The sequence below is a fragment of the Mucilaginibacter flavus genome, from assembly GCF_030409315.1.
GTDB classification, from domain to species: domain Bacteria; phylum Bacteroidota; class Bacteroidia; order Sphingobacteriales; family Sphingobacteriaceae; genus Mucilaginibacter; species Mucilaginibacter flavus.
Map to the genome: position 1 here is coordinate 1 of NZ_JAUFPS010000020.1, position 57,671 is coordinate 57,671.

Genomic DNA, 57,671 nt, shown 5'->3' on the forward strand with positions numbered 1-57,671 from the left:
AGGATGCTAACCAGCGCGGCACGGCCAACCAGCAGTGGACAGTAACGAAATATGACCAGCAGGGCCGTATTGCAGTAACCGGTTTGTACACCGATGCGGGCAGTGTCACGGGAGTCGAAAAAAGGACAGACATGCAGACTTCTGTAACCGGCAACCCCGGTCTTTGGGAAGCTACGGTAGCCGGCGGGAACGGCTACAGCACCGCGGCGGGCGTTTATGCCACTTATCCCAAAACACTTAACACGACCCTCGGCATAAACTACTACGACAATTACGCGGTACCCTCGCTGCCGTCAGTTTTTGATAAACATACTGAAACGGGTATGAGTACAATGACCAGGGGGCTGCCGACAGCAAGCCTTGTTAAGGTGCTGGACGGAAGCACAGGTAGCAATAACATGCTGTGGAGCGTGAACTACTATGATGACTTTGGCCGGGGCATCCGTGGCTTCTCCGAGCATTTTAAGGGCGGAATGGTAAGTGTAAACAACTACGACGAGGTCAAAAGCACCTATGACTTTACCGCTGCTGTGCAGACCAGTAGTCGGGTGAATTACGTAAATAGCAGTAGCAATACCGCAGCGCAGTCAGTTGCGGTGACCCTTTCCTACAGCTACGACCATATGGGGCGTAAGCTGACCACACAGCAAAACATCAACGGGAACACCATTTTGCTCAATTCTTATGCGTACAATGAAATTGGCCAGGTATCCGAAAAAAACTTGCACTCAACAGATAACGGCCAGACCTTTTTGCAAAGCGTAGATTACCGCTACAATAGCCGGGGCTGGCTCAAAAGCATCAACAACGCGGCGTTGAACAATGCCGATCCGCTAATCAATAATGATACCAACGACGCTTTTGGCGAAGAGATATCCTATGACGATTACGGGACAACGGCATTAAAGCAATACAACGGGAATATCAGCGCGGTAAGCTGGCAGGGCAAAAAGCAACCGAGCGGAGCGGCCGCGCAAATTGTTCAAAGTTATGAATACAATTACGACAAGCTTAACCGGCTTACACTGGCCAACTACACCACGGCAGGGCTCACGGGGAGGTATAATGAATCCTTAACTTACGATGTAGCCGGCAACATTAAAAAGCTGAACCGTTACCGGGATATCAGCAATGCCGCCACGCCGATCGATCAGCTTACCTATGTCTACGACAACAGTGATAACAGCAGTAGGCTGTTATCGGTAACAGACGGAAGTGGAAGCAACGAAGGCCAGTTAAACGGTACGACGGGATACACTTATGATTCTAATGGTAATTTGTGGGTTGATAACAAAAAAGGGCTTACCTTTACCTATAATTATTTGAACCTACCTTATACGGTAACGCCAGCCACCGGCAATGCGCTTACCTATGTTTACGATGCCGCGGGCCGTAAATTGCGTAAGGTGATTTCGGGGGGTAACCACGATTACGTGAACGGGATAGAGTACGATGCCTCCGGCAACATCCTGTTCCTGGCAACGGAGGAAGGGAGGGCCCGACCGAACGCAGGTAGTTATTTTTATGAGTACGCCTTGAAGGACCACTTGGGCAACACGCGGGTGCTGATCGGCCAGGACGGGCAGGTGGCTCAGCAAACGGATTATTATGCCTTTGGCATGGAAATGAATCGTGGCGGAATGGTGGCACCGAACCCGGATAATAAATACAAATACAACGGCAAGGAAATGCAGGACGATCTGGCAATTAATTTATATGATTATGGTGCCCGATTTTACGATCCTGTATTGGGAAGATGGACAGCGATAGACCCGATGGCAGAAAAATATCCTAGGTTGAGTGCTTACAATTATGGCGTGAACAATCCAATAAGGTTTATCGACCCTAATGGAATGGATGTGTACTCCGACGATAGACAACAGGATGCTAATAGAACAAATAATGAAGACGCAGAAAAAGAGAAGGTTGGGGCAGACGGCCTAACAGATTCTCAATGGATGGCCTCCTCTTCCACTTTAGCAGACCCTGACTTGGCTGATTATTTTGTTAGGCAGAACGCTAACGACGAAAAGGACAAAAAAGATAAAGAAAAAGGGTATATTAATAAAAAGCCAATATGGTATATGCCTTGGATCATGGAATCAGAGTATGTGAAGGGGTCTGATTATGTTAATATATCATCTATTAACATGAATGATAGAGAAACTACTGAGACGCCGTGGACTGTTGATCTGGCTACTACAAAATTACTCCAAACGGATATCGGCCTTACAATAGGTAAGCTAACCAAGGCGGGGACGGCTGTTTTTGAAGGATTCGGTAAGTATCAAATAGGAAGCAGTCGAGCGTTTGATGCAGCTGGGGTCATTGTTGCGCTGAATCTATTTGACCTCGTTTATCGATATCAAGATGTCACAATATCAGTAGCCGCTGAAAAATGGTATGGGAAAGTACAATTTAACGGCATTAACGGCCATGTGACAGCTATTCAATATTCTGGAAGTGAGAAGACTCGAGTAGCCATATTAACCATGAGAATTGAACAGATATATGACTCGGTTTCGCAAAAAGTATGGTATGAAAATAAAGTAGTATATCCCGTTAAAGCACCATCGGCCAGCCAATTACCTAAATTTAATTATGGACAATTTAAGAAATAATATTTCAGAGATGACACCATTTAGATATCTATCTCATATTTCAGCTTTTGCTCTTTTTTACCTAATAGTCGACCGCTCCTATTTTTTTGTTCAACAGTTTTTTGTGGAATCGCTGTCGATTCTTCGGTATACAAATTCTGAACAGGCGGCACAGTATGTATTTACTGGATTAATATTTTTTTCAATACTATGTTATTGGGCCGATTATAGGATCATTAAAAAAACTAGACTTGAAAAATACAAAATGATATATCTTTTGGCGTTGGATATACTTTGTTTGTTTCTCGCTATTTTAATTATGATCTGTATCAACAATTTCGTTCATAACCGAAATGAAATAGTTGATACTTCATCACTAAATAGTGTCACAGCTATATTGATCTTAATATTTTTGAAAGACTGGGTTTTTATTAGGATAAATCAAAAAAATCTAAAGCTGAATAAAATAAGTGAATAGGCACATGTTTCGTAGTCTGCCTAGTTGTGGGACTTTAATTCCAGAGCCAGTGAACGATACTGACTCTGGCGATGATAAATATCGTCTTTCCACTTGGACGACGGCTGTCGTTGCTAAAAGAGAATCTAAGGAACCAATAGCAAAAATCAATATTGCACCTTTTCGTAGTTTAAGGATAAAGATAGACTATCGCGAAAACTGGCATGCAACAATTAGACCGGCGACACCGGAAGAACTAGAACGTTTGGCAGCATCCAAAGAAGGATTGCAACATGGTAAAGAACCGCATATTTATACCAGGCTTGCACAAGCCTCTGTAAGAGGAATCGAGTAAAATTATGAAGAATTATATCCCAAAAAGGAAAGGAGACATCGAAGCTGTCAAAAAGTTGCAATCATTGCCTATTGAGGTGGTAAGGGAAGATGTTCCTAAATTATTAGAATGGATGCAAGACATGAATTGGGAAGTTGGTGGGTATATAGCTGATTATTTTGTTCCTTATATTGATTATATCTTGACAGATTTGCTGACTATCTTAATGGGTAATGATGATCCGTGGAAATACGAAATTCTAAATGCGTTAATAGCTCGATCCATAAATCGCCCTGCCGATGAATTAATGGCGGTGATTAATAGGATTGCTGATAATCCAACAACAATAGAAAAGGAAGAATCCGTGGATATAATTGCTAAGGAAATAGTGAAGAAATTCGCTTAGCTGTATTCATTAGAGTTGCCCTGCTGCCGCAAGTATATGAGGCTCTTGCCTTAAAGTCCGCATGCAAAGTCTACGATATACAACACCCAGGTGACTTAAAGCATCTGGGTGTTGTTGTTTACCTTTAGCTAGCCTAAAAGATAAAAAAACGGATAACAACCAATGTTATCTTAATTAATGTGGGTGCTGATCGGACGGGAAGGGCAGGCCCTCCAGCTAGTGGAAATTTTACACTAAGGCCAACTATGAAATACTTGGTGCCTGGCGATATGTTTACCTCGACCGTAATGGTCGTCGCCTCAATTCCCGAAACCGCACTGCCGAACGTTTTAACTAACACTATGACAAAGTTTATTTAAGTCGCAAGATAATTTATTTTGGCGAGTTCAGGAATATTAGATAATTCCAATTAGGTTATCTGCGTTGCCTGATGTTTATGCGCAAAATTAAATTGCAACAAAAATCGTTAGTAAAATGCACAAAAAAACACCCTATACAGGGTGTTGTAATAACTGATTCGATAATTCTTTCCAAGCGGAAAGAATCAAGTTTTTGTAAATATCATTTGCAATTGGCTTCCCTTGTTGCCACCGTCTCACCGCATCTACAGAAACCTGTAGCAAAGCAGCGCACTGCTTGATGTTTAGCCCCATGCAATATCTAATCTGCTTCAGCTTTCCGGCGTAACTTTCCGTTTCATGACAAAACGGATAATACCCGAGAAAGGAGATGATTGCCGGATAGTGGTGAATTTGCGGCAGGGTGCGCTCATTTTCCCAGTAGGTAATCGTGTCTTCAGAGACATTAAGCAACGCTGCAACGCTTTTTTGAAACAGTCCTTTTATCATTCGGGCTTTTTTAATATGTTCACCCAATGTTTGAGGATGCTGTTCGTACGCTCGCGTTCCGCGATTTTGAAACACTTTCGTGTCAGGGAGAAATGTGTACGGATGAATGCCCATGCGGTTACTACAACCATCCCGAAAAAGAATGTATCTGCCCGCCGGGCATGGTTCAAAAATACCTGAGTAAAATCTCCGGTCCGCTTTTAGACAGGATCGACCTGCATGTAGAAGTTACGCCGGTAAACTTCAGCGAACTATCGTCAGACAGGTTGGCCGAAAAAAGTCAAGATATACGCGAGCGGGTGATCAAGGCCCGGGAAGCGCAAATAGAACGTTTTGGTAACCGACCCGACCTGCATGCGAACGCCCAGATGAGCCCGCAAATGGTACGCGATCTTTGTAAAATTGATGCCGCCGGCCAAATGCTCCTCAAAAAAGCCATGGAAAAACTCGGCCTCAGCGCCCGCGCTTATGACCGTATCCTGAAAGTAGCCCGCACCATCGCCGACCTTGCAGCCAGCGAAGATATTAAGTTAGAACACCTTGCTGAAGCGATCCATTTTAGAAGTTTGGATAGAGAGGGCTGGGCAGGGTGATTTCTCGAAAATGAGTCTCGACGCACAGTAATTTAAAGAATCGAACAGCGAGGCTAATCTCTTGACTGCAAAATAGAATTAATAAATTATGAAAAAGAAAGGCGTACTCTTCTTGACGTTGTTTTTCCTCCTGGGATTTTCAATTTTTGTTGTGGTGTTTTTCGTGACTGAAAGTAACGCTGGAAAAGAGGACAAGGAAATATTGTCACTTACTGGTAGTATACAATTTAAAGGCGAGGTTATAAATTCAAAAGTTTATGATTACAGCGGAAAGCCATATTTTATGGTTTGTGTAAAATTAGATACTTGCAATGTTAAAAGTTTATTCATAATCAACGATCTTGTTTCCATTAAAATTAAAGATGGCATTGCGACCTTCCCGATAGGGGTATTGGAGCCGTATTATGGAATACCTGTTTATGTAGAAGAGAATCTGGGTGGAAAGGGAATGATTAAACTTCGTTACAAAAACGGACTATCCCAATTTCTTCCTTTTGTGTTGGCTAACAGGGGCTTGACAAAGAACGATATGGGACTTTGCAATTGACTTTTAGCATATGCATATTTAGCATGTAACCAACATAAAAATACAGTGTTCACTCCATTTAGCGCAAGTTTTGCGTGGCTGGCTATGGAATCTACTTGTGATTTAGTGAGCCACGCATAGTAGTTCGAAGCCGCATGCATCTAAAAAACAGACGACCATTTCTCTTTTCGACGCTCCGCATATTGGGCAGAAACTTTTTTACGTGGTTGGAAAGGCGACAGGAAGGCCGCAGAACCTGGAAAGGAGCGGAAAAATGCTCAGAAGCCTGCAAAAAATTGGGGTTTATGACAATGCACTTGGAAATCGAATCGATATTTGGAAGTAGATAAATCATTATATGAGACAGGTAGTAAACAACCGCTATTTTACGATTAACCGATTTTTATCCAGCGCAGAAAACGAAGTGTTTCTGGGAAATCAGGCCGATGAATTGGTATTGAGGCTGCCCGAGACGTTCGGGGGAAATTATTATTGTTGTGTCTTTCATGATTCCCTTACCGGGAAAAAGCAACGTATCATATCCTTCAGCAGCGACGAGGAGGCCGAGCGACTCTCGATCCTTTTTTGGGAGGGTTCCGATAGGATAGCGTTGGCCACCGGAGAGCTGCTCTACCTAATAGCATTGCAATCGGGTACCGTCGTCGGCTTTCACGAAACCATGACGGGGATTTCCGGGCTTTGCATTACGAGCAAAAACAATTTGCTGGTTCTCGAGGATTGGCGTTTCCGGATTATCGACGCAGCTGGAAAATTGCTGTCGAATGTTAATTTTGAAAGCCCGGAGGATTTTGATTCTAAGGCGAGACATTTGATCTAAGGATGGCATCCGGCCTGATAGTCCATGCTTTGAATTTGTAACGCTAACGAACGTATACCACACGCGATGCCCCCCTTTAGACCAAATCTTGCGTGGCTGGCTGTGGAATGGTTTACTTGTGATTTAGTGAACCACACATGGTAGTTCGAGTTAGGGCATGTTCGAAAACAGACAACGCTTTCTATTTTCGATACACTAATTCCATTGATTTCTAACGGCTGTATTCCTCCAGATTATTGGGCGCAATTTTTTTCATCAACCAGTATTTTATCCCATCACATTACCTAAATTAGTTACATGAAAAAAGTAACCGGAATAGGCGGCATTTTCTTTAAATGCGATGATCCTAAAAAAATGACAGATTGGTATGCTCAAAACTTGGGTTTACCGGTAAGCGAATATGGTGTAATGTTCCAGTGGCGCGATGCTGAAGATACAAGTAAAGAGGGCACAACCGTTTGGAGTCCGTTTAAAAACGATACCAAATACTTTGAGCCATCAAAAAAAGACTTCATGATCAACTACCGTGTTGAAAACATTGAGGCCCTGGTGCAACAGTTAAAAGCCGACGGCGTAACCGTACTTGATGAAATCGCGGTTTATGACTATGGCAAATTTGTTCACATCCTTGATCCGGAAGGTAACAGTATTGAGCTTTGGGAAGATGCCGGTTAATTAATAACGGCTGTTTTATAGTCGTCAACGACTGTTATTAGTGGTAATCATTTTTAACAGGTAGGTTTTAGTAACGACACTGTTACAGCTCAATCACCGGGGCATTAGCCATAATGTTTAAATTTGATTATAGCCTTTAAAACCATGAGCCAGATTAATAAAGAAGACATCAAACAGGAAGTGTTTGACCTGTATGACGATTACGCCCATAACCGCCTTAACAGGCGCACTTTTGTAGAAAAGCTATCGCTGTACGCTGTAGGTGGATTAACCGTACCCGCGCTGATGAGCTTCCTGATGCCCGATTACGAGGGCACGCTACAAACCAAAGCCGATGATCCTCGTTTAAAATCGGGGTATATTACTTACAATTCGCCCAAGGGCGGTGGCAATATCAAAGCGCTGTTGTCTGAACCGGCTGATGTCAAAGGCAAACTTGGCGGCATTATAGTGGTTCATGAAAACCGAGGACTAAACCCATATATTGAAGATGTGGCCCGGCGCGCAGCTCTGGCTGGTTTTATTACCCTTGCACCCGATGCCTTAACACCGCTTGGTGGCTACCCCGGCAACGACGACGACGGCCGTACCATGCAAGCCAAACTGGACAAGGGCCAGATGGAAAATGATTTTATTGACGCCTTTGAATACCTCAAAAACCATAAAGATTGTAATGGCAAAGTAGGCGTTGTAGGCTTTTGCTTTGGTGGCGGCATTGCCAACACCTTGGCCGTGCGTGTGCCGGATTTAGCGGCAGCGGTTCCGTTTTACGGGGCACAACCCGATGCTGCCGATGTGCCTAAAATTAAAGCTCCCCTTATGCTGCATTATGCCTCATTGGATGCCCGTATTACTGGTGGTTGGCCGGCCTATGAAGCGGCTTTAAAAGAAAATAACAAAAAGTACCAGGCTTTTATCTACGAAAACGTTAACCACGGTTTTCATAACGATACCACACCCCGCTATGACAAAGCCGCTGCCGAACTGGCATGGAAACGCACCATTGATTTTTTCACCGAGAATTTGAAGTAGGGAGCTATTTAATTAGATACGCTGCCGGAATTAGACATGCCCCGGGGCTGGAAGCAAGAAATATTATTTATTTAAACCGTTTCTCCAAAATCCACATCATAAAAAAGCCCCGCACTTTACAATGCAGGGCTTTGCCTTTATATATGATCTGTTAATTGGTTTAGTTAAACTTTACGCTAACATTGCCACTTGATGCATTGGCTGTAACCGGAATACCACCACCGTTTACACTGCCTTTAATATGCTCATTATCCCATTTGCCGCTAAAGGCGCTGATGGTTGATGGATGCTGATTGATCCTATCGCCGCTGATATCAAGATCAAGACCTTGTTTAAGTGGTAAAGACAGATCCAGGTTGCCCGAGCTTACTTCCAGTTTAAGATATTTGCCAACTTTATTCATTTGCGTACGCATGCTGCCGCCGCTGGTTGAAGCACTCAAACTGCAATCCATCCCTTTAAGGTCGATGCCGCCGCCAGATGTACTGGTAATTAGTTCGCCTGCTATGTTGCTGCCTTCAATGCCGCCGCCGCTGGTGTGCGCGCTAATGGTTCCCTTTAAATCGGTAAGGCGTAAACCACCGCCCGATGTTTCCAGTTTAATTTTACCGGTGCAGTTTTTTGCTTCGATGCCGCCGCCGCTGGTTTGCAAATCAATGTTATCGCCCGAATTTGAAACACGGATACCACCGCCAGAGGTATTACCATGAATAACACCGTACAAATGGTCAACTTCTAAACCGCCGCCGCTGGTGCTAAAAGTTTCGTTACCCTTTAAATTATCTAACCGGATACCACCGCCACTGGTTTTCAGATTGGTAGTAACCTGGTTAGGCACAAAAATTTTGAAGGATATACTAACGGATTTTTTCCAATCCATGTTCTCGTGTTTGTTTTTGGCAATGGCGCGTACCTCTTGGCCTGTAACGGTTACGCTCAGGTCGTAATCGGCATCAAGGCGTTTTTGAATTTCCTCTTTTGATAACTCGCGACCATTATTGCAACGAATATATACCTCAACCCGTGGCGCTTGCCCGCTTTGGCCGCTAACGGCTATACCACCGGCCGATGTATTTACGACAACACTGGTAATGGCATCGTTGCTTAATGATTTGGTTAAATATGGGGTTTTATCATTGTTATCCTGTGCAAGCGCCGCAACCGTTTGGCCCGCAAGTAAGAGTAGTAATAAGTGCTTTTTCATTTGGTTTCAAATTAGTTTACAGGTATAAGACAGCTGCTCGATTAGATTCGTTGCAGGGAGTTGTTATTTTTGTTTTTAAAAAGGGCCATATTCACCTCAAAAATATTTTTGTAAGTCACATCCCATTTTTTATTCTCGGCCCATCATTCCTTTCTCTCATTCCCGAAGCGATTTCCTGTCTTGGCTCTTGATTCTTGACTCTTGATTCTTTCAAAGCGATTCTTGACTCTGATTTATTACCTTTGTACCCTGATGAATAAAGTTGCGAAACCCAAGTTTTTTGAAGACGTTAAGATAATTGATATTGCCGAAGAAGGTAAAGGCGTAGGCAAAGTTGACGACTTTGTACTTTTTGTTGATAAGGCCATCCCGGGCGACATTGCCGATGTGCAGGTTTTTAAAAGCAAAAAGAGTTTTGGCGAGGCCAAGATCACCAATCTTAAACAACCTTCAGCATATAGGGTTACCCCTTTCTGCGAGCATTTTGGTACCTGTGGAGGCTGTAAATGGCAACACATGACTTATGAGGCGCAGCTTAAATTCAAACAGAAATCTGTTGCCGATGCCCTTAGTCGTATTGCTAAAATTGAGGTTGATGGTATGATGAATATTGTGCCCTCGCCCGAGGATAAATACTATCGCAACAAGCTGGAATACACCTTTAGCGATAAACGCTGGTTGTATGATGGCGAAAACAAAGAAGACGAAACTTTAAACATGAACGCCCTGGGTTTCCATATCCCGGGCCGTTTTGATAAGATCCTTGATATAAAGCACTGCTACCTGCAAGCCGAACCATCAAATGATTTACGTAACAGCATCCGCGATTTTGTAATAGAGCAGGGCTACACTTTTTACAACCTGCGTAACCACGAAGGCGCTTTGCGTAACCTCATTATCCGTACCTCATCAACCGGCGAGGTAATGGTGATTGTGGTATTTGCCTACGTAAGCCAGGAAGAGGTTGATAAACTGATGGGCTTTATTGATGCACGCTTCCCACAAATCACTTCGTTACTATACATTGTAAACCAAAAGAAAAACGATACCATTTTTGACCAGGATGTGGTGGCCTTTAAAGGGCCGGAGTACATTCACGAGGAAATGAATGGCATTAAATTCCGCATCGGCCCAAAATCATTTTACCAAACCAACAGCATTCAGGCCCTGCGCCTTTATGAAATAACCCGCGATTTTGCAGGATTTACCGGTAACGAGCTGGTTTATGATTTATATACCGGCGCCGGTACCATCGCCAACTTTATTGCCGGCCATGTGCGCGAGGTAGTTGGTGTTGAATACGTGCCTACGGCTATTGAGGATGCTAAAGTAAACTCAGGCATTAACAACATCACCAATACCAAATTTTACGCAGGTGATATGAAGGATGTTTTGGTGGCCGATTTTGTTGCCCAACATGGTAAACCGGATGTGATTATTACCGATCCGCCGCGTGCGGGTATGCACCCCGATGTGGTTGCCCGCCTAATGGAAATTGAAGCTCCTAAAATAGTTTACGTAAGCTGTAATGCCGCCACGCAGGCCCGCGACCTGCTGGTATTAAAGGAGAAATACGATACCGTAAAAATTCAACCGGTTGATATGTTCCCACATACGCAGCACGTGGAGAATGTGGTACTGTTGAAATTAAGATAGAAAAATAACCGATCGGAACCTTACCGGGATAAAACTGTTATAATACAAACTAATAAACCTATATAATGAGCATTTTTTCAAAAATTATAGCTGGCGAAATCCCCGCACACGTAGTTGCAGAGAGTAACGAGTTTTTGGCTTTTTTAGATATCAGTCCGCTGGCCGAGGGGCATGTATTGGTGATCCCTAAAGTTGAGGTTGATTATATTTTTGATTTAGACGATGAGACTTACACCGGTCTGCAAATCTTCGCCAAAATTGTGGCTACCGCCGTTAAAAAAGCTATCCCTTGTAAAAAGGTTGGTGTAGCAGTGATTGGTTTAGAAGTTCCGCATGCACACATTCACCTCATTCCGATGAACCGTGTTGATGATCTGAACTTTTCTCGCCCTAAATTAAGCCCAACACAAGAGGAGTTAGCGGCTACTAAGGATAAGATCAAGGCAGCGTTTTAAGGTGCCTTTTTATGGGTAAACTACAATTGGTTTCCGGGCCGTACGTTGTAACTATAGATAGTAAACCCGCTTACTTAAAAGGAGCTACAAACAATCTATACAACTACGATGCCGATTATTGGGAAGACAGAGGCTATGCAGACACCCTTTATGACGTAGCCATCTCGCTTGCTGATCACGTATTAAAAAGAATCGTAATCGGGGCTGGTGGCGGGGCTACTACTATTCATGACACTTCCTATATATTGGAGTCGAATAGACTTACTATATGTTGCGGCGATACGGTATTTTGTTTATCGATACCAGATCTATCATTGCTTTGGAGGGTTAAGGCCGATAGCGCCACCTGTTTTGAGATTTACAAACACAAGGCAGATTATATTGTACACGGCGAATTAGAGATAAGCAGGGTAAGCTACGATGGTAGGCTTATTTGGCAGCAGGGAGGCGCAGATATTTTCACAAACATATCCTCCGGCGGCGAGGATTTTTTTATTACTGACGAATATATTTTTGCTACCGATTGGAACGGCAAACAATATAAGTTTGACTTCGACGGTAATTCAATCAACTGAAAAAATCGGACTTTTTGCAATTAAGCCGGGGATCTACAATGTTTTTTTCCAAAGTCGGGTTCTTTTACTTCTCTCCGATTACCTCCACCATAAAATCAAGCGCGGCTTTATCCTGCAATACTTCCGCAGCCGGCTTTTCACCTAACACCATCACATGATCACTTTTGGTGTCATATGCCGGCCAGTTTGGTAAGCCAATACCATTAGGATTTCCCGTTTTGGCAAAATTGGCCCAATAGCCGGATATTGTTGTTGCTAATTGCTGATCAACCGGTTCCCAGGGGCGGTTTAAAAACCTGAGGTTATCATAAGCATAGGCAACTTCGCCGGTATGGAACGCTCCATATTTTGCAAAATCGGCGGTGGCGGGCAGGCGACGGGTAAAGCGATACAGGTATACTTTTGCCTTGCCTTTGCCGCTTTGCACATTGGCCCAGGTATAATTTTGCACGCCGAATGTTTGATTCCTACTTACATCAATCTGCGATCTTGCAGCCTCGGCATCTGTACCGGCAGGGTAGTATTTCAAAAACGCTGTGGCCTTGTCTTTATACTGGGCTACTATTTGTTTTTTGTAATCCTCAGCGTTTTTGAGTTTGTCTACAAAGGCGTCGTCCTGGTTCCAGCCGGTTAGCAGGGGTACGCTGTTCTCTTTGTTATCGGCAAAAATTTGCGCTATCGGTGCGGGTAGTACATAGCCATCAATAATAGGTCGGCTGCCAAATTTACCAACCAGTTCCGTAGCTGGAATTTTTCTTAAATCGGCTAATGAATTTGCATTAAGTGATTGCGCCGCTTTAACACCGCTTTCTTCTGCCGCTTTTAATGTGGTGCCACCATAAGGACCATTCAAAAAGCTCGCGCCGCTTTCGGCAATGGCCCGCTGAAACAGGCCTTTACCCAATGGTGACGCTACCAGGCAGTTAACACTCATAGACCCTGCCGATTGCCCGGCGATGGTTACATTCCCCGCATCGCCACCAAAGGCTGCTATATTTTGTTTAACCCATTTTAGGGCCGCCAGCTGATCCATCAAGCCATAATTGCCAGATGCGTTGTGCCCCGATTCTTTAGTCAGATCGGGATGTGCAAAAAAGCCGAACACGCCAACACGGTAATTGATCACAACAAAAATAATTCCGTTTTTGGCCATAGCCTCCCCATCGTAAATAGGTACTGCCGCGCCGCCAGAACCAAAGCCACCACCATAAATATAAACCAGCACGGCTCTTTTTTCTGTTGATGATTTGGCACCTGTCCAAACATTCAGGTACAGGCAATCTTCGCTGATAGGCTGGTAAGGAATTAAAAACTCGCGGGTATAAACACCAAATTCATCCGGCTTGGGCTGCATAGGGCTTGCCGAAAATGTAATACATTGCTTTACACCCTGCCATGGGGTTACGGGTTGCGGCTCTTTCCAACGCAAATCACCAACCGGTGGGGCAGCAAAAGGGATACCTTTAAAAACATGAACATCGCCATTCACACTTCCCGAAACTTTGCCGGTTTGCGTGGTAACCACATCAAGGCTGTTTTGGGCAAATGTAAAGGAGCCACTAATAATCATCGTAAAAAATAATGCGAAATGCTTTTTCATATGGGTTGATTATATCTCTTTTTTTAAGTTGGTGTATAAAAGATGTATCATGTACAAAAAGAAGCGTCATTGCTTTGCCCTTTGCGGTCAAATGACGTATTCGTTTTTCGGGTATCGTTAAAATGCCGGAAACGACTCTTGCCCACAATGCTTCGCCTACCAGCCTTCTCTTCGGCGCAGCCGGAGCAAGAGGAGCAGAATAATGGCAGTGATATAGGTGTGAGTCGTCTGCGCTATGCAATATACATCATTTCTACTTTCAAAGGTTCCTGATTTTTAATACCGGCAATGGGAGAGGGTATAAGTGCAAACACCTTATATAAAAATTAGAATAAATTTAAGCAGGCTCTTACATTTAACTGTATCTATAAACAGCCGGCCGGGGATAATTTATGTGTCATATTTTTTTATTTGCAATGCCCGCTCGCGGTGCCGAAAGGTAAAAATGCCATAACAACATGCTGGCAACTGTGCGGTATGGTGCCCATTGTTCTGCTATCGTGATAACCTGTTCCCTGGTAGTTTCTTTGGGTAATTGTTTCAGTCTTTTCAAAGCGTTTACGGCCGCCAGATCGCCAATGGGGAAAACATCGGCATGTTGTAACACAAACATGAGGTAAACATCCGTGGTCCAGTTACCGATGCCTTTTAATGAGGTTAACTTAGCGCGAATTTCATCATCGGGCAGTTGCTCCAGTTTCTGCAGGTTGATTTGCCCACTTAGAATAGCTTCTGCCAGGTATTTGGTATAGCTGGTTTTTTGACGACTAAAATAGCAGGCTTTAAATTCTTCATCTGTTAATAAAAGTACTCTTGCCGGGGTAAGTTCCTGCACTTTCTCTTTCATTTTATTTAATGCTGATAACGCGGAAGCCAGTGAAACCTGCTGTTCTAAAATAATATGTACCAGAGTTTCAAACGTATTTGGCCGCGACCATAGGGGTGGGTATCCATATTTATTGATGATGAGCGCCAGATCGGCATCGGCAGCGGCCAGCTCATCGCAAATGGCGTGATAGTTGAAGTGATTGAATGTTTTAAACATAGTAGCAGTAATCCTTATCGAAGTTACTTAAGAAACTATTTAATTTTATCGAGGATTTTTATGTTTTTAATAAGAAAGATTTTTTGTCATTACTGCGCAGCCCGGAAAGCCGCTATTGAAAGTGTGAACTCGCCTGGTACTTTATTTAGCAATTTCTTCTCGTAAGGGATTGGAGTGGATACCGGCCATTGCGCGTAAGGCCTGCAGGCGTATGGACAGAAAGCCCGTCCCGCTTCTACCGGCGGGATACGTCATTAAAAGATAATCAGGTATTTATTGGATGCAATTTTGTTAAATGGCATGGGGCTTTGTCACCGTGTTCACCCAGCCTTAGCCGCAAATTTGCTGCCCTACATAAACTTTTTCCACCAGGCCGAGTTATAAGCAGCTTTAACATCGGTTGGCTTGCCGGGCTCTGGTACAAACAGGCTTATCTTTTTGTCTTTGGCATATTTTTCTAACCGCTCTACCGGTTCGTACCAGGCGTGCGGGGCAAGGTTAAAGGTGCCGTAATGTATCGGCATCATTAGTTTGCCTTTGAGGGCGATATGCGCGTTTGATGCATGATCGGGCCCCATATGGATATCTGCCCAGTATTTACCATAAGCGCCAACTTCCAGCATGGTTAAATCAAACGGACCAAAGGCTTCTCCTATCTCGGCAAAACTTGGCGACCAGCCAGAATCGGCACCAAAATAGATATTATGATTAGGACCTTTAATCACAAAACTTGCCCAAAGGGTTTCGTTACGGTTAACAATGCCCCGGCCCGAAAAATGCCTTGATGGGGTAGATGTGATTACAATTTCGTTACCAACAAGCACACTATCACCCCAATCCATTTCGGTGATAAAGTTTCTTAAAATACCCCATTGCGCCAGGTATGGCCCAACGCCTATTGAGCAATAAAACGGAATAGAAGTACCGGCAAAAAATTTAATGGTGTTTTTATCCAGGTGGTCGTAATGGTCATGCGATAGCAGCACGGCATCTAAGGGCGGCAAATCGCTTAAGGCGATTGGTGGCTCGAAAAATCTTTTCGGTCCGAAATATTTGGAAAATGAAGCCCTTTCGCCCCAAACAGGGTCGGTAAGGATGCGCTTGCCATCTATTTCTATTAATATACTGGAGTGGCCTACCCAGGTAATGCGTAATCCATTTTCGGGCGGCGTATCATATATTGATACGTCTGTTTTGAACGGGCCGAGTTGTTTTTTTGGGGTGTTCTCGGCTTTGTTACCCATGTACTCGCGCAGGATGGGAATCATTTTGCCAAAACCGGCTTCATCGGTAGGGATAACGTTGATATATTTTTTCCCCTTTTTAAGGGATGCTTGTAAACTCATGTGGGGCAATTATAATACTTATGCAGGTTGTGATACAATTAACGCAAAAAAGTTACGATTGATTTGCCCCTTCAGTTTTTATTTACGCAGAAATGATATGACGGTTTCACAAAAAGTTACCAGTAAAGCCGGCAGTTCATCTATTAAATAAGGATGCGAACCACCAAACGTATGATCGGCACCGTGTACAACTATAAATTCGGCGTCGGTATTAGCCGCCGATATTTCTTCGGCATGGCTAAGCGGAACAGCCGGGTCGGCATCGCCGTGCATCAGCAACCAGGGCTGTTTAACCTTTTTGGCTTGTGTTAAAATATCCAGACGCTTAGGGTGCTTATCCAGGTCATCCAATAAAGTAGATTTTAAGGGCATCTGCTGACCTGTGCGTTTATTAGGCATGTAAATAACGCCTTGCAAACGCCACTGAATCTCAATTTCCTCGGGCCAAAGGTTATAGAAGCTGGATATGGAAGCCATAGTGATTAGCTTTTTGATCCTGTCATCTTCTACCGATTTGATAATGCTGACACCACCGCCCATACTATGGCCTATCAGATAAACTCCGCTGGCCGCAGCCATGCCCGATCCGCCGCAGGCGAAATCAATAATGGTATCCAAATCTTCCAGCTCGATGGAAAAAGTATTTTCGCTAAAGGCCATCAGATCGGCAAAATCAACCGGATTATCGGGCGTGGTACCGTTATGCGAAAAGTTGAATTTCAGATACCTGAATCCGTTTTGAGCAAAGTAATCGGCAACCAAATTGTGCGTACCCCAATCCTTAAACCCTTTAAACCCGTGGGCAAAAATTACAACAGGCGCGTTTTTAATAGCGTCGTCGTAAGTTACATCAACAAGCATGGGGCGCCCTTTTGCGCCGGATAGGGTGTAGTTATCTTTGCGGATCATCACCCAAAACTAAACCTTTTTGCCGTTAAAAGTAATGTTATATAAATCCGTACGGCGGTCTTTTATATTTTGTACGCTGCCGTATTCGTGCAGTTCATCCAGCAAGGAAAGATCAACATCGGCAATAACAATCATTTCGCTGTTTGGGGTAGCTTCGGACTGGATGCCATTGGTAGGAAAACCAAAATCCGACGGTGTAAATACGGCAGACTGCGCATAGCTAATACCCATGTTGTTTACATTGGGCAAATTGCCTACACAGCCGGCAATGGCCACGTAACATTCATTTTCAACGGCGCGGGCCTGTGAGCAAAATTTAACCCGATTGTAGCCGTTTTGGGTATCTGTTAAAAACGGAACAAACAGAATTTGCATATCCTGGCTGGCCAAAATGCGGGATAGCTCGGGAAACTCTACATCGTAACAAATCAGGATACCTATTTTACCGGCATCGGTTTCAAAAACCTTAACCTCATCTCCCCCACGAATGCCCCATGAGCTGATTTCTGACGGCGTAGGATGAATTTTGTAAACCTCCTCCATACTACCGTTACGCCTGAAAAGGTAAGATACGTTGTAAAGCGATTCCTCAAAAATAGTAGGCATGCTACCCGCTATGATGTTTACATTATAGGATACCGCCAGTTTTGAAAACTCCTCGATGATGGGCTGGGTATATTTGGCTAACTCCCGCATGGCTTTGGCCGAGTCCATATGGTTATAGTCGGCCATCAAAGGGGTGCCAAACAGTTCGGGGAACAATATAAAGTCTGATTGGTAGTCACTCACGGCATCAACAAAATACTCGGCATGTTTTAACAATTCGCTGATGTTGTTATAAGGGCGCATTTGCCATTGCACCAGGCCAATACGCACTACAGTTTTGTGATTGATGGCTGTGCTTACTTCCTCATAATACACATTGTTCCATTCAATCAGCGTAGCAAAACCTTTACTGCGGCTATCCTCGGGCAGGTAGTTGCGCAGCACCTTGCGCACGTGAAAATCATTGGCTAATTGGAATGATAAGGTAGGGTCATAGATCTCCTTGTACTTTACTTTATCAATGTACTGACGTGGGGTTAAATCATTCTGATATTTTTGATAATTAGGAATACGACCGCCTGCTATAATGCTTTTCAAATTCAGTTTTTCGCACAGGGCTTTACGGGCATCATATAGCCTGCGGGCCAGGCGCAAGCCACGGTAATTAGGGTGGATAAATACATCTATCCCATACAATACATCACCGGTATCGGTATGGGTTTTGAAGCTGCTATCGCCGGTGATCTGTTTATAGGTATGGTTATCGCCAAATTTCTGATAATCAACCATAATAGCCAGGGCACAACCCACTACTACATCGTTTACAGTTACGCAAATTTGCCCCTCGGGGAAAAGTTTGATGAGTTTTTTAATAGAATTGGCATCCCAGTAATCTTCGTCCATATCCATGTACGCCGATTTCATTGACTTTTTTAGCTCCTGGTAATCCTGTACTTCCAGGTTACGCATTTCAACACTTTGCAGATCCATATTTTGATGTTGGGTTTCTGTATCCTTAAATAAAAAACAACAAGATTTGTTTTGCTATTAAGGTATGCTTTTAATGTTAAGCTTTGGCGTGCCACCAAACCCACAATATTAACACCGGCTGCAAAGCAACCCTAAGCCAGGCACCAAGCGGGGTTACATTTAAATTGCCCAGTTTAAGCGGTGCATTTAAGGCCATATCAATATGCACCGGTAAAAAAGCGGCCAGCATCAATATAATACCATAGACTGCCCATGGCCTTGTACGCGGCCATACCAGCATCAAGGCAAATAAAACTTCAAAAATACCGGCCAGCATATTCATTAGCACCGGGTAAGGAATGTAGTGCGGGATGATGGAAATATAGCCTCCCGGATGCCAGAAATGATTAATACCTGCAAAGGTGTAACCTATTATGAGTACCCACAAACTAATGTTTTTAAGTATATGCATGGTGTATATACGTTGTTTTTATGGGTATCGTTTTGGGCAAATAAAATGTGGTTTTATAGTCATTTCATCTAATTTATAAACATTCTAAATACACGTGTTTGACAAAGTATTGACATTGCATCCCATATATAGTGATACTTTTGTTCGGTCAAATTTAAAACTGCTTTGAAGTATTTAAAGGTTATAGCTTTTACACACAAACAGATTGAACTGAAGGAAATAGGAAGATTGGTGGTTTGCCAGGAAAATCTGACTGAAAAGCTTCAACAGGTAAAAACTCAATTTGGAATTCCGGAGATATTTTATCTGGCTACATGTAACCGTGTGGAATTTGTAATGACTACTCCGCAAGTAGTTGATAAAGACTTTGCTAAACGTTTTATAGAGGCTTTTAACACCGAGCTTTGTGAGCATTCGTTAAGTACTTTCATGGATGGTGCTTCTATTTACGAAGATCAGGAAGCTATGATTCATCTGTTGCGTACCTCATGTTCTTTAGAGAGCTTGATAGTAGGCGAAAAGGAAATTCTTGCACAGCTACGTAAGGCTTATGAACATTGCAGAGAAGCCGGCCTAACCGGTGATGGCATGCGCATGATTATGAATTGTGTAGTTAAAACAGCCAAAGAAGTTTATACCCATACCAATATCTCCAAAAATCCTATCTCGGTTGTATCGCTGGCTTACCGCAAGCTTAAAGATTTAAACCTTTGTTCAAACGCCCGTGTATTGATCATTGGCGCAGGCGAAACCAACCGCAATATTTCCAAATATCTTCAAAAACATAAGTTCAGCAACTTCGCGGTATTTAACCGCACAGTTTCAAAGGCACAGCAACTGGCTGATGATTTGAACGGCGAAGCTTTTGATTTGGAAGCACTTAAAACATATAACAAAGGTTTTGATGCCATTATCACCTGCACATCGGCAGTTGAGCCCATCATCACCACCGAAATATATAAATCGCTGCTTAACGGCGAAACCGGCAGGAAAACTATTGTTGACCTTGCCATCCCTAACGATACCGCCCCAGAGGTATTAGAACAATTCCCGGTTAACTTTATTGAAGTACATTCCCTTAACGAGGTTGCTAAACGTAACTTACAGGAACGCTACCATGAATTGGTACATGCCGAAGGCATCATTGAACAAAATATAGGTGAGTTTTTAACCCAGCTAAAACAACGCCGTATTGAAGTGGCTATGCGCCAGGTGCCCGAAAAAATTAAAGAAATCCGCAACACGGCTATCAATTCTGTTTTTGCAGATGAAGTACAAGGCCTTGACAAAGAATCGCGCGAGATCTTAGAAAAAGTGATCAATTATATGGAAAAAAAATATATCAGCGTACCCATGATTATGGCGAAGGATATATTGATTAACGAGAATTGAGACAGAGAAAGCCCTCAATCTTAGCTTTGTTTAAAATCCTTGCTCCTTCGTCCGAAAGTCCAATAGTCCGCCAGTCCCAAAGTCAAAATTCCTCATGTATCCATGTCATTATCCTTACCATTTCGTTACGGATATCTTTGGATGGGCGGGTGAAATTATTGTTCATGAACGAGAATGCCAGGCGTTTGCCTTTACGGGTTATCAGGTAACCGCTTTGGTTGTGGTTGTTTGATAAAGAACCGGTTTTTGCCCAGACAAAGGCTTTGCCGTTATCGGTTTTATATGCATTTTTTATAGTGCCGGTAAACCCGCCTGCAGGCATCATGCTGCGTAACAATGAATCGTTTTTTACTTCATCGCTAATTTTGCAAAGCAGCTTTACAATGCCGCGCGGGGTAAACAGATTATATCGCGAAAGGCCCGATCCGTCAACCCATTGCGGTTCATCGGGCAAATCATTCAAAAAGTGCTTCTTAGAATAACTGATCACCGAATCGGCATTCAATACATTAAATTTTGTTGATGAACACACCAGTAACAATTGTTCGGCAATAAAATTATCACTCGGTTGTAGCATCCGGCGGTAAACCGAATCGGCATTGCTGTTGTAAATTACCTTGGCATTGCCGCTTATGGGCAGGTTAACCAGGTATATGGGCTTTTTAAGCGTATCCTGCAGCAGTTGTTGTGTAAGGGTGTCGCTTGTTTTCCAGGCCACCTGCTGCTTAAATTTTACAGGGATAGTTGTTTTAGGGTAAGTAAATTCATTGCTCAGGAAATCCCGCTTCACTTTAAAATTTCCCAGGCGGTAATTAGCATCCTGTTTTAAAGAGGCTTTAAAGCGCCGCGGCGTCACCTGCATATTGCCGGCAGTATCGGCATAAAAAAAGGCCTCATTATCTTGTATTGGGAGGGCGTTAATTTCAACCTGGTAATCGTCGTTATAATCGTCCCATGCCCAGCCTGCACCAAAAAAGTTGCCGGTATAGCCAGAGGTTGAATAATAAAGTTGCTTGTTACTGGCCTGTAAAAACCGTGCGCCATTAACGCCTTTCAAATCAGTGTGCAAAAAAGAAGGATCGCCGGTACCCCAGAATATCAGCGAGTCGCCATGAGTTTCGTACTTTAGGGCGGGTATCGAGTCGCCCAGCATTTTAAGACAGGTATAAAAAGTAAATAACTTGGTATTTGATGCCGGGGTAAAATATTTATCGGAGTTTAGTTCAAACACCATCTTTTTTGCGTCAAGATCATACAAAGCAAAGCCGGTAAAATGATCGTTGCTTATCTGCGAATTTTTAAACTGTTTTTTTAACTTGCTTTTACTTACCGAAAGCCTGCTTATGTTGCAACTTCCAAATAATAAACCGCAAATAATCAGCATAAACGTAAATGTTGCCCTTCGCATAAATATTTATTTAATAAATCAATTAATGTTGTAAATTTAATGTTACCAACTATACCAAATTGTTATCTAAGCTATTTCATACAATAAAATATTTACGGACCATTGGGCTATTATGCTTGTTGCCATTTTTTTCCATAACGGCCCATGCCCAATATTTTGATCTGGCTACCAATAAAAAAAAGGTAACCATCCCTTTTAAGCTTATACGTAACCTTATGGTGGTAAAGCTAAACATCAATGGTAAGGGGCCATATAACTTTATTTTAGACACAGGTGTAGGCCTTATGATTATAACCGATCCTAAACTGGCCGACTCGATCAGCATCCCCAGCAAGCGTACCTTGAAAATTCCGGGCCTGGGCGAAGGCGCGGACGCCGAAGCTTACGTAACCTCGGCCTTAAATATTGCTATCCCCGGCCTGGTTAGCTATGATGTGGCTGCTGCTATATTAAAAAAGGACCTGTTTAGTTTATCGGGCTATGCAGGCATACCTATACACGGGTTATTAGGGTACGAGTTTTTTAATAACCTGGCCATTAAAATTGATTTTCAGGATAGTACCATAACAGCTACCCGGCCAAAAGACCTTAAAGTTTTTAGAAAAGGCACCCTGGTACCCATAACCATTGAAGACAGAAAGCCTTATGTACAAGCGAAAGCTGTTTTGCAGGGTGGAAAAATAGTTAACAGTAAACTGGTTATTGATCTGGGAGCCGGACACCCCGTATCGCTCGAAAAGATTATCCCCGTTTATGGCCTGCCTCAAAAGTTTATCGCCTCGGCAAATCTGGGCATCGGCTTAAATGGACCTATCAACGGGTACATTGCCCGTTTGGAGGAGCTTGATATAGGCAAGTTTAAAATAAAAGGGATCATTTCATCGCTCCCTGCCGAAACCGAGGGTATGAATCACCTATCGGTACCTCGTGACGGCAACCTGGGCATAGGTGTGCTTAAGCGCTTTTCTGTTATTTTTGACTATAGCGGGGGTAATATGTACTTAAAGCCCTCGGCCACCTTTAAAGAGCCCTTTGAGCATGATATGAGCGGACTTGAGTATTATGCTGCAGGTAATAATTTAGAGCGGATCATTATTGACAGGGTTGAACCTGGTTCGGCCGGCGATGAAATCGGGCTCGAAAAGGACGATGAAATAGTTGCCATCAACTTTAAATCTGTATCAAAAATGAGCCTGGAAGAAATTGATGAACTGTTCAGATCAAAAAGCGACAGAAGCCTGTTGTTGGATGTTTATCACGATAAAAAACTCGATAAGGTGGTGCTTACCCTCAAGCGCAGAATTTGATTTTACAATATTTTAAGCAATCGTAGTATTTCATTGCAAAAAAGGCAAATTTTTACATAAGTTTACGTTTAAACTATTGTAATAAATGAAAAACAACCTTGTAGCAGGCCCGTATATCCGTGGCGCTGCATTTATGTTAGCTGTTTTGGCGGCATCCTGCGCCACAAAAAAACAAGCGGCTAATCAAACCTTAACACTCAAAACAACTACCGGGCCAGGCGGTACCACAGCAACCGCTACTACTGGCGCACCTAAAAAAGAAGGTATTAAAAAGTTTAGCGATGTGATAACCGGCAAGGTTAAAGCAGATAGCGGTCTTTTTAACACTTATAAGGTTGATGGCAAATACTACTACGAAATTCCGGATTCGTTATTGAACCGCGAAATGCTGGTGGTAACCCGCTTTGTTAAAACACCAACAGGTTTAAGAACCTTTGGGCAGCAATATGGCGGTGAAGAACTTAACCAACAGGTTTGGAAATGGGAACGCCATGATAAACAGGTTTTTGTACGGGTACCCAGCTATTCGATAAGGGCCGATAGCACATCGGATATGTACCAGTCTGTTAAAAACTCCAACCTCGATGCTGTTTTAGCTTCATTTGATATCAAGGCTTTTAATAAAGACACTACTGGTGTTTTAATTGATGTATCTGATTTTTACAATGGCGATATCGCAGCCATCGGTTTATCTGATGATGTGAAAAAAGCCTATAAGATTTCGGGCGTGGATGCTTCCCGTTCTTATATAGATACGATAAAAAGCTTTCCGATCAATCTGGAGGCCCGCACCTTAAAAACTTACCGTTCTGGCGAGTCGCCTACCGATAACTCAAACGGGGCCGTAACGTTTGAATTAAACACTTCCATGTTATTGTTGCCAAAAACGCCAATGAAACCCCGCATCAGCGATGCAAGGGTGGGCTTTTTTGGTCAAAGCCAAACCGATTTTGGTACCGATAAGCAAAAATCACAGGTTACCTCATACATACACCGCTGGAAACTCGAGCCTAAAGACGCGGCAGCTTACAGCCGTGGCGAACTGGTGGAGCCTAAAAAGCAAATTGTGTATTATATAGATCCGGCAACACCAAAAAAATGGGTACCATATCTTATTGCCGGTGTAAACGATTGGAATAAAGCTTTTGAAGCCGCTGGTTTTAAAAACGCTATTGTAGGCAAAATAGCACCTACTAAAAAAGAAGATCCTGATTTTAGTACCGAAGACGCCCGTTACAGCGTTATCCGCTACTTCGCGTCAGATGTAGAGAACGCTTACGGTCCTCACGTATCTGATCCGCGTACCGGCGAAATCCTGGAAAGCCACGTTGGGTGGTACCATAACGTAATGAACTTGCTGCGCGATTGGTACCTGATCCAAACAGCGGCCGTAAACCCAGCCGCTCGCAAGGCCCAATTTACAGACGAGCAAATGGGCGAGCTGATTCGTTTTGTATCATCGCACGAAATTGGCCATACATTGGGCTTGCCGCATAACTTTGGTTCAAGCTACGCCTACCCGGTTGATTCATTGCGGTCGAAATCATTTACTGATAAACACGGTACCGCTCCATCAATTATGGATTATGCCCGCTTTAACTACATCGCCCAGCCAGGTGATGGCGTTACGCATCTGTACCCGCAAATTGGCGAGTACGATTTATGGTCGGTAAAATGGGGATATACCTGGTTCCCGGGCAATAAAACAGCCGAGCAGGAAAAAGAAACTTTAAATGTATGGACTACTAAAAATGCCGGAAACCCACTTTATTATTTTGGCCGCCAGGGTACTTCAATAGATCCGCGCCTGCAAAATGAAGACTTGGGCGATAACGCCATGAAAGCAAGTACTTACGGTATTGCCAACCTTAAACGCATTTTGCCGAACCTGGAAAAATGGACCTATCAAAAAGGTGAAGACTATGATGATGTGAGCGAGTTGTATAACGAAGTGTTAGGACAATATTACCGCTACATGGGCCACGTTACTACCAATATTGGTGGCATGAACGAAAACTTTAAAACTTACGAGCAAAAAGGCCCGGTTTATGATTTTGTAAACAAAAACCTTCAGCATGATGCCGTTGACTTTTTAAACAAACAATTATTTACTACACCCTACTGGCTTATTGATAAAAATGAGTTAAGTAAATTTGATAACGGCGTCGTAATTAACCGCATTAAAGCTTTGCAGGTTAACACATTGGGTAACGTGTTAAGCCCATCACGGTTGGCGCGTATGTTTGATAACGAAGCCAAAAACGGCACGGCTGCTTATACAGTAGCGCAACTATTTACGGATTTAAATACCGGCATTGTAACAGGTGCCAAACCAGACGTGTTTAAGCGCAACCTGCAACGTGCTTATGTTGAAAACCTGAAAAGCCTGCTTAATACCGATTTTAGCTTCAGCTTTCCGGGAGCCTCATCTGCGCAACTGGCCTCATATGGTTTAACGCCAATTAACATCCTGTTATCTGACATCAGGCCAATGGTGCGTGCTGAGTTAAAGAAGATTGACGCTGCCCTGCCAAAAGGCGGCGATGCTTTAACCGCTGCCCATTTTGTTGATTTACATTTGAGGATTAAAGAAGCGTTAAACCCAACCCGTCCAATTGTTAATTTACCGGGGGGCGGCACTTTCAGGGGTATTAATGCCGATGAAATTTTGAAAGAAAATAACGATAAAGGTTATTTAAACTGCTGGCCCAAAACAAATGTTGATAACTAATTGGTACCCGCAATAAAAATTGGCACAAAAAAACCTGCTTAGTTACTAAGCAGGTTTTTTATTTATATGGAGCCAGGTAAGCACCTTAAGAATAGCTATAAAAATTATACTGATTACATCAGCAATAATAGGCGATTATTTAAGCTGACTGATATTTTCAAAAAAAGCAACCTGTAAATCAAGCAACGATTTTACATCTATTTTTTCGCCATAAGCATCAAAACAAAGAAAGGTTGCCCTTTCTGGTTGGTTTCTGCGCGCTTTTTCAAGGAAATTGAATGTTTCAAAAAAGTAATGATTAATTGTAACATTATTTTTACCGTTTGTTTGCGAGGCATTAAGCCTAAAACCGATGGCATCTATCCACCGATGTACTTTTGCGTGTAAACTGTTGCTTATGTTGTTCATAGGTTAAAATGTTTTTAAGTATAACGAAAACTCTCGGCTTTTTGTTATAACTATCTTTTAACATTTGTTTAATAAATGCATTCATAACCTATAGCTAAAACATCATCAATACCTAAATAATAAATTTGTATCAACATTTTGTGAAACTAATTTTCCACATATTCCGTAATAACACCCACTATAATATTACTAAATCATATCTATATGAGAAGACTACGACTTTTACTACCCGTTTTATTAATTTGCATGATAAGCGCTAACTCGTGCAAAAAAGATAAAACGCCTGGCCCTACAGGCGCTACCGGTGCAACTGGTGCACAAGGCGAAAAGGGAGATACAGGAGCAACAGGAGCACAAGGCCCGCAAGGAGCAACAACAGGTATACCAGGCCCAACTGGTGCAACCGGTGCTACAGGAGCAACCGGCGCCACAGGCCCTGCCGGCCCGAAAGGTGATACCGGCGCTACTGGTGCAACAGGCGCTACCGGCCAAACAGGTGCTACGGGTGCAATTGGCCCGCAAGGCCCGGTTGGTGCTACAGGCCCTCAGGGAGCAACCGGTGCTACAGGAGCCACGGGCGCTACTGGTGCAACGGGAGCTACCGGTGCAACAGGTGCACAGGGAGCAACAGGTGCACAAGGCCCAATTGGTGCAACAGGCCCGCAAGGTGCTACGGGTGCAACAGGTCCTGCCGGCCCTAAAGGAGCTACTGGCGCAACGGGTGCTACCGGAGCTACGGGTGCAACAGGAGCCACCGGCGCTACAGGTGCAACAGGAGCCACCGGCCCCGCTGGACCTAAAGGTGATACCGGTGCAGATGGCACTATTAATATCAACAGTTATATCATCACCAACCAGAATGTTAGTTCGGCGGCGGCATTAAAACTTAATGTACCCGCTATTACTGCAGATATTGTTAACAAAGGTGTTGTTTTGGTTTACTTAAGAGTTACAGGAACAACAGGTTTTTACGGATTACCTTTTGTTAGAACAACAAACGCTATTTACCAGGGCGATACCGGTGTAGGCTACGTAAACATTACAGCTAACTTCAACTCGCCAGGGTACGACTTTAAAGTGGTTGTAATACCAGGCGGTTCTGTTACTACCTTACAGGTTACCCATCCTGGTCTTAACATTAACAGCGCAAGTGAAGTAGCATCTGCACTACATCTGAATTAATTTAAGAACATATCTTATAACAGCAAGAGCCGGCATAGTCCGGCTTTTGTTGTTTATAAATGTAACAATAGTATGATTGATAGGCCTTTAATAGGTATATGTGTAACAATTATATGTTCATTATTTAATAAGCCCTTTATATGTTGAACATTTGTACTTTAATTGTGTCTATAGTTAAAAAAAGAAAAAACCGTAAGCTAAATATATAACATGAAATCCTTTTTACTCATTGTAAGTATTACCTTTTTAAGCCTCCTTGGCGCACACGCGCAATCTGCCCACGATATCAGCGGGGTTGTTGCCGATACCACTAAACTCAGCTTACCCGGCAGTAGTATAAAAATGGTAAGCAACACCGGCGATAGCACGCTAACCATTGCCGATGCCAATGGTAAATTCACTTTTAACGGCGTTAAAGGCAAAACGATAACGCTCACCATATCATCTATTGGTTTTATAGGTATCAAGAAACACTTTTCGCTGGCGGACGATAACAAGCCGGTTGACCTGGGCCTGATTATCCTGAAAGCAGAAACCAATATGCTTAACCAGGTAACTATTGTTGGCGCGGCTAATCCTATCACCCTTAAAGAAGATACGGTAGTATACAACGCGGCTGCTTACAAAGTAAGGGAAAACGCTCCTACTGAGGACCTGATCAGAAAACTACCCGGCGTAGATGTTGACGTAAATGGCAATATTACCACACAAGGTAAACAGGTTACCAAAGTGCGTATAAACGGCAAGGACTATATGGGCGGCGACGTGCAAAGCGCTACCAAAAACCTGCCTGCAGATATCATTGAAAACATACAAATGATTGATGATTACGGCGACCAGGCCAACCTTACCGGTGTAAAAACCGGCGAGCCCGAAAAAATCATGAATATTACCATCCGCAAGGATAAAAACTACGGTTATACTGCCCAGGCAACTGCCGGCGATGGTCGTGACGCGTTGCCTTCAAAAGATGGTGTGCCCAATGATAACCGTTACATAGGTTCATTGAACGTTTTTAACTTCCACGGCGATCAACAAATTGCCTTGCAGGGAAGCATTAACAATACCAACGTAAATACGTTCTCATTCGGCAGCACCGGCGGCGGCGGTGGCGGTGGTTTTGGCGGCGGCGGTGGCCGTGGTAATGCTGGCCGTGGCGGTGGTAATAGTGGTAGCTTAATCACTGCTGCAAATGGTATTACCGATGCGAAATCTATCGGTTTAAACTTCCGCGATCAATGGGGTAAGGCCTTATCTGTATATGGTAGCTACAGCTTTGCAGATAACACCACAAACACTACCAATAATATCTTCCAGCAAAATACGTCTTCGCAAAATCCAAGCAACCAAACGCAGTTAAGCCAGGAGAAAGATAATAAGGTAAACCACCGTATCAACTGGAACATGGAGTACAAGCCGGATACCATTAATTATTTAAAGCTAACTCCTACTTTTTCATACGCTGGTACCAGCACAAATGAAGCCGATAATGTAAGCCTTACCCAAAAGGAAGCCATAACATCGGCCTATAACTCTATTACCAATGGCAACTCGCAATCGCCTACCTATGGTATCACCGCTTTATTTAACCACAGATTTGGCGGCAGGCGTAATTTAAGTATATTGGTTAACGCCAGCTCGGCACCAACATCGGCCTACCAAAACCCAATATATGATTATACCGCGGGTACGCCACCAGCACCAGAAAACCAGGTTATTTATACTTACAGCCGCACTAATACGTACGGCACCAATGTATCGTACCTTAATCCGCTGGGAAAACGTTCATACCTTGAACTTAATTATGCCTTCAATCACTCGGTTACGGTAAATAATAAAGAAACAGATACCTTAAGCAATGCCAATACATATAATGAGTACGATTTGCTGAGCAATAAATACAATTATACTTTTACAACCAACAAAGTAGGTTTAAACTACAGGTTTATTGAAAAAAAATATAACTACACCTTAGGTTTGGGTGTACAGCCATCGGTGTTAGATGGAAACTCGGTATTAACCGGCGCGCAAACACACAAAGCTACATTCAACTACATCCCTACAGCCCGTTTCATTTACAACTATTCGCGCAGTAAATCATTCAGCATTAATTATAACGGGTCAAACGCGGCACCAAGCTTCAGCCAGTTGCAACCGGTTGTTGATTTATCAAACGCGTTGTACCCGGTTCAGGGTAACCCTTACCTAAATCCGGCGTTTACCAACAACGTATCTATCAGGTATAACAATTTTAGTTTTGCAACCGGCAATGTGTTTTTTGCCAATCTTAGCTATCAAAATATATCAAACCAGGTAGTAACCAATACCATTACCTCAAATACATCAAATCGTATACTTACTCAGTATTTAAACGCCAACGGTTTTTACAATTTTACTGGTAGGGTAAACTATGCCAAACCATGGGCCGAAAGAAAGTACACGCTATATTTAAACGGTACCGTACAGTATAACAATAACGTAGGTTACTTAACCAACATTAATGGCGATCCGCTGGCAGCTACCGCGCAGGAAATATCTGAAGCCGAGCAAAAGAATATCGCCAAAAACCTTGTTTTAACACCAGAGGTTAGGTTTAGGGTTGATTTACCAAACATTATTGACGCCCAGGTATTAACCAACTACAACGTTAACAGAACCAGTAACTCCATACAAAACAATTTCAACAACTCTATAACCAATATCAGAACCTGGAATGTGGGCCTAAACGGTAAAAACTATTTTGGCGATTGGGTATTTAGCTACGATTTTACAAAAGCTACCAATTATGGCTATGCTTCCAATATCCAGGTAACCAATCCTAATATTTTAAACCTGTATGTTGAGCGCAGGTTCCTCAAAAATAAAGTAGCTACAATTCGTTTATCAGGCTTTGATTTGTTTAACCAAAATACCGGTTATTCGTCAACCACAACGGCCAGTTCAATTACACAATCAAGTGTAAACAGGCTTGCGCGTTATTACCTGCTAACCTTTACCCTGCGCCTGCAAAAGTTTGCCGGCAAAGCGCCAACGCAAGATATCCGTAACGGCGATAGGCAAAGAGGTGGCCCTGGCGGCGGCGGTCCTGGTGGCGGTGGCCCTGGCGGTCCAGGTGGAATACAATAATATGCCTCCAAACAAAAAGACCTCATCTTTATCGGATGAGGTCTTTTATTTATATGAAATAGCTTCCTGTGGCTTTATGCTTTATGCTTTTCGCCGTGGGCTTTCAGCTTACTCAGTTACCAATACTTTATTTATTACACGCTCCAACTCTTCCAGATCAAAAGGTTTGGCAAGGTAGGTTTGCGCGCCGGCATGATTGGCCAGGATCTGAATATCGCTATTGGCAGAGAAATAGATTACCGGGATATCTTTAAGTTCCTCTGTTTTTTTAAGGGTTTGGGTGGCAATGATGCCGCCTGCATCAGGAATCCAATTATCCATAAGGATAACATCCGGTAAAATGCCGGATACTTTTTCGGTTATATTATTACAATCTGTATAGGTGTGTACCTCCCAGCCTTGCTCTTCTAAAATATAACTACAAATGGAAAGGATGTCTTCGTCATCATCAAATATGATGATCTTTTTATTGGAATCTTTCATTGAGATAGTGCAAGTGAAAATAAAACAAGTTTTTAATAAAAGCAAATAATTTTAGTTTCTAATTAAAAGATGCACACGCAGGCACTTTTAAAGCACCCCTTCAAATCCACTACCGGCTATTATTGTTAACGGGCTATCCCAATCAATAACATAGCTTTGTGTACTAAATACACGTAAATTATCAGTTACTTAGCCATTTACCTGTTTTTAATCCAAAAACAATAATAAATTTACTCAACCAATTATTCATAAATCATCTCCAAAATCAAGTGCATTATGCATAAACCTTTTAATATTAATGCTATTAATAAGCAATTGGCTTTAATTTTAGCAACAATGGGGCTCTTGGGATCGGCAACCATAGCATCGGCACAAAAAGCTGAAACCGCGAGCCTTTGGCTTACCAAGGCAGATAGATCGGCACTGTTTCAAAAGCAGGCAGATGTTTTGCCTTTTAAGGCCGACGGCAAAGCTAATGACCTTACCATCGCTGTTAACGATAAGGAAACCTATCAGCCTATTGACGGTTTTGGTTTCGCGCTTACCGGCGGTAGCGCCATGCACATCATCCGGATGAGTAGCGATAGCCGCGCGGCTTTGCTTAAAAATCTTTTTGCTACCAGCGATAACAACATTGGAGTAAGTTATTTGAGGTTAAGCATTGGCTCGTCAGATCTTAATGAAAAAGTTTTCTCGTATGATGATATGCCCGCCGGGCAAACCGATCCAACATTAAAACACTTTGATCTTGGGCCCGATAAGCTGGATGTGATCCCGGTGATGAAACAGATTTTGGCTATCAACCCGGCTATTAAAATTTTAGGGTCTCCATGGTCGCCCCCGGCCTGGATGAAAACCAATGAAGATACCCGTGGCGGCAGGTTAAAGCCCGAGTATTGGGGCACCTATGCCAAATACCTGGTAAAATACATACAGGGTATGAAAGCGCAGGGAATTAATATAGACGCGATAACTATTCAGAACGAGCCATTGCACCCCGGTAATAACCCCAGCCTGTTATTAGTAGCGCCAGATGAAGGCGCGTTTATTAAAAACAATTTAGGTCCGGCGTTTAAAGCGGCCGGCATCAAAACCAAAATTATTTTATATGATCATAATGCCGACAGACCCGATTACCCAATCTCTATCCTAAATGACGCCGCGGCGCGCAAGTACATTGATGGTTCGGGTTTTCACCTTTATGGAGGCAATATAGAAGCCCTGAGCGATGTTCACAACGCCCATCCCGATAAGAACATCTATTTTACCGAACAAATGGTTGTAGAGCCCGAAAACCAGGCTACCATCAATATCATAAACCCGGTTAAACGACTCATCATAGGCGCTACCCGCAACTGGAGCCGTAACGTATTAGAGTGGAACCTGGCCGCCGATCCGGAATATAAACCATACACCGATAGGGGTGGATGTCCCTCATGCCAGGGCGCGGTTACCATTGATAAAAACGAGGTAAAGAAAAACATTGCTTACTACTCCATAGCGCATGCTTCTAAATTTGTAAGGCCAGGTTCGGTGCGCATAGCTTCAAATAGTTTAGATAAACTGCCCAACGTGGCCTTTAAAACACCCGATGGTAAAAAGGTTTTGATTGTGGCTAATACCGGCAATGCAGCGCTTGATTTTGATATCAAGTATCAAGGTAAAGTCCTTGCCACGCATTTAGATCAGGGTTCAGTAGGTACTTATATCTGGTAGTTAAAATTCTAATTAAAAAGATCATGTTCATACAATCTGTTAAAAATATATTTTCGGCAAAAGGGCTTTTGGCGTTTTCGGTTGCCTCGTTCTTATCGGTACAAAGTAAAGCCCAGCAAGGCTTTTTAAAGGCCGATGGCAAAAAAATAGTGGATGAAAAAGGCCACAACGTACTGCTGCGCGGCATGGGCCTTGGTGGCTGGATGCTGCAGGAAGGCTATATGCTGCACGTTACCAACGATAGCCGCCAATACCGCATTCGTGAGCGCCTGGAAGAGTTAATGGGGCCTGCCGAAACCAAGGAGTTTTATGATACCTGGCTGGCCAATGGCACCCGCAAAATTGATGTGGACTCGATGAAGCGCTGGGGATTTAATTCCATCCGCCTGCCTATGCATTATAATCTTTACACTTTACCCATCGAAAAAGAACCTGTAAAAGGGCAAAACACCTGGCTTGATAAAGGCTTTAAAATGACCGACGATTTGCTGGCCTGGTGTAAAGCCAACCATATGTATCTTATTCTTGATTTGCACGCCACGCCGGGCGGCCAGGGTAATGATTTGAATATATCCGACAGGAATACCGATAATCCGTCGCTTTGGGATAGCGAGGCCAACCAGCAAAAAATGATTGCCCTTTGGCGCAAACTTGCCAATCGTTATAAAAATGAACCTAATATTGCCGGTTACGATATCATCAACGAACCCAACTTTGGCTTTGACGATCCGGTAAACGACAAAAACGGCTTACATGAAAAAACAAATGCGCCATTAAGGAAGCTGATGGTTGAAATTACCACCGCCATTCGCGAAGTTGATAAAAAGCACATCATTATTATTGAAGGCAATGGCTGGGGTAATAACTACAACGGCATACTACCTACCTGGGATAAAAACATGGTGCTGAGTTTTCATAAATACTGGAACTACAACGATCAAAAATCGGTTGAGCATATCGTTAAAACCCGCGACCAATACAATGTACCCGTTTGGCTTGGCGAAACCGGAGAAAACTCAAACGTGTGGCTAACCGAAGCAATTGGACTGCTGGAAAAAAATAACATAGGCTGGGCTTTATGGCCTTTAAAAAAGATGGGCAATAACAATCCTATTGAAATACCATCAAACTTAAACTACAATGATGTTGCCAATTACCTGAACACGGGCAAACATAAACCCAAAGAGAGTAACGTTTACAGCGGCACCATGGAACTGGCCACTTATGCCAAATTAGAAAATGCCATTATTCACCACGATGTAATTGACGCTATTTTCCGCCAGCCTCATACTACAGCTACCAGGCCATTTAAAGCCAACAAAGTAAAAAACGGCACTGTGATTAATGCTGTTGACTATGACCTTGGCCGCAACGGGTTTGCTTATTTTGATACGGATACTGCAGACTACCATGTATCAACCGGCAAATATGGCAAAGGCAACAACGGGTATGTATACCGCAACGATGGTGTGGATATTGCCAAAGATTCGACAGCCTATGACAGTTATTTTGTTGACGATATTGAAAAAGGCGAATGGCTTCAATACACTGTAAAGGCAATAACTCCCGGCACGTACGCTGTAAAACTCAAAATAGCCGCCGCGGCCGATGATGGAAAGATAACTTTTAGCGTTAACGGCGTTGCCCAAACTGTTGCCGTACCAAGCACCGGGGGATTTAAAAAGTGGCAAACAGTAACGGTAAAAGATGTAAAGCTTAAAGCTGGAAGCAACAAAATAAAGGTGTATGCCGATATGGGTGGGTATAATTTTAAAAGTTTGGAGTTTGGTAAGGAGAAGTAATATAAGAAGATACTATTTGTTATTCGGTTTTCAAAATCCGCCGATACTTGGAAGCGAAAATAACAAAGTGACGAAAGACTTACGAAGTTTTAAAAACTTCGTAAGTCTGGGATTACGTTATATCAAGGACTTTTCTCAATTATTAGTCACCGTAGGCGTTACCAACGGCGCTAAAGAAAACGTTCTTGGCGAGCGTAAAAAGCGGCGCAGGTTGGCTTTAATACTGGCTATAAACTCATAATCGGTTGTGGTTTTAACCAGGTAGTAGCCGGGGCGGTAACGCTGCATAAAATCGGTAAGCTGCTGATCTTTAAGGCGGGTTACGCTGGCCACAAAAGGGCGGTTAAAGCGGTAGTCTATTTCTTGTTGATGATAATCTTTCTCGATGGTTTCGCGTAGCTTGGCCGCGTTGCGTCCGCTACGGCTAAAGGCGTTATACAGAGCATCTATACCGATACCCGCCCCCAGGCCCGGCGCTACCGATAGCAGGCTTTGGCTATATTCTGACCCATAAATTTTAGTATAATCGCGTTTGGTGGCAGCAAATTGTTTTTCGGGTGTAAGTAAGGTATCCCGGATAAAAACCTCCTTCAGCATAATGGCAGATCGTTTCATGTAAACAGCAAGGGCATCGTTGCTTTTTACATGCAGCGTATCGTTAAAATGATCGGGCTTGCTAAATATCAGTACATCGCCGGGCTGGGCTTCAATGCTAAACTCGCCTTTAAGACTGTTATAAACCGATTTTCCACTGGTAACATTCACAATATTTACTTTGGCAATACGGTCTTTGCTATCCTTATCAAACACAATACCCTCTACAGCTTTTTGTTGTGCAAAAACCCGTACAGATAAGGTGCAGAAAATGAGGAACAACCATATTTTCATTGTGGCGCCAAAAATAAAAATTCGGCCGCGTTTAGCCATAGTATTTAACAACAATTAACTTTTTTGGGAGCAAGGATTTTGGGAGCAAGGAATAAGGACTTTTTGCCTTCCGTCATTGCGAGTTATAAAATCCGGTGGACTTTGAAAGTGGATATGACAATCACTTTTAATCCCGACGTCATGCCGAACTTGTTTCGGCACCCCACTTGCTAAGTATACTTCATACCGTCGCTTGTCCTATGGGGTCCTGAAACAAGTTCAGGATGACTTCCATTTTTACAACTTGTCATGGGTAGGTACGAAGCAATCTCCAAACTATACAGAGCCAAACTACAAGGCCGATCTGCCTATGTTGAGATTGCTTCGTACCTCGCAATGACGGGATTCTTTTTGCCCTTTTCCTTTTGTCTTAACTCTTGATTCTAATCTCTTGATTCTTTCCCCTCCCTACTTAACAACTACCAGTTTTTGTCCAATATGGATGTTATTATCTGGTATACTGTTTAACGCTTTTAACTCATCAACAGTTATTCCAAAACGTTTAGAAATGTTGTATAGTGTGTCACCTTGTTTAACGGTGTAAATCTTATCGTCGGGTTTTGTTTTGGTGAGGGTATCTGTGGTGGGTTTGCCGATGCTATCGTTAATCTGCGAAAGTACCCGGTCTTCACGTTTTATTTTGGCAACCTCGCCTTCGGGGCGGTCATATTGGTCAAGGTTATATTTCACAATAAGGTTGATGAGCAGCTGCGGATATTTGGGGTTAGTGGCATAACCGGCAGCTTTTAAACCTTTAGCCCAGCCTTCGTAATCGTTTTTATCCAGTTCAAAAAGTTTGGCGTAGTTTTTACGTTTTAAAAAAGTGGAGTGATCACGAAATGAGTCTTCGGGATTATCATAAACGCGGAAACAATCATTTACCTGGTCGTCATCTTTATAATAGCTTTTACCTTTCCAGTCGCTGGTGCATTTAATGCCGAAGTGGTTATTAGCAAAACGTGCCAGTTCGCTGTTGCCCGCTCCCGATTCAAATAAGCCTTGTGCAAGCGTAATACTCGCCGGGATGCCATATTGGTTCATTTCCAGTATGGCTATGGCCTTAAAACGATCAATATACTCTAACGATGTTGACTGTTTATAATTGGCGATAGAAGCGCTGTTGGCCTTTTGAATACTGCTGTTATTGCGTTTAACATCCCGGTTGGAGATTGACCCGGTGGTTGTTTTTTTGCGTGCCGAGCACGAGCTGAAACATATTACAACAACAGATAAGAGTAGAAATGATTTTTGCATAAAGCTAAACCTTGATATATAGCGTTTTTAAAACGCCAAAATAAAGATTATTGTTTAGCTTCTGCTATTTCTTTAGGTTGTTCTGACGGGTTTTCATCCAGGTCATTCAAATCGTATTTTTTGATGATCCCTAAAACCTGTGCTGCCCATTTGCGGCTGCTGGCATAACCGCTGCGCTGAATACCGTGCGCCCAGCCGGCATAGTCATAATGGGTAAGTACATCGGCCAGGTGACTGAATTGTTTACGCTCAGTCATGATGCGGGCAAAATCCTGGAAAGAATCAAAAACCGAATCGTATTTTTTGTATGAGGTTCTTACTTTTTTATTGTGTTTAATAAAAACTACACTGCCTCCACCTTTTACTCCAAATTGATTATTAAGGCCTTGTGCTATAGTGCTGTTACCATTAGCCGATTCATGCATGGCTACGCCTAAAACGATGCTTGCAGGTATCCCGGTTTCGTGCATGATGCGAATGGCATCATCTTTGAACTTCTCGATATATGATTGTGAAGTGTTCTTTTGTGCTGAAGCAGCAAGTGTTGAGATCAACAGTGTAGTAATCAGTAAGATTTTCTTCATAATTTATTTTTTTCTGATAACCAGCAAGCCATCGCGTACGGGCAGGATCAGCTTTTCTATCCTGCTATCAACAGCTATTTGGTCATTTAGTTTGCGGATATTCTCGGTATCGGTATCTTTTTCGGGTCCGTACACCTTTCCTTTCCACAAAACATTATCAATTATTATTAATCCTCCGGATCTGACTTTGTCAAAAACCAATTGAAAGTATGTAAAATTATTCTTTTTATCAGCATCAATAAACACCAAATCGAAAACATCTGCCTCTAAATCAGGGATAATGGCTTCTGCCTGCCCAAAATGAAGCTTTATTTTGTTTTCAACATTTGTTAGTTTAAAGTGTGAATTGATGATATCCTCCATTTCGCGGTTAACCTCGATGGTGTGGAGGATGCCACCTTCAGCCAATCCCTCGGCCAAACAAATTGCCGAGTAGCCGGTGTAGGTGCCAATTTCAAGGATGCATTTAGGCGCTACCATTTTGCTCAAAAAACTAAGCAGCCTGCCCTGGTAATGCCCCGATAGCATATGGGGCCTTAATACCTTTAAATGCGTTTCGCGATTCAGTTGCTGCAAAGCCTCCGGCTCCGGATCGCAATGGTCATCTAAGTAAGCCAGTAAGGCATTAGGGAGAATATCCATGCTGCAAAGGTAAGGAAATTATTTTTAATGGGGCAAAGGGGGCGGTTTGGAGCAGGGGAGTTGTTCTTGGGTAGTCTTTAATTGACTGTTAATTAATAAATTGTAAGCTTATGCCGGTTAATAGACAGGTAGTCGCGATGCGGCATTTGGAGGGTGGGGCACGTTGCTACAAACAGGTAGCCGCGATGCGGCAGGCATAACAGTAGAGTTTGATATTTATATGACGATTTCCTATTAGTAAGCCTTACTTCCTGCCGCATAGCGGCTACATATTTGTAGAAAATAGCATAAAGGTTTTATGCGCCGTAGGTGCTACCTATTTACTGGTAAAGTAAAGTGTCCCCTATTTGATTTAAAAATGGTCTTCCTGATTTTGCCCAAACGACGATGCCGTGTATTGTAGCGCTTACGGATACGTTTTACAGTTCCGGATTAAACAAACAAGGGACTCACCAACCGGTAAATCCCTTATTGTAATTTTTGAAGACCAAATGATCAAAAATCATCTGCACACCTGCATATTTAAAATCTGCACATCTGTAAAGCCCTATTTCTGCCTGAACCACACCTGTACCGGCGCGCCGCTAAACTCAAAGTTTTCGCGTAGTTTATTTTCAATGAAGCGATAGTATGGTTCTTTCACATACTGCGGGAGGTTACAGAAAAACGCGAACATAGGCGATGAGCCTGCAATTTGGGTGATGTATTTAATTTTTACGTATTTGCCTTTGATAGATGGCGGCGGGTATTTTTCAATGATGGGTAACATTATCTCATTCAATTTTGAAGTAGGGATTTTGCGGGCGCGGTTTTGGTAAACCTGATTGGCTACATCAATTACTTTTAATACACGTTGTTTTTCGGTAACGGAAGTGAACACGATAGGCACATCTGTAAAGGGAGCAACTTTCTCGCGAATCATTTCTTCAAAAACCTTAACGGTTTTGTTGTTTTTTTCAATCAAATCCCATTTGTTCACTACCACCATAATGCCTTTTTTATTCTTTTCGGCCAGGTGGAAAATATTGATATCCTGCGATTCGATACCTTCAACGGCATCAATCATCAGTATGATCACGTCGGCCTCTTCTAAAGCCTTAATGGTGCGCATTACCGAGTAAAATTCGATATTTTCTTTTACCTTGGTTTTTTTACGCATCCCGGCAGTGTCAATCAGCATAAAATCATGACCGTACTGGTTGTAATGGATATGGATAGAATCGCGGGTGGTGCCGGCAATAGGGGTAACAATGTTACGATCTTTACCAATCAATGAGTTGATAATAGATGATTTGCCCACGTTTGGCCTGCCTACAATGGCGTATTTAGGGCGGGTATTTTCTTCCAGGATCTCATCATCAAAAGTTTTAACAACTTCGTCCAACAAATCGCCGGTCCCAGAACCGGTCATGGATGAGATGCTGTAAATCTCGCCCAGGCCTAAGCTGTAAAACTCAGTTGCATCAGATAGCAAAGCGTTATTATCTAATTTGTTAACCACCACAAACACCGGTTTTTTACTGCGACGCAGCATGGTGGCAATTTCATCGTCAAGATCGGTAATTCCGGTGGTAACATCTACCATGAACAAAATTACCGAAGCTTCTTCAATGGCAATTTCAACCTGCTCACGAATGGCAGCCTCAAAAATATCAACAGAGTTGGCTACGTAGCCGCCAGTATCAATAACGGTAAACTTGTTGTTTAGCCACTCCGATACACCGTAGTGCCTATCGCGGGTTACGCCGCTAAAATCGTCAACAATGGCTTTGCGGGTTTCGGTTAAGCGGTTATATAAGGTTGATTTGCCTACGTTTGGGCGGCCAACAATGGCTACTATGTTACTCATGCTTTTAAATTAGAGTCAAGAAGTAAGAATCAAGATTCAAGATTTATACAAATCTATCCATCTTAAAATTCTCATTCTTATTTAAATGAAATTTTATTACTGAGCCAAGCAATATCCTGATTCTTGACTCTTGATTCTAAAGGTCTGTTACTCGTACCCAAATTTTTTCAGGTAATTTTTTTTGCTGCGCCAGTCGGGTATTACTTTTACAAACATTTCCAGGAATATTTTCCTTTGGAAAAAATCTTCCATATCACGGCGGGCGTACGTACCTACTATTTTAAGCATGCTGCCACCCTGGCCAATAATTATATTTTTTTGCGAATCGCGCTCTACAATGATCTCGGCACTAATGCGGTGCAGCTTTTCGCCTTCCACAAACGCGGTTACAATAACCTCGGCACTGTAAGGAATTTCCTTTTTGTATTGTTTAAGCAACTGCGCGCGGATCATTTCCGACGCGAAAAAACGGTCGTTCCTATCGGTCAGCTGGTCTTTTTCATAATAGGCCGGATGCTCGGGCAGGTCGCTTATTACAAAGTCCATCACTGCTTTAATATTATGATCATGCAGGGCCGATATAGCGAAGATGGCTTTAGGGTTTAATTTCTCCTGCCAAAATTCAATCTTCTTTTTTACGGTTTCCTCATCGCTTTGGTCAATTTTGTTGATTAACACGGCCAAGGGGGCTAATGAACCTTCCAGCTTCTTTAAAACGTCGGTTTCATCGTATTCTTCGTAAATATCGGTAACTAATAAAATAAGGTCGGCGTCAACGATAGATCCGTCAACCTGGTGCATCATGCTTTCGTGCAGGGCATAGTGCGGTTTAATAACACCTGGCGTATCAGAAAATACAATCTGGTACTCATCGGTGTTCACAATTCCCAAAATACGGTGGCGTGTAGTTTGCGCTTTGGGCGTAATAATGGACATTTTTTCGCCTACCAAGGCGTTCATAAGGGTTGATTTACCGGCATTGGGCTTACCAATTATACTTACAAAACCTGCCTTGTGACTCATATAAAAATAATTAAAAATATATTTGGACTGCAAAGAAACGAATTATATCTTTGCAGTCCAATTAAAACGGAGTGCAAATTGCATTTTTGACAATTGGAAACAAACATTTCGGGTTTATGTCCGTTATGTAAATACCAACAAAAAGATAGTGCGGGATGGAGCAGTTGGTAGCTCGTCGGGCTCATAACCCGAAGGTCGTAGGTTCGAGTCCTGCTCCCGCTACCCACGAAAGCCTTAGATTGAAAAATTTAAGGCTTTTAATTTCAAAACGGAGGGATAGCAATATCAGGCCAAAATAAAAACTCCTGGCGAGCAGGAAAACCATTACAGAGTTTATGACTGTAATGACCAAATTAAAAATAGTGCGGGATGGAGCAGTTGGTAGCTCGTCGGGCTCATAACCCGAAGGTCGTAAGTTCGAGTCTTGCTCCCGCTACCCAGTTAAAAAGCCTCTTTGAGAAATCAGAGAGGCTTTTTTGTGTTTGCACGAGTTTTGGCGGACGTCAGCGCGGTGGTAATACTTGCTATAGACCCGATTTTTCCCCAAAAATTCTCTTACCTTAATCAAATGGATTTGCTTATTGAAAATATCCGGGCGCTTGTTCCATTGTCGGCTTCCGACGAGGAGATCATCAAAAGCCTGTTTCGCAAAAAGATTGTTAAAAAGGGCGAACATGTGCTGGAGGCCGGTGAGGTTTGCAAGCATATTTTCTTCATTGAAAAAGGATTAGTGCGTTATTACCTTTTCAATAACGGCGAAGAGCAAACCCATTATTTTGGTAAAGAAGGCGAATGGGGTTGCGACTACCAGAGTTTTATCCCCCGGGTGCCAACCACTGTAAGCATACAAGCTATAGAAGATACCACGCTATGGAAAATCAGTTACGATGATATGCAAACTTTTTATCAGACTGTTAAGCATGGGGAAAGATTCGGTCGTTTAGGCATTGAGCAGGTTTTTATCAATATAACACGACAAAAAGATTCGCTATACACGGATAAGCCTCAAATACGTTATGAAAAATTCATACAGGGCTTTTTTGATGTCGCCCAGCGTATTCCTCAATATTACATTGCTTCTTACGTAGGCGTTAAGCCCCAATCTCTAAGCCGTATCCGTAAAAGAAGTTCAACTCAGATTTGATTTATTAACCCAGGTGCATCAATGCTGATTGCTGCCACAATAATTTTGTGTTGTAATTCAAATACAGATAATTATGACAACAAAAATTTGTTATGCACTCGCATTTTTAACCGGCCTGGGATTGGTTTTTATCGGTGCCCGTTTTCTTTTGTCGCCCGAAATAGCCGAAGCCGGATACGGCATACATTTTAAGGAACAGGGCGACTATTCCTTTCACTATATTAAAGGGATCAGGGATATATTTTCTGGCTTGTTGCTTTGCACTTTTGTTTTGACCAATGAAAGGCGGGCTTTGGCCATAACGCTGTTAGCCGGTACAATAGTCCCTATTGCCGATATGCTTGTTGTACTAAACAAAAGTTACAACAGCGTTCAGCAAGCCATGCCTCACATCACCGCCATCATCATTTGCTTTGTATGCGCAATGGTTTTATTGGCAAGTAAAACCTCAAAAAAACTACAAAAACACCGCCCCACGTTAAACTGATTACCTCGGCAGAAACCAATAAAGAAAGCGTATTGGAATTTAATATTCTCCCAGGCGAAAAAACACCCGGGCATTACCACACCTTGTTTGCAGAAACGTTTGAGATTTTAAGGGGTACTTTAGAAGTTGGGAAAGGCGAAGACATCCTCCACCTCCAACAAGGAGACATAGCAATCATAAATCCAAACGAAAAGCATTATTTTCATAATACTACGGAAGCGGAGTGCATGGTAAAAGTAAGCATCAACCCTGGTAATCAAAACTTTGAAAACGTGCTTCTAATCTCCAAAGGACTTGCAAAAGATGGTTTAGCAAGCGCTGCAGGAACTCCAAAGAAAATTTCAGACCTGGCTTTGTTTGTTTACCTCAATAATTCTAAGATGATCGGGATTCAAAAAAAAGCGGAGCCGGTATTTAATTATATTGCGAGAACCGCTATAAAAAGAGGGTGGTTAGCTGAGCTGATACAGAAATATTGCTAAGGAACAATTGGCTACCTTGCCGCTATTTCGCCTTTGTGTCAAGATTAAATTCAAACAATTTATTGGTTAGGGCATAGTCATATTGCTGTTTAGTTAAGTAGATAGCCGCCTCATCATATCTTAGATGATAAAAGTTGCCTGTTAAGTTATTCTCTCGACTTAATTGTTTTAAAAACGTCGGAAATTTAACATCAAACCATCCGTAGGCCGTAGGGAAGGTATATGAATGAATTTTACCTTTTGATAAGTATTGCAGTTTAAAACCACGGCTAGCTTTGATTTGGATAATTTTTGAAGGATTAAATTCCCCATGTGTAATTTGCGCAAAATGAGTCAACAGATCAGCATAGGGCAAACTTTGAACACTTTCGGCATCATGTAAATTATAGATCACGCCTGGGAAGTTAGATAATAGCGTGGCAGTTGAAAATGGATCAGCAGCCTCAGTTTCATCAATTGCTTCTTTTAGCCGGGCGTTTGAAAGGTGTTTAAAAACACCCATTTTTTTCCAGCCGGCAATGGTGCTATCTATCTTCGCTGATGTTAATGCATTGTCATACCCGTCCATACTTACAAGCATATAAGACATGCAGGGCTCTTTCATGAATATTTCACCTTGTACGTTTTTTAAAGCTATAAGGGCAAAACAGTTGATATCTTCCTTAGGGCCGGTATGGCTGAGCATCATACTGTGTAAGCGATATGGTGATTTACTGTCTGTTAAAACTTTATTAAAAATGCGATAGAAATCTTCAACAAAAATATCCTTAGGGATAACTTTGCCCCGCGGGTTCCTGTAATTGTTGATGGGAAGGCTGATGTGCTTGTAAACATGTCCATTACAAGTTAAACTCACCTTAAACCTAACTCCATTTAACGAAATGGAGGTGTCTGGTATTTCCGTGTAGCTGAAATCAGTAAACTCAAGGTCAGGTAATATTGAGGCAATATCGCGATGCATCTGTTCTAACCAAATAGCGGGGTCGTCAGGGTATTTGGCCATATCAAAAACCCGGTCAAAGTTGCAATAATCGTTTAACTGAAATGCCGATTCTATTTTGCCTTGATTGATATCATCCTTCAGCCGTAGAAAAGATGAATCGTTAACGATACTATTTTTGTGTAGTTCTTCTGCAACAGGTAGTAATCGTTTTGGAGTCAACCACTCCATACGTGAACTCATTTCTGTTAAACTACCTATCATTTGCAGTTCAACTAAGTAACGGCCACTGTCTATACTTTTTAATGCGTAAGTATAAACCTTATCGGTAAGCAAGCCTGCTTTTTTTATCTTTTCCAACAATACCCGAAGCGACATATTGATGCTATCCTGGCTTTTTTTATTGATGTGTTTGTTAGTATAAGAATAGGAAAAACCAGTTTTATGTGGATCGATATGATAAGTTTTTTGAAGAATGATGCTTTCTAATCCGCCAAGGATCGAAATGCGATAAGGAGTATGGGTTTTATTGTTTTGATGCGTGAGTTCCTTCACTATTATAGGACGGTCTTGTGCCGTTATAACCCTAAACTTAATAAGGCTGTCAATCGTTGCCGATGGCGATTGCCCATAAGCTTTATTGAATAAGAAACAAAAATTTATAAATATGATAAGGTAACGTTTCATACTATCCGTAGTTGGTATTTTCGTACTACTAAACTATAAAACATTTCCGGGTAGTACTACAAGACTAATAGGGTTATATTTGAATAACAGGCAAATATATCCGTTTCGGGCTACATTGGCAGCGCCCTCTAACCGCAAAATAATATTGGTTAATAAAATTAATTTTTTTAATAAAAGTGATTTCAATGCAGTGTTGTTGGCCTACCCCGGTAAAACGCCTCTTGCAAAAACCTGCGTTACTTTATAACGCTCAAGCTAAATCTGCCATAAATGGAACAGCAATAAACTGCAGGCTCACGTTAATTTGCCTTGTTAATCAACCTTAGCCGAATCCTGTTCGTTTGCACTTCCATGGGTGGTTTTCTTTTGTGTATCGAGTGGAATCTGCACCCCTGAAAATAATTTTGTCAAATCATTAGGAATTATCAAAAATAGCACCGTGATTTGTGGTGTATTAGTTAACCAACACACCGCTACTCTTTATGATTGAAATTAAAAATCTGAGTTTTGGATATGCCAAGCAAACCTTGTTATTTAAGGATTTAAACCTGTCATTACGGCAAGGCCATATTTATGGGCTGTTGGGCAAAAACGGGGCAGGTAAATCAACGCTGTTAAAGAATATGGCAGGCCTGGCCTATCCGCAATTGGGGAGCTGTATGCTTAACGGCAAAAGTGTATCTGGCAGGCCGGTATCCATCCTGGAACAAATCTATTTTCTGGCCGAAGATATTTACGTGCCATCATTTACCCCGGCGCAGTATGTGGCCAATACCGCCGGCTTTTACCCTAAGTTTAGCAAATCTGATTTTTATATCTACCTCAAAGCGTTGGATGTTGATGAAAACGCGGTGATGGATAAACAATCATTCGGTCAGCAAAAAAAAGCGATGATCGCTTTCGGCCTTGCTACCAACACCAATCTGCTTATTATGGATGAGCCTACCAACGGGTTGGATATCCCCTCAAAAGTACAATTCAGAAAACTAATAGCCTCTGTACTTACCGATGAGCGCTGCATAGTGATATCAACCCACCAGGTACGTGACCTGGATAGCCTGATAGATACGCTGCTGGTTTTGCACGAAAAGGAAATTGTAGTTAACCTCCCAATGGATGAAGTGGCTGAAAAACTAACATTCGGTTTTTACAGCGATACCGAAGGATTGAAGCCCCTTTATGAAGAAAAGGATATGCGCGGCACCAATGCCATTTTGCAAAACACAACAGGGAAGTTTAGCAAAGTTGATCTTGAATTGTTGTTCAACGCTATCATAGGCGGTAACAAAAAAATAGTTGAATTATTAAAAGCATCGTAACATATGTCAAACTTTTTTAGTCCGGCCCGGTTTAGCAGGCTTTTTATCAAGCATAGCCAGGAGTATTACACCCGGTACCTGATGTCGACAGTGGTATTGGTAGGTGTAATGGTAATGGGCGGCAGCTTTTTGATTTATATGATCAATACCTCGCTCGATCCTATGTTCCAGATCCTGCTATACGTTTGGCTGCTGTTATTGGGCGGCTCCATATTTACCAGTACGATATTTGCCGAGTATGGCAGTAACAAAAAAGTGATCACAACGCTTTCCTTACCAGCCAGCCATTTCGAAAAATACCTGGTGGCATGGCTTTATTCCTTTCTTATTTTGTTTGTGGTAGTTACGGTTAGCTTTTTTGCGGTGATGCTGTTTTTAATAAACGTAAAGCACTTTCCTCAACAACAGCCCGAGTTGTTTAACCTATGGCAAAAACCAGGGGCGCTGCAATTTCCATTAATATTTATAGTGCTGGCTTTGTATTCGTTTTTACATTCTATTGCTTTTTACGGGGCTATTTATTTTAAAAAGCTTCACTTTATTAAAACCGCGTTTTTGTTTTTCATAGCCATAGCGGTTATGATGTATGGCAATAAGCTTATGAATGATTGGTTGTTTAATAAAGACACCATTGCCGGTTTGCCTTTAACAAACGTTGGCTTTTTTGAAAACGGGCATATGGTGGTCATAAACCTTACTAATAATAAAGAGCTATACACCTTTATCATGTATTGTGTTATAGCGGTATTGTTTTGGGTTGCCGCCTATTTCAGGTTAAAAGAAAAGCAGGCTTAATTACACAGCACATGGATTTTAAAGAAAACGAACCCATATACCTGCAAATTGCCGGGGCAGTAAGCGAAAATATATTAACGGGCAAATGGCCGGCCGGCGAAAAGATAACCTCTATCCGCGATTTGGCCATTGAACTGGAGGTTAACCCCAACACCGTTAACCGCGCTTACGAGCTTTTGCAAAACCAGGAGGTAATTATCAACAAACGGGGCATGGGCCTTTTTGTAGCTGCCGATGGTGCCGCGAAAATAAAAGCTATACGTAAAGAACGCTTTATGCAACAGGAACTGCCCGAGTTTTTCAGGAACATCCTGCTGCTTGATATTGAGTTAGATGACCTGCAGCAAATTTATCTGCAGTATAAAAAAGACAATAAACCTAAAACAGATACCGGCCATGAAAACGAGCAATAAAATTGTATTAGCCATTTTGCTTACACTGGTTATATCAAACATTGTGTACGCCATAGCGCTAAAAAGGGAATACCTAACCGGGCATTATAAAGACCCTTACTTTAATTTCACCACCTTACCTTATCGCAATTTTAATGAAGTAACCATCAACCCATCAGAAAACATTAATGTAAAATTGGTGCAGGGGCCATTTAAAGTGATGGTGCACAATGTGCCGAAAGATAATTTAGTGTTTAAGCAAACCGGCAATAAGCTACAGGTTGATTTAAACTGGGGGTACGCCCGCTTTAATCCCGGCGATGCGTACATGATCATCATATCGTGCCCAAACCTTAAAGCGGTGCATGCAAACGCTATTTATATACTAAACAAGGTGAGCTACACGGATACAGCCGCTTTTGATGGCTGGTCGGCACACCGTGTGTTAATAGATGGTTTTAAACAAGATAGCCTTAGTATTACCCAGCAATGGGGAAGCCAGGTAGTATTGGCAAACAATACGCTTAAGTATTTAAACACCGAAACCAGCATCAATGATCGCAGCCTGGCAAAACTTACTGTGCTTAAAACCAATAATATCCAGCACAGTAATTTCGATATCCGTAACAAAGGTCAGCTTATTTTAAGTGAGGCCAATATTACCAATTTGCATTACCAACTGGCAGATAGCGCCTTGCTGATCATGAACGGGGCTGCCATCAAATCCATAAAAAAATAAACTGTTTCAACCTTCCAATCCTTATGAAATTACAAATCAATTCACTCTCCAAAACATACTCCAACGGTGTGCACGCGCTAAAGGATGTATCGCTTACTTTAAATAATGGCATGTTTGGTTTATTGGGGCCAAACGGCGCGGGTAAATCTTCTTTAATGCGCACCATAGCCACCTTGCAGGAGGCCGATGCCGGCAGCATTTTTTTAGATGAGCTGGATGTACTTAAAAACAAAACCGAGGTACGGCAATTGCTGGGCTACCTGCCGCAGGAGTTTGGCGTATATCCTAAAATAAGTGCCGAACGTATGCTTGACCATATTGCCCAACTCAAAGGCGTAGGCAATAACGCCGAACGCAAAGAACTCGTTGCCGCCCTGCTTGATAATGTAAACCTGGGCAAGGATAAAAAGAAAAACCTGGGCACTTATTCGGGCGGGATGAAACAGCGTTTTGGAATTGCGCAGGCGCTGATTGGTAACCCCAAACTTATTATTGTTGATGAACCTACGGCCGGGCTTGATCCCGCCGAGCGAAACCGCTTTTATAACCTGCTGAGCCAGCTGGGCGAAAATACCATTGTGATCCTGTCAACCCATATTGTGGAAGATGTAAGCACCCTGTGTTCCAACTTCGCCATTATTTGCCAGGGCGAGGTATTATACGCCGGCGAACCGGATATAGCGGTAAGCGAAATGGAAGGCCGCATTTTTAGCAAAGCCATTGATAAGGCCGAACTAAGTTTTTACCAGGATGATTTTTCGGTGATCTCTACCCAGTTAAAAACGGGTAAACTCCACATCCGTATCCTGGCCGAAACTGATCCGGGTAAAGGTTTTGCCCCCGCAACGCCCAACCTGGAGGATGTATACTTTAGCAACATTGCTACCCGTGTAGATGTAAATACCATTTAAAACCCTACCACTATGTTTTGGAAAATATTTGCTTTTGAGGTACAAAATCGCCTCAGGAGGCCTTTGGTGTACGCCTATTTTTTCGCTGCACTTGTTTTTATAACAGTTTCTTTTGCAACAGGTTCGTTGCCCGTTGGCGAAAAGGAGCATATCAACAGCCCCATGCTCATCGCGTTTGCCATGGGATGGATCAGCATTTTTATGATGCTGGTAACATCGGGCATTATGGGCATGCCTTTGTATAAAGATATTGAACACAATACTAAGGATTATTACCTCACTTACCCTATCACCAAAGCTGGTTACTTTTGGGGGAGGTACTTCAGCTCGCTAATGTTTGTGTTGATTATTGGCGGCGCGGTAATGCTGGGCGTTTTTTTAGGTACAAAACTCGGTCCGCTTATGCATTGGAAAGATGCCAGCAATTATGGACCAAATAACTTTATGTATTACTGGCAGCCATTTTTACTTATCGCGGTGCCTAACCTCATTTTTACATCATCCCTGTTTTACGGTTTGGTGGCTGTCACCCGTAATATTAAAGTGATATACAGCGGCGGCATCATCCTGTTTTTAGGTTACCTGATAGCTACCTTCTTTTTGCAGCGTACCAACAACCAGTATGTAATTAACCTGGCCGATCCTTTCGCGTTTAACGGCATCAGGCAGCAAAAACAATCGGCAACTGCGGCCATGCAAAACACCAACCTTATTGAGTTTGGCGGGCCGCTGTTGCTTAACCGTATCCTGTGGCCGGGCATTGGGCTATTGGTATTAATATTTACTTACATCCGCTTTAACTTTGAAGATTTTTTTAGCGGCAGGCGCGATAAAAAACTGATTAAAGATGGCGTAGTAAACCGCAGCGCCGCGCGCCCTAAAGTAGCTACTTCTTTTGCCGGCGCTTACAACCGTAAAACACTCATCAGCCTTACCAAAACCGAATTACTCAACATTGTACGTGATAATTACTTCTGGATCATTATCATTTGCGGCCTTACCTTTTTAGGCTTCGTGCTATCTATGGGGAATAGCTTTTATTATATTCCTGATTTTCCGCGCACGGTGGAGTTGCTGGATATTTTCAACGAGGTTTTTCCCTTCTTCATTTTCTTTATCATCATTTTTTACACCGGCGAAACCGTACACCGCGACCGCATTACCCGCTACGCCTTCATCAACGATTCATTACCCGCGCCCAACTGGGTTTTAAACGGATCGCGGTTGCTGAGTTTATTGATACTCGGGCTGGGTTTGTCCTTAGTACCCATGGTGCTGGGCCTGGGGATACAAATAGCCAAAGGTTATACGCAGTTTAATTTCCCTGTTTACCTGCTGTCGGTATTCGGGCTTATATTGCCCCGATTTTTAGAGATGGTGGTATTTTCATACGTGATACACGTGGTGGTGAATAACAAATTTGCCGCGCATGGCATCGGCATCACCATTTGGGTGGCTCTTTACTTTTTGCACACCACATCCATTTTTAACTATAACCTGCTGCTGTACTCTTACACGCCGGGCTATCGTATTTCAGATATGGATAGCATTGGCCACATGATTACGTCAGTTGCATGGTTTAACACCTACTGGCTGGTAACCGCCGGCCTGCTCATAGTTGTGGCCGCGTTGTTTTATTACCGTGGTGTATCATCAACCTTTAAAGAGCGGTGGCAATTGGTAGCCGGCAGGTTTAACACCACAACCCGCTTAATTACTGCGGTATTACTAATTGCTTTTGTATCGCTTTCGTCCTTCATTTATTACAATGTAAGCTACCTGAATAGCTATCTCACCAAATCTGAAAATGACGGGCGCGCTGTATTATATGAGCGCACGCTTAAGCGCTATGAAAACCTGCCGTTACCCAGCGTAACATCGGTAAAACTGGCGGTAGATATCTATCCCGAAAAACAACAATCAAATACACACGGTTACTTTACATTGGTTAACAATACTCAAACAACCATAAATCAGGTACTCATTGACGGGGACGACCTGCCCGAATATGATTTGAAAATTAACGGTAAGCCAATGCCATTTACTACACCTCTGATTTATGAGCAGGGCAAGTTTAACTGGTTTAGACCCAAACAGGATACCGCCGATTTCAGACTATATAAATTTGAACAGCCATTGGCTCCCGGCGATTCGACTGTGGTTGAACTTCATTCGGCCGTTTATCATAATGGCTTTAGTAATGATTTGTACAGCGCCGATCTGTTGCGAAACGGTACATTCTTTAAAGGAGGCTTACCGGGTATAGGCTACGACGAAGACGACGAAATGAGCAGCCCTTATGAACGTAAGCGCTATGGCTTACCGCCCAAAAAAGAAGATGTTTATGAACAAAATGATCCCCGGGGTACCAACACATTAAGGATTGGCAAAGGCGCGTGCATCCAAAAGTTCGATCTTACGGTAAGCACATCTGCGGGGCAAACCGCTGTTTCGGCAGGTAGCTTACAAAAACAGTGGACAAAGGATGGTCGCAATTATTTCCACTATGTACAAAGCACCCCGGGCATGTATCCGCCGTTTGGTATTTTGAGTGCGAATTATGCTTTGATGCGCGATACTGTTAAGTTAAATGACGGTAGCCCGGTTAATGCCAGTGTATTTTATAATCCCTTGCACGCTGCCAACATTCACCGATATCACACTGCCATTAAAGACGGCATTAAGTACCTTTCGGCCAGCTACGGTAACTATCCTTTTGATGAAATGCGGATAGCCGAAACCGGGGTTTATGGTCCGCAGGCCTCTGTGCTATCAACATTAGGCACCTATACCGAAAGTGATGGATGGAATGCCGATTTCAGTAAGTCCGGCTTATTTGATTTTTGCTATTACAACGCCATGATACAGGTAGCCCAGCAATGGTGGCGTTACCAGGTGGCACCAAATAATACCATTGGTTCTTATGTGATTCCCGAAGGCCTGGCCAGGTACGATGCCTTTGTTATGGTTGAGAAAAAGTATGGCAAAAACAACATTCACGATGTATTGCAGGACGAAATGTGGCGGTACCTATATTTCCACAGCAGGGGCAACGAACCCGAACATACCTTGTTGCGCGCCAATGAATGGCATGAGTACCAGGGCAAAGCGGCCAACGTGTTATATGGTTTAAGAGATCTCATCGGCGACAAGAATATGAATGCCGCCCTGCACGAGTTTAAGGATGCCTACGCCTTTAAAAAACAGCCCCCTTATCCCGGCAATAACGATCTTTACCAGTACCTGCAAAAACATACGCCCGATTCGGTAAAATATTACTTAACCGATACCTGGGAAAAAATCACCTTTTATGATAACCACGTAGTAGATGCCAAAGCCACTGCCATGGGTAACGGGCAGTATAAAGTAACGCTGAAAGTAAGCACCGGCAAAGTCTACATCAACAGTAAAGGCGATGATGTACCTGCAACTATGAATGACTATATCGATATAGGTGTTTTTGCTGCCGATAGCAAGGATAAGCAAGGTTATAACCAGGTAAACCCGCTATATTTTAAAAAACATAAGTTAACAGCAGGGCAACATACCATCACCGTTATTGTAAAAGGCAAACCGGAAAAAGTAGGCATCGATCCTTACAATAAACTCATTGACCGGGTGCCGAGGGATAATACCAAAGTATTGTAGCCGTTTATGGATCAAGAGCAACTGATTCAAATAACCATTAAAAAATTGATGCACGAGGCGAGTAGGGCCGAGCTTACAGCCTTAGATGAGCAAATCAGAAATAATACCGCAAGCTGCTTTTTTGTGCAAACAATAACGGATTATTTTACCGGGGAGTATCAGTACAATAATGCTAATGCTTCCCGGTTGTTTAACAACATCAAGAAAAAAATCACTGATGAAGAGAAATAGCAGTCTTATTTAGCGACCGCTTATTTAATCTGACACTAAAACTGTGTCAAAAGCCATAGTACGATATTTTAAGATACTATCAAGGCTATTGTAACTACCCCGTGAATCGCCCTGCGGCGCTATTGAATTACCGTGTTGCCGGTAAAGTTTAATAAGCTGTTTACCAACTTCAATATCTTTTTTGCGACTATAAGCATTGCAAAGGCATAGAGCCAGTTTATGCTTGGCAAGTTGGTATCCATCATCGGCCGTATCTACAGCGGCGTAATATTTAAACTCGACACTGCAGTTTTTAAAAGATAGCGTGTGGGTTGATTTTAAAATGATATATGGCAGTACCCAAAAACAAACCACCGCTATAAAAGCCAATCCCTCTAATACCACCCCCGCTGTTCTCCGCTCTGCCATCGCACCTTTTATTTTTGATATTAATACTGATAACTGTAATAGGTAACCCAGTACACGCTAATGTAGTTTATCTTTCAAACGCCATAGTGTAAACTCAATTGCAACCCTTTCATTCCCCAACCCCTATATTTGCTTTATGCCAGATCAGCCTGCAACAATATTCCGTAAAATTATCCATATTGATATGGATGCCTTTTACGCGTCGGTTGAGCAGCGTGATTTCCCCGAGTATCGGGGCAAGCCTCTGGTGGTTGGCGGACTACCTCAAGGGCGGGGCGGCGTGGTGGCTACAGCCAGTTATGAGGCACGTAAATTTGGGGTGCGGTCGGCTATGTCATCTAAGCGGGCTTTACAGCTTTGTCCGGACGCCTTGTTTGTACTGCCACGTTTCAATGCTTACCGGGAGGTATCGCAGCATATCCGCGAAATTTTTAGCCGCTATACCGATCTTATTGAACCACTATCTTTAGATGAAGCTTACCTTGATGTAACCAACGATAAACTGGGCATAGGTTCGGCCATTGACATTGCTAAACAAATTAAGCAGGCTATAAAAGATGAGCTTAATCTCACCGCTTCGGCAGGTGTATCTATCAATAAATTTGTGGCCAAAATAGCGTCGGATATCAATAAACCCGACGGCCTGAAATTTATTGGTCCATCCAGCATTGAAAGTTTTATGGAGGGCCTGGCGGTCGAAAAATTCTTTGGGGTAGGTAAGGTAACGGCTCAAAAAATGAAGCAAATGGGCCTGCATACCGGTGCCGACCTGAAGCGGCTAACTGAACCCGAAATGGTTAAAAACTTTGGTAAACCCGGCCGGTTTTATTACCAGATTGTACGTGGCATTGATAACCGTGAAGTTCAACCCCATCGCGAAACCAAGTCCCTCGGCGCCGAAGATACTTTTGCCTATGATTTAACCACCCTGCCCGAAATGGAGGCCGAGCTGGATAAAATAGCGCTTACTGTACACAATCGACTGCTTAAGTATGAACTGAAAGGCCGCACGCTTACCCTTAAAGTAAAATATCACGATTTCAAACAGATTACCCGCAACCAGTCATTCACCACCGCGTTTAATGACCTGGAAACTATAGGCCGGGTAGCCAAACAATTGATGGCGGCTACTGATACCGAGGATGCAAAGGTAAGACTGCTTGGAATCACCCTATCTAACTTTGGCGATGTAACGCCCCGTCAACGTGAAGAAAAAGAAGCCGGACCGGGCGATCAACTGGCTTTGGAGATTTAGCCCCGCTGTAGTATGAATTTAATATCGAACACTGAATGCCCAACATCGAATAATGAAGGCAAAATTCGGTGTTGGACATTCGAAATTCATTATTCGATATTACTTCCAAAACCTAAACTCAATCAACCACTTACCCCAGTCAACTTAATCAACCATTCCTCCACCCGCAATAAAAAAAATAAAAAACCTTTCAATTCCCCTAAATTCTCATTACGTTTGAATTTTTTGTTGATGTAGCTTTTATTAATTTTTATCAAAAGTTAATGATGCTACGAGTAGACAGTACAAAACCATGCCAGATCATTTATGCCATTGCCCGGCATGATTACCTTGGTTATGTTATTGAACCACACATCGTTCAGCTTAACCCCAACGGCGAATTTTCATTAACCTACCAGCGTTTATTCAGCAATACAGCCAAAGAATTTATCCATTGCCTTGATGATACCGATCTGAAACTGATTAAGGTTTTGGAAGAGATGGAGCAAGGCAACGTGATCAAAAAGTTTTATAAAAAGCCCATCCGCCCGTTTGAGTTTTTCTCCAAGATATTTACGGAACAGCTTTTTGAGGTTATCCGCCCCAAAATTGAAAAACGGATGGTGGAGGCCCTTAACCTGATCATGCAAGCCGGTAAAAAGGTATACCAGATGAGCAAGGAAGGCTATCCCGGCGAACGTAAGCTGCAAATGGCTACCGAAGCTGCTTCGGTGCTGTTCCATTTCAGGCGTGGCGATGATGAGATCAGGTATTTCCCTACTATCAAGTACCAGGGCATGCGGATTGAGTTTATGTTTAAAAATGCGGAGATCATTTGCAATCACCCCGCCTGGATGATGCTGGATGATACTCTGTACTATTTTGATAAAGAGATTGAGGGTAAAAAGCTGGTACCGTTTTTAAATAAACGTTACATAGCCATCCCCAAATCGTCGGAGCAATCATACTTTGAACGTTTTGTAGCGCCACTTATTGAAAAGCACAACGTTTACGCCGAAGGTTTTACCATCAATACCGAAAAGTACGATGCCCGCCCGGTGTTGAAACCTATTTATGTGGAGGGCGGCGTTTCGCAAATACAGCTTAATTTTAATTACGCTGGCTATATTTTCCCTTACGGGGATGGCAGGCATGTATCTGTACGGATGGAGAAAAATGGCGATGATTACCTGTTCCATCGCATAAAACGCTCTACCACCTGGGAAAAAGGTAAGATGGCACTGCTGGAACAAATGGGCCTCAAAATAACCTCCAGCCTGTTTCAAAACCTGGAGGTTAACAATAATGATGAAGATGCCGATCATTCATTTTCGATATTTGAATGGTTCAACCAACATCACGACCAGCTGATAGAACAGGGCTTTGAAATTGAGCAGCCCGAGGGCGGCAAACGTTATGTATTTGGCAGTAGCAAAATTGACTTGGAGGTTTCAGAAAACAATGATTGGTTTGATATCAACGCCATTGTTTGGTTTGGGCCATACCAGGTTCCATTTATACAGCTACGTAACCACATTCTTAATCATAAAAAGGAATTTGTACTGCCATCTGGCGAGATCGCGGTAATACCAGAAAAATGGTTTTCGCAATATGGTAACCTGCTGCACTTTACAGATGGCAGTACCGACCTTAAACTACGGAGGCACCATATAGGCCTGGTTACCGATTTGGCCGAAGGCGAGATGGCCAACGTAACCATGACGCGTAAATTGCAACGCCTAAGCAACTTTGAAGAGCTGGAAGAGGTAGATATGCCCGAGAACTTTGCAGGCAATCTGCGCCCATACCAAAAAGCCGGCTATAACTGGTTTCACTTTTTAAAGCAATACCATTTTGGCGGTTGCCTGGCCGATGATATGGGTTTAGGTAAAACCATACAAACCCTGGCCCTGCTGCAAAAGCATAAAGAAATTACCGAAGCCGAAGGCGGCAAAAGCACCTCGCTGGTTATTATGCCAACGTCGCTTATATATAACTGGCTTAACGAGGCTAAAAAGTTTACGCCGCAATTGAGGCTGATGGTACATACGGGTACGTTACGCTACCGCTCGGCAGAGGTATTTGCCAACTATGATGTGGTGATCACTACCTATGGCATCAGTCGCATTGATATCGAAATGTTTAAGGGTTACTTTTTTGATTACGTGATCTTGGATGAAAGCCAGAACATCAAAAACCCGTCATCCAAATCGTTTCAATCGGTTAAGCAACTACGGTCGCGCTTTAAACTGATATTGAGCGGTACGCCGGTAGAAAACTCTGTTAATGATCTGTGGACTCAGATGTCGTTCATTAACCCCGGCTTGCTGGGTAGCCAGCAATTTTTTCAGAATGAATTTGTTAGTCCGATAGAAAAGAAAAAGGACGAGGATAAAGCCCATAAACTACAAGCCCTCATCAAACCTTTCGTACTGCGCCGTACCAAGGAGCAGGTGGCAACCGAGTTACCGCCTAAAACCGAAACGCTGTTGTATTGCGATATGAGCGAAGAGCAGTCGTCGGTTTATGAAAAAGTAAAATCAGAATACAGGAACGAATTGCTGAAAAGCCTGGAGGACGGCACCTTTGCCAAAACACAGATACAGGTATTGCAGGGCTTAATTAAGCTGAGGCAGATAGCCAACCACCCCATCATGATTGATAAAGATTATGAGGGAGATAGCGGAAAATTTGAAAACGTGGTACATACCCTGGCCAGCGTATTGGATGGCGGGCATAAGGTGCTCATATTTTCGCAGTTTGTAAAACAGCTTACCATTTACCGCGAGCATTTTGATACCGAGGGCATCCCTTACGTATACCTTGATGGCGGCACCCAAAACAGGGGCGATGTGGTAAAACAATTCCAGGAAGATAAAAAGACCAGGGTGTTCCTGATCTCGATAAAAGCCGGTGGTGTGGGCCTTAACCTCACCGAAGCCGATTACGTTTTCATTCTGGACCCGTGGTGGAACCCGGCCGTTGAGCAACAAGCCATCGACCGTACACACCGCATCGGCCAAACTAAAAACGTATTTATCTATAAATTCATCACCAAAGATTCTGTTGAGGAAAAGATCCTCGCGCTGCAACAACGTAAACTAAGCCTGAGCAGGGCTTTAATCACTACAGAAGAGAGCTTTATAAAATCGCTTTCTGCCGATGATATTAAGGAGATATTGGGGTAGGGGAAGGCTTTCATTTAGGTTCATTTGGCTGTTTTTTTCAATTCCCTCCCTCAAGAGGGGCGGGCAGGCATGTGCGCAAAGGCGGGGAGGGGTTTCTACTTGCGGCCTTAATAAAGGAGCACCTGACTCGCGGTTTAACCCCTACC

At 42.8% G+C, this 57,671-nt stretch carries 48 protein-coding genes, 2 tRNA genes and 1 pseudogene; 32 read left to right on the forward strand and 19 right to left on the reverse strand.

Annotated features, from left to right (window positions below):
* The 3 genes from QWZ17_RS06705 to QWZ17_RS06715 all read left to right on the forward strand — a co-directional run.
* On the forward strand, positions 1-2,621 hold a 2,621-nt coding region (locus QWZ17_RS06705), incomplete at its 5' end, for an RHS repeat domain-containing protein (RefSeq protein ID WP_290304292.1).
* Positions 2,622-3,127: 506 nt separating this feature from the next.
* Positions 3,128-3,412 carry a hypothetical protein gene (locus QWZ17_RS06710; RefSeq protein ID WP_290304293.1) on the forward strand — a complete coding sequence of 95 codons (285 nt, stop codon included), beginning with the start codon at positions 3,128-3,130 and terminating at the stop codon, positions 3,410-3,412.
* A gap of 4 nt (positions 3,413-3,416) precedes the next feature.
* A complete protein-coding gene (locus tag QWZ17_RS06715; protein WP_290304294.1) occupies positions 3,417-3,797 on the forward strand; it encodes a DUF5071 domain-containing protein in 381 nt (126 codons plus the stop codon).
* Positions 3,798-4,288: 491 nt separating this feature from the next.
* Here QWZ17_RS06715 and QWZ17_RS06720 read toward each other — a convergent pair whose 3' ends face one another.
* Complete coding sequence (locus QWZ17_RS06720) at positions 4,289-4,759, reverse strand: helix-turn-helix domain-containing protein (RefSeq protein WP_353959474.1); 471 nt, start codon at positions 4,757-4,759, stop codon at positions 4,289-4,291.
* On the opposite strand from QWZ17_RS06720, the pseudogene QWZ17_RS06725 reads away from it, so the two are divergent.
* From QWZ17_RS06725 to QWZ17_RS06745, 5 genes and pseudogenes are all read left to right on the forward strand, one after another.
* Positions 4,753-5,238 (forward strand): annotated as a pseudogene (locus tag QWZ17_RS06725) (magnesium chelatase subunit ChlI family protein); the annotation flags it as partial. The gene QWZ17_RS06720 and the pseudogene QWZ17_RS06725 sit on opposite strands and share 7 nt — an antisense overlap.
* An 88-nt stretch (positions 5,239-5,326) precedes the next feature.
* Complete coding sequence (locus tag QWZ17_RS06730) at positions 5,327-5,785, forward strand: hypothetical protein (RefSeq protein WP_290304296.1); 459 nt, start codon at positions 5,327-5,329, stop codon at positions 5,783-5,785.
* A gap of 337 nt (positions 5,786-6,122) precedes the next feature.
* Entirely contained in the window at positions 6,123-6,602 is a 480-nt protein-coding gene (locus tag QWZ17_RS06735) for a hypothetical protein (RefSeq protein ID WP_290304297.1), read from the forward strand.
* Positions 6,603-6,899: 297 nt separating this feature from the next.
* The gene (locus QWZ17_RS06740; RefSeq protein ID WP_290304298.1) at positions 6,900-7,277 is read left to right on the forward strand and encodes a VOC family protein; all 378 of its coding nucleotides are present in this window, start codon (positions 6,900-6,902) and stop codon (positions 7,275-7,277) included.
* A 144-nt stretch (positions 7,278-7,421) separates the two neighbouring features.
* The gene (locus tag QWZ17_RS06745; RefSeq protein ID WP_290304299.1) at positions 7,422-8,309 is read left to right on the forward strand and encodes a dienelactone hydrolase family protein; all 888 of its coding nucleotides are present in this window, start codon (positions 7,422-7,424) and stop codon (positions 8,307-8,309) included.
* A 160-nt stretch (positions 8,310-8,469) separates the two neighbouring features.
* Here the strand turns inward: QWZ17_RS06745 and QWZ17_RS06750 are convergent, their stop codons facing one another.
* Positions 8,470-9,513 (reverse strand): DUF4097 family beta strand repeat-containing protein, encoded by a 1,044-nt coding sequence (locus QWZ17_RS06750; RefSeq protein WP_290304300.1) that lies wholly within the window; start codon positions 9,511-9,513, stop codon positions 8,470-8,472.
* 252 nt (positions 9,514-9,765) lie between these two features.
* Between QWZ17_RS06750 and rlmD the strand changes: the two genes are divergently transcribed.
* The 3 genes from rlmD (at position 9,766) to QWZ17_RS06765 (ending at position 12,199) form a co-directional block, all read left to right on the forward strand.
* Positions 9,766-11,169, forward strand: a complete 1,404-nt coding sequence (gene rlmD, locus QWZ17_RS06755) for a 23S rRNA (uracil(1939)-C(5))-methyltransferase RlmD (protein ID WP_290304301.1) — start codon at positions 9,766-9,768, stop codon at positions 11,167-11,169.
* A 62-nt stretch (positions 11,170-11,231) separates the two neighbouring features.
* Positions 11,232-11,624, forward strand: a complete 393-nt coding sequence (locus QWZ17_RS06760) for an HIT family protein (protein ID WP_290304439.1) — start codon at positions 11,232-11,234, stop codon at positions 11,622-11,624.
* Between the two features lie 11 nt (positions 11,625-11,635).
* The gene (locus tag QWZ17_RS06765) at positions 11,636-12,199 is read left to right on the forward strand and encodes a hypothetical protein (protein WP_290304302.1); all 564 of its coding nucleotides are present in this window, start codon (positions 11,636-11,638) and stop codon (positions 12,197-12,199) included.
* Between the two features lie 64 nt (positions 12,200-12,263).
* Here QWZ17_RS06765 and QWZ17_RS06770 read toward each other — a convergent pair whose 3' ends face one another.
* The 6 genes from QWZ17_RS06770 to QWZ17_RS06795 all read right to left on the reverse strand — a co-directional run bounded on the left by QWZ17_RS06770 (position 12,264) and on the right by QWZ17_RS06795 (position 19,086).
* Positions 12,264-13,799 carry a carboxylesterase/lipase family protein gene (locus QWZ17_RS06770; protein WP_290304304.1) on the reverse strand — a complete coding sequence of 512 codons (1,536 nt, stop codon included), beginning with the start codon at positions 13,797-13,799 and terminating at the stop codon, positions 12,264-12,266.
* Positions 13,800-14,196: 397 nt separating this feature from the next.
* Positions 14,197-14,844, reverse strand: coding sequence for a DNA-3-methyladenine glycosylase family protein (locus tag QWZ17_RS06775; protein WP_290304305.1), 648 nt, complete (start codon positions 14,842-14,844; stop codon positions 14,197-14,199).
* Positions 14,845-15,194: 350 nt separating this feature from the next.
* On the reverse strand, positions 15,195-16,190 hold the full coding sequence (locus tag QWZ17_RS06780) for an MBL fold metallo-hydrolase (protein ID WP_290304306.1): 996 nt from the start codon (positions 16,188-16,190) through the stop codon (positions 15,195-15,197).
* A gap of 78 nt (positions 16,191-16,268) precedes the next feature.
* Complete coding sequence (locus QWZ17_RS06785; protein ID WP_290304308.1) at positions 16,269-17,099, reverse strand: alpha/beta hydrolase family protein; 831 nt, start codon at positions 17,097-17,099, stop codon at positions 16,269-16,271.
* A 9-nt stretch (positions 17,100-17,108) separates the two neighbouring features.
* Entirely contained in the window at positions 17,109-18,635 is a 1,527-nt protein-coding gene (locus QWZ17_RS06790) for a carbon-nitrogen hydrolase family protein (protein WP_290304309.1), read from the reverse strand.
* Between the two features lie 76 nt (positions 18,636-18,711).
* Positions 18,712-19,086: a DoxX family protein gene (locus tag QWZ17_RS06795; RefSeq protein ID WP_290304310.1), complete on the reverse strand. Its 375-nt coding sequence runs from the start codon at positions 19,084-19,086 to the stop codon at positions 18,712-18,714.
* 165 nt (positions 19,087-19,251) lie between these two features.
* Between QWZ17_RS06795 and hemA the strand changes: the two genes are divergently transcribed.
* On the forward strand, positions 19,252-20,478 hold the full coding sequence (gene hemA / locus QWZ17_RS06800) for a glutamyl-tRNA reductase (RefSeq protein ID WP_290304311.1): 1,227 nt from the start codon (positions 19,252-19,254) through the stop codon (positions 20,476-20,478).
* 82 nt (positions 20,479-20,560) lie between these two features.
* On the opposite strand, the gene QWZ17_RS06805 is transcribed toward hemA, so the two are convergent.
* Positions 20,561-21,886, reverse strand: a complete 1,326-nt coding sequence (locus QWZ17_RS06805) for a D-alanyl-D-alanine carboxypeptidase/D-alanyl-D-alanine-endopeptidase (RefSeq protein ID WP_290304312.1) — start codon at positions 21,884-21,886, stop codon at positions 20,561-20,563.
* Between the two features lie 116 nt (positions 21,887-22,002).
* Between QWZ17_RS06805 and QWZ17_RS06810 the strand changes: the two genes are divergently transcribed.
* Both QWZ17_RS06810 and QWZ17_RS06815 read left to right on the forward strand, forming a co-directional pair.
* Positions 22,003-23,193, forward strand: a complete 1,191-nt coding sequence (locus QWZ17_RS06810) for an aspartyl protease family protein (RefSeq protein ID WP_290304313.1) — start codon at positions 22,003-22,005, stop codon at positions 23,191-23,193.
* An 85-nt stretch (positions 23,194-23,278) separates the two neighbouring features.
* Positions 23,279-25,924: a zinc-dependent metalloprotease gene (locus QWZ17_RS06815; protein ID WP_290304314.1), complete on the forward strand. Its 2,646-nt coding sequence runs from the start codon at positions 23,279-23,281 to the stop codon at positions 25,922-25,924.
* 135 nt (positions 25,925-26,059) lie between these two features.
* Here the strand turns inward: QWZ17_RS06815 and QWZ17_RS06820 are convergent, their stop codons facing one another.
* Positions 26,060-26,332 (reverse strand): hypothetical protein, encoded by a 273-nt coding sequence (locus QWZ17_RS06820; protein WP_290304315.1) that lies wholly within the window; start codon positions 26,330-26,332, stop codon positions 26,060-26,062.
* Positions 26,333-26,536: 204 nt separating this feature from the next.
* Here QWZ17_RS06820 and QWZ17_RS06825 point away from each other — a divergent pair, with 204 nt between their 5' ends.
* Positions 26,537-27,514, forward strand: coding sequence for a collagen-like domain-containing protein (locus tag QWZ17_RS06825; RefSeq protein WP_290304316.1), 978 nt, complete (start codon positions 26,537-26,539; stop codon positions 27,512-27,514).
* A 210-nt stretch (positions 27,515-27,724) separates the two neighbouring features.
* Positions 27,725-30,640 carry an outer membrane beta-barrel protein gene (locus QWZ17_RS06830; RefSeq protein WP_290304317.1) on the forward strand — a complete coding sequence of 972 codons (2,916 nt, stop codon included), beginning with the start codon at positions 27,725-27,727 and terminating at the stop codon, positions 30,638-30,640.
* A gap of 108 nt (positions 30,641-30,748) precedes the next feature.
* Here the strand turns inward: QWZ17_RS06830 and QWZ17_RS06835 are convergent, their stop codons facing one another.
* Positions 30,749-31,123 (reverse strand): response regulator, encoded by a 375-nt coding sequence (locus QWZ17_RS06835; RefSeq protein ID WP_290304318.1) that lies wholly within the window; start codon positions 31,121-31,123, stop codon positions 30,749-30,751.
* Positions 31,124-31,399: 276 nt separating this feature from the next.
* Between QWZ17_RS06835 and QWZ17_RS06840 the strand changes: the two genes are divergently transcribed.
* Together QWZ17_RS06840 and QWZ17_RS06845 are read left to right on the forward strand one after the other, a co-directional pair.
* On the forward strand, positions 31,400-32,839 hold the full coding sequence (locus QWZ17_RS06840; RefSeq protein WP_290304320.1) for a glycoside hydrolase family 30 protein: 1,440 nt from the start codon (positions 31,400-31,402) through the stop codon (positions 32,837-32,839).
* Between the two features lie 23 nt (positions 32,840-32,862).
* On the forward strand, positions 32,863-34,641 hold the full coding sequence (locus tag QWZ17_RS06845; RefSeq protein ID WP_290304321.1) for a cellulase family glycosylhydrolase: 1,779 nt from the start codon (positions 32,863-32,865) through the stop codon (positions 34,639-34,641).
* Between the two features lie 135 nt (positions 34,642-34,776).
* Here QWZ17_RS06845 and QWZ17_RS06850 read toward each other — a convergent pair whose 3' ends face one another.
* The 6 genes from QWZ17_RS06850 to era all read right to left on the reverse strand — a co-directional run bounded on the left by QWZ17_RS06850 (position 34,777) and on the right by era (position 40,920).
* Positions 34,777-35,529 carry a hypothetical protein gene (locus QWZ17_RS06850; protein ID WP_290304322.1) on the reverse strand — a complete coding sequence of 251 codons (753 nt, stop codon included), beginning with the start codon at positions 35,527-35,529 and terminating at the stop codon, positions 34,777-34,779.
* A gap of 447 nt (positions 35,530-35,976) precedes the next feature.
* A complete protein-coding gene (locus QWZ17_RS06855; protein WP_290304323.1) occupies positions 35,977-36,822 on the reverse strand; it encodes a glucosaminidase domain-containing protein in 846 nt (281 codons plus the stop codon).
* A 47-nt stretch (positions 36,823-36,869) separates the two neighbouring features.
* On the reverse strand, positions 36,870-37,406 hold the full coding sequence (locus QWZ17_RS06860) for a glucosaminidase domain-containing protein (RefSeq protein WP_290304325.1): 537 nt from the start codon (positions 37,404-37,406) through the stop codon (positions 36,870-36,872).
* A gap of 3 nt (positions 37,407-37,409) precedes the next feature.
* Positions 37,410-38,048 carry an O-methyltransferase gene (locus QWZ17_RS06865; RefSeq protein ID WP_290304326.1) on the reverse strand — a complete coding sequence of 213 codons (639 nt, stop codon included), beginning with the start codon at positions 38,046-38,048 and terminating at the stop codon, positions 37,410-37,412.
* Between the two features lie 547 nt (positions 38,049-38,595).
* Positions 38,596-39,897, reverse strand: a complete 1,302-nt coding sequence (der, locus tag QWZ17_RS06870; protein ID WP_290304327.1) for a ribosome biogenesis GTPase Der — start codon at positions 39,895-39,897, stop codon at positions 38,596-38,598.
* 147 nt (positions 39,898-40,044) lie between these two features.
* Positions 40,045-40,920 (reverse strand): GTPase Era, encoded by an 876-nt coding sequence (gene era, locus QWZ17_RS06875; protein WP_290304328.1) that lies wholly within the window; start codon positions 40,918-40,920, stop codon positions 40,045-40,047.
* 149 nt (positions 40,921-41,069) lie between these two features.
* Between era and QWZ17_RS06880 the strand changes: the two genes are divergently transcribed.
* The 5 genes from QWZ17_RS06880 to QWZ17_RS06900 all read left to right on the forward strand — a co-directional run bounded on the left by QWZ17_RS06880 (position 41,070) and on the right by QWZ17_RS06900 (position 43,033).
* Positions 41,070-41,146: transfer RNA gene (locus QWZ17_RS06880), tRNA-Met, on the forward strand.
* A 137-nt stretch (positions 41,147-41,283) separates the two neighbouring features.
* A tRNA-Met gene (locus tag QWZ17_RS06885) sits at positions 41,284-41,360 on the forward strand.
* Positions 41,361-41,488: 128 nt separating this feature from the next.
* Positions 41,489-42,064, forward strand: a complete 576-nt coding sequence (locus tag QWZ17_RS06890) for a Crp/Fnr family transcriptional regulator (protein WP_290304330.1) — start codon at positions 41,489-41,491, stop codon at positions 42,062-42,064.
* A gap of 73 nt (positions 42,065-42,137) precedes the next feature.
* Entirely contained in the window at positions 42,138-42,551 is a 414-nt protein-coding gene (locus QWZ17_RS06895) for a DUF4267 domain-containing protein (protein WP_290304331.1), read from the forward strand.
* A gap of 32 nt (positions 42,552-42,583) precedes the next feature.
* Entirely contained in the window at positions 42,584-43,033 is a 450-nt protein-coding gene (locus QWZ17_RS06900; protein WP_290304333.1) for a cupin domain-containing protein, read from the forward strand.
* A gap of 22 nt (positions 43,034-43,055) precedes the next feature.
* Here QWZ17_RS06900 and QWZ17_RS06905 read toward each other — a convergent pair whose 3' ends face one another.
* Positions 43,056-44,528 (reverse strand): hypothetical protein, encoded by a 1,473-nt coding sequence (locus tag QWZ17_RS06905; RefSeq protein ID WP_290304334.1) that lies wholly within the window; start codon positions 44,526-44,528, stop codon positions 43,056-43,058.
* Between the two features lie 614 nt (positions 44,529-45,142).
* Between QWZ17_RS06905 and QWZ17_RS06910 the strand changes: the two genes are divergently transcribed.
* Genes QWZ17_RS06910 through QWZ17_RS06940 form a run of 7 tightly spaced genes read left to right on the forward strand, consistent with a single transcriptional unit; the run spans position 45,143 to position 52,695 of the window.
* Positions 45,143-45,979, forward strand: coding sequence for an ABC transporter ATP-binding protein (locus QWZ17_RS06910; RefSeq protein ID WP_290304336.1), 837 nt, complete (start codon positions 45,143-45,145; stop codon positions 45,977-45,979).
* 3 nt (positions 45,980-45,982) lie between these two features.
* Entirely contained in the window at positions 45,983-46,774 is a 792-nt protein-coding gene (locus QWZ17_RS06915) for a hypothetical protein (RefSeq protein ID WP_290304338.1), read from the forward strand.
* An 11-nt stretch (positions 46,775-46,785) separates the two neighbouring features.
* Positions 46,786-47,187: a GntR family transcriptional regulator gene (locus QWZ17_RS06920; RefSeq protein ID WP_290304340.1), complete on the forward strand. Its 402-nt coding sequence runs from the start codon at positions 46,786-46,788 to the stop codon at positions 47,185-47,187.
* On the forward strand, positions 47,171-47,905 hold the full coding sequence (locus tag QWZ17_RS06925) for a hypothetical protein (protein ID WP_290304341.1): 735 nt from the start codon (positions 47,171-47,173) through the stop codon (positions 47,903-47,905). The genes QWZ17_RS06920 and QWZ17_RS06925 overlap by 17 nt, the downstream gene beginning before the upstream one ends.
* A 23-nt stretch (positions 47,906-47,928) precedes the next feature.
* Complete coding sequence (locus tag QWZ17_RS06930; RefSeq protein WP_290304343.1) at positions 47,929-48,816, forward strand: ABC transporter ATP-binding protein; 888 nt, start codon at positions 47,929-47,931, stop codon at positions 48,814-48,816.
* Between the two features lie 12 nt (positions 48,817-48,828).
* Complete coding sequence (locus QWZ17_RS06935) at positions 48,829-52,464, forward strand: ABC transporter permease/M1 family aminopeptidase (protein ID WP_290304345.1); 3,636 nt, start codon at positions 48,829-48,831, stop codon at positions 52,462-52,464.
* 6 nt (positions 52,465-52,470) lie between these two features.
* Positions 52,471-52,695, forward strand: a complete 225-nt coding sequence (locus QWZ17_RS06940; protein ID WP_290304347.1) for a hypothetical protein — start codon at positions 52,471-52,473, stop codon at positions 52,693-52,695.
* A 24-nt stretch (positions 52,696-52,719) separates the two neighbouring features.
* Here QWZ17_RS06940 and QWZ17_RS06945 read toward each other — a convergent pair whose 3' ends face one another.
* Positions 52,720-53,103: a hypothetical protein gene (locus tag QWZ17_RS06945; RefSeq protein WP_290304349.1), complete on the reverse strand. Its 384-nt coding sequence runs from the start codon at positions 53,101-53,103 to the stop codon at positions 52,720-52,722.
* 136 nt (positions 53,104-53,239) lie between these two features.
* Here QWZ17_RS06945 and dinB point away from each other — a divergent pair, with 136 nt between their 5' ends.
* The gene (dinB, locus tag QWZ17_RS06950; protein ID WP_290304351.1) at positions 53,240-54,358 is read left to right on the forward strand and encodes a DNA polymerase IV; all 1,119 of its coding nucleotides are present in this window, start codon (positions 53,240-53,242) and stop codon (positions 54,356-54,358) included.
* 266 nt (positions 54,359-54,624) lie between these two features.
* A complete protein-coding gene (locus tag QWZ17_RS06955; protein ID WP_290304440.1) occupies positions 54,625-57,525 on the forward strand; it encodes a DEAD/DEAH box helicase in 2,901 nt (966 codons plus the stop codon).
* The last annotated feature ends 146 nt before the right edge of the window (positions 57,526-57,671 follow it).

What these genes read in the sequence shown, in the direction of transcription:
- QWZ17_RS06910 (WP_290304336.1), top strand. Translation starts at nt 45,143, where the DNA reads ATGATTGAAATTAAAAATCTGAGTTTTGGATATGCCAAGCAAACCTTG.
- QWZ17_RS06845 (WP_290304321.1), top strand. Translation starts at nt 32,863, where the DNA reads ATGTTCATACAATCTGTTAAAAATATATTTTCGGCAAAAGGGCTTTTG.
- QWZ17_RS06820 (WP_290304315.1), bottom strand. Translation starts at nt 26,332, where the DNA reads ATGAACAACATAAGCAACAGTTTACACGCAAAAGTACATCGGTGGATA.
- QWZ17_RS06945 (WP_290304349.1), bottom strand. Translation starts at nt 53,103, where the DNA reads ATGGCAGAGCGGAGAACAGCGGGGGTGGTATTAGAGGGATTGGCTTTT.
- QWZ17_RS06860 (WP_290304325.1), bottom strand. Translation starts at nt 37,406, where the DNA reads ATGAAGAAAATCTTACTGATTACTACACTGTTGATCTCAACACTTGCT.
- QWZ17_RS06850 (WP_290304322.1), bottom strand. Translation starts at nt 35,529, where the DNA reads ATGAAAATATGGTTGTTCCTCATTTTCTGCACCTTATCTGTACGGGTT.
- rlmD (WP_290304301.1), top strand. Translation starts at nt 9,766, where the DNA reads ATGAATAAAGTTGCGAAACCCAAGTTTTTTGAAGACGTTAAGATAATT.
- QWZ17_RS06715 (WP_290304294.1), top strand. Translation starts at nt 3,417, where the DNA reads ATGAAGAATTATATCCCAAAAAGGAAAGGAGACATCGAAGCTGTCAAA.
- QWZ17_RS06740 (WP_290304298.1), top strand. Translation starts at nt 6,900, where the DNA reads ATGAAAAAAGTAACCGGAATAGGCGGCATTTTCTTTAAATGCGATGAT.
- QWZ17_RS06915 (WP_290304338.1), top strand. Translation starts at nt 45,983, where the DNA reads ATGTCAAACTTTTTTAGTCCGGCCCGGTTTAGCAGGCTTTTTATCAAG.
- QWZ17_RS06750 (WP_290304300.1), bottom strand. Translation starts at nt 9,513, where the DNA reads ATGAAAAAGCACTTATTACTACTCTTACTTGCGGGCCAAACGGTTGCG.
- QWZ17_RS06920 (WP_290304340.1), top strand. Translation starts at nt 46,786, where the DNA reads ATGGATTTTAAAGAAAACGAACCCATATACCTGCAAATTGCCGGGGCA.
- QWZ17_RS06815 (WP_290304314.1), top strand. Translation starts at nt 23,279, where the DNA reads ATGAAAAACAACCTTGTAGCAGGCCCGTATATCCGTGGCGCTGCATTT.
- QWZ17_RS06785 (WP_290304308.1), bottom strand. Translation starts at nt 17,099, where the DNA reads ATGATCCGCAAAGATAACTACACCCTATCCGGCGCAAAAGGGCGCCCC.
- QWZ17_RS06830 (WP_290304317.1), top strand. Translation starts at nt 27,725, where the DNA reads ATGAAATCCTTTTTACTCATTGTAAGTATTACCTTTTTAAGCCTCCTT.
- QWZ17_RS06790 (WP_290304309.1), bottom strand. Translation starts at nt 18,635, where the DNA reads ATGGATCTGCAAAGTGTTGAAATGCGTAACCTGGAAGTACAGGATTAC.
- QWZ17_RS06825 (WP_290304316.1), top strand. Translation starts at nt 26,537, where the DNA reads ATGAGAAGACTACGACTTTTACTACCCGTTTTATTAATTTGCATGATA.
- QWZ17_RS06770 (WP_290304304.1), bottom strand. Translation starts at nt 13,799, where the DNA reads ATGAAAAAGCATTTCGCATTATTTTTTACGATGATTATTAGTGGCTCC.
- QWZ17_RS06865 (WP_290304326.1), bottom strand. Translation starts at nt 38,048, where the DNA reads ATGGATATTCTCCCTAATGCCTTACTGGCTTACTTAGATGACCATTGC.
- QWZ17_RS06805 (WP_290304312.1), bottom strand. Translation starts at nt 21,886, where the DNA reads ATGCGAAGGGCAACATTTACGTTTATGCTGATTATTTGCGGTTTATTA.
- QWZ17_RS06840 (WP_290304320.1), top strand. Translation starts at nt 31,400, where the DNA reads ATGCATAAACCTTTTAATATTAATGCTATTAATAAGCAATTGGCTTTA.
- QWZ17_RS06765 (WP_290304302.1), top strand. Translation starts at nt 11,636, where the DNA reads ATGGGTAAACTACAATTGGTTTCCGGGCCGTACGTTGTAACTATAGAT.
- QWZ17_RS06775 (WP_290304305.1), bottom strand. Translation starts at nt 14,844, where the DNA reads ATGTTTAAAACATTCAATCACTTCAACTATCACGCCATTTGCGATGAG.
- QWZ17_RS06890 (WP_290304330.1), top strand. Translation starts at nt 41,489, where the DNA reads ATGGATTTGCTTATTGAAAATATCCGGGCGCTTGTTCCATTGTCGGCT.
- QWZ17_RS06835 (WP_290304318.1), bottom strand. Translation starts at nt 31,123, where the DNA reads ATGAAAGATTCCAATAAAAAGATCATCATATTTGATGATGACGAAGAC.
- QWZ17_RS06895 (WP_290304331.1), top strand. Translation starts at nt 42,138, where the DNA reads ATGACAACAAAAATTTGTTATGCACTCGCATTTTTAACCGGCCTGGGA.
- era (WP_290304328.1), bottom strand. Translation starts at nt 40,920, where the DNA reads ATGAGTCACAAGGCAGGTTTTGTAAGTATAATTGGTAAGCCCAATGCC.
- QWZ17_RS06935 (WP_290304345.1), top strand. Translation starts at nt 48,829, where the DNA reads ATGTTTTGGAAAATATTTGCTTTTGAGGTACAAAATCGCCTCAGGAGG.
- QWZ17_RS06795 (WP_290304310.1), bottom strand. Translation starts at nt 19,086, where the DNA reads ATGCATATACTTAAAAACATTAGTTTGTGGGTACTCATAATAGGTTAC.
- QWZ17_RS06720 (WP_353959474.1), bottom strand. Translation starts at nt 4,759, where the DNA reads ATGGGCATTCATCCGTACACATTTCTCCCTGACACGAAAGTGTTTCAA.
- der (WP_290304327.1), bottom strand. Translation starts at nt 39,897, where the DNA reads ATGAGTAACATAGTAGCCATTGTTGGCCGCCCAAACGTAGGCAAATCA.
- QWZ17_RS06735 (WP_290304297.1), top strand. Translation starts at nt 6,123, where the DNA reads ATGAGACAGGTAGTAAACAACCGCTATTTTACGATTAACCGATTTTTA.
- QWZ17_RS06930 (WP_290304343.1), top strand. Translation starts at nt 47,929, where the DNA reads ATGAAATTACAAATCAATTCACTCTCCAAAACATACTCCAACGGTGTG.
- QWZ17_RS06780 (WP_290304306.1), bottom strand. Translation starts at nt 16,190, where the DNA reads ATGAGTTTACAAGCATCCCTTAAAAAGGGGAAAAAATATATCAACGTT.
- QWZ17_RS06955 (WP_290304440.1), top strand. Translation starts at nt 54,625, where the DNA reads ATGCTACGAGTAGACAGTACAAAACCATGCCAGATCATTTATGCCATT.
- QWZ17_RS06745 (WP_290304299.1), top strand. Translation starts at nt 7,422, where the DNA reads ATGAGCCAGATTAATAAAGAAGACATCAAACAGGAAGTGTTTGACCTG.
- QWZ17_RS06925 (WP_290304341.1), top strand. Translation starts at nt 47,171, where the DNA reads ATGAAAACGAGCAATAAAATTGTATTAGCCATTTTGCTTACACTGGTT.
- QWZ17_RS06730 (WP_290304296.1), top strand. Translation starts at nt 5,327, where the DNA reads ATGAAAAAGAAAGGCGTACTCTTCTTGACGTTGTTTTTCCTCCTGGGA.
- QWZ17_RS06855 (WP_290304323.1), bottom strand. Translation starts at nt 36,822, where the DNA reads ATGCAAAAATCATTTCTACTCTTATCTGTTGTTGTAATATGTTTCAGC.
- dinB (WP_290304351.1), top strand. Translation starts at nt 53,240, where the DNA reads ATGCCAGATCAGCCTGCAACAATATTCCGTAAAATTATCCATATTGAT.
- QWZ17_RS06940 (WP_290304347.1), top strand. Translation starts at nt 52,471, where the DNA reads ATGGATCAAGAGCAACTGATTCAAATAACCATTAAAAAATTGATGCAC.